Consider the following 55205-nt stretch of genomic DNA (forward strand, 5'->3'; position numbering starts at 1 on the left):
GGTACTTCTGCTCCTGTTCGATGTTTTCAGGACTCGGAAGATATTGACGATGTGGGCAGGCATCGCGGTAGCACTTGTTCTCGCCACCGGACAGGCAAAAATCTTTTCGAGCAATGACTATCTGTTCTTCTGGAAGCTCGGCGTGCTCGGGCCCAAGATCGGTCTGGAAAATACCAAATATTCCGGGATGCTGTTTCCGACAGAGCTGCACGACAGATTCTCGGTCTATACCAATTATGGCGCGAAGGGTCGGATCGGGATCTACGACCGTGAATGGCTGCGCGATGCCGGCGAGGTGAAGTTCGATCCTGACCGAATCGACCAGACATTCTGCCATGGGTGGTTCGAGGGCGCCTCGAAGGATGGTGCTGGAGCATATACGGTGACCGGGTGGGTCGTGTCACCGCGGCAAAAGAACGATGTGCTGGTGCTGCTCGTCCGGAATGGCGAAACCGTCGGGTATGGGATTTCTGGTGAGCGCCGCTCAGATGTGGAGAAGAGCGTAAAGGGTGCGCCTGAAAACGCGGGATGGATGGGCTTCTCGAAGGCCGCCGACAGCCTCGGTGCTTACGGCTTCGTCGACGGCAAGTTCTGCAAGCTCAATGGGTGAGTTTTGCTGGCGGATCGGGAAGTGCTGTGCTCGGTCCCGTTCCGCCCGACAGGTAGACGAACCAGAGCACGCCGCAGATCAGCGCGCCGAATATCGCAATCCAGATATATTGTGCACGTTTCGACATGTTTTCTCCCGTTGAGGCGCGGAGTGTATCATCCTCGTCCTTCAACGGGACGCTGCAAGATGACGGTCGCTTGTCCGAGTGGGGCTCCATCAAGAACTGGCGTGCCGCCATCGATGAACTGCACGACCTCCAGTTTCAAATGCTCGGCCCAAGCTTGAATCGCATTGCGCTCGATAAACGTGTTGAGGTGCCCGACCTGCTTGACTCGCTGCGCATCTACGGTGCTCTCGAAGACGTGCCAGTGTCCCTTCTCGGCGAACTCCAGAAAGGAAAATACGATCAAGCCTCCCGGCTTCAGTGCACGCCGCATGTCTTCGAGATATAGATAGGTCTCGTAGTGAAGAAGGTGCGTAAAAACGCTGAACGCACAGGCGATGTCGATCGACGCGTCTGCTGCTGGAATCGAAATGTCGAGATGCCGCTTGAATTCGAAATGTGACGGCGTCTTGGATTTGGCGTAATCAAGCAGCGCTTGAACGACATCGGTTCCCATGTACTGAAGATTGATGCCACTTTTTGAGAGACTTACAGCCAGTCGCCCGCTTCCGCAACCCAGATCGAATACCTTCATTCCATCACACAGCCCAGCGTGCAGAAGAAGGTTGGTTTCCACGCGGCCGGTATGCTCAAAATTTCCACCGACCGCCATTGCCATCGCTTCATCGATCGGGTATGTCTTGACCAACTGAGACACGAATTTCTCGTAATCCTCTACAAAATGAAATTGCGCCATCTGTAAAGCTCCTCTGAGGTTTTCCGCAGAACCGGGTGAGCGCTGACGTACCTTCGCACGCCAGTCTACAACATGGCGTCGCAATTACTCGATTTTCGCCTTGACGAGCGCGGCAACGAGCGCCTGCTCCTGCTTCGCCTTGAGGTCATCCAGATACGCGTCCGGATAAAGGCATTGCGTCATATGGCTTTGCCATCCTGTAATCGACTTGATGTAATCGTATTGTTTGATGATCGGAACGTTGTACTTGGCTGCGATAGCATCCATTGCGGCTACATATTGCGGCAACTGAGGATGATCGCTATCGCACAGAGGCGATGGCTCTTCGAGCACGGCGATCTTGCCGGATGCCTGTATAGCCTGCACCCATTGTTCAAGATAGCCTGTGTAATCGCTAACCGTCTCGCCGGCATACGCATCATTGACCGAATGCTCTTCAATGATGATCGAGGCAGAAGTCTCGGCAAGGCGCTGCGGAAGAGGTGGGCCGCCTCCATCCATGCCGTCAAGTTCGTTCATGAGGGAACTGGCGCGGCCGCCTGTCGCGGCGTTTTGGACAGTAATGCCGGAGTCCCTGAACTGTTTTTGCAGGAGCGATTGCAACGCTTGTGGTTCGTTCGGCGTTACTGAGACAGGCATGCCCATACTGTCCACTGTGCTGCCGAACATTTCATCATCTCCGTAGACAGCAATCTGGATGACGGGCGTTGTCGCCATCGGCTCGGATGCGGACGGCGGCGCGGACGGCGGCGCTGACGCTGGCGTTGATGACGGAGTCGCCGAAACGACGGCCGGCGTCGGCCCATCGATTTGCGCTTGAGCCGATGTCGACGGACCACCACCACCGCAAGCAGTAAGACAGGCAGTGAGGCCGATTACGGCTGCTGCTCTCCATCCTCCAATTCGATGATGGCGCCGATCTCGCGGCCGCGCGCATGAAGTTGCTCGACGCTGGTGATGGGGCCATGCATGAGCTGCCAATTGGCCATGCCGTACATCAGGACATGAAAGCCCATCTCGCGCTTGTCCTCGTCGGAAAGGTACTTGTGGAATTGACGGCCTGTCGCCACGCCGAACATACGGGCCATCTGAGTATTCGTATAGGACAGTTGCTCTTTGAGGAGCCGAAGCCCTTGCTGCGGGGGTGCCTGATAGTGCATGGGCGGCCGTTCCAATGGGATGCGCGGGCGCGCGAAAAGTATGTCGCATGATGGGTTCCTTTCGGAGTATCGGGCACCGCGAAATGCTTAGCCCAGTGCGTCGAAGCATATCACCCCTAGGGTGATTGTCAAGCATCAGATAACGATCGACCAACAGCCGCCTCGAGCGGCTTTTTTCTTTTACGGGGTAACTCGATGCCTATTGGCGACCAGGTCGCGGAAATTGCGCGCAGTGACGTTGCGGCGAGCGCCGCGAAATCGGCTCTCCCCGTTTCGGTAGCGGGCATGCATTGGATGGGGTTTCAGCTTTCCGACTGGGTCATGGTCACGACGATTCTCTACACGATCCTGCAGATCATCTTCCTGTTGAAGGATCGCCTGTTCACGAAGGGTAAGCATAAGAGGGGCAGCAAATGATCCTGTCTCTACTCGATGCGGAGCTGCGTCGGGACGAGGGCGTTCGATACGTCCCATACCTCGATACAGCAGATCCGCCGAAGCGCACGATCGGCGTCGGTCACAACATGGACGTATCGCCTCCGCCAGCTGGATGGACGTTCCCGCTGAACGATGCGCAGGTGAACCAGTTGCTCGATCGCGACGTGTCGACGACGCTCGCGAAGCTCGACAAGTACCTGCCGTGGTGGCGGCAGATGGACGAAGTGCGTCAACGCGTGATCGCCAACATGTGCTTCAACCTCGGCATCGGCAATGCCGCGCTCGGCACTGGCCTACTGGGATTCAAGAACACGCTAGCGGCCATGCAGCGCGGTTCGTATGGTGTTGCCGCAGCCGGCATGAAGGCCTCGAAGTGGTATGGGCAGGTAGGCCAGCGCGGCGCGCGCCTTTGCAAGGCAATGGAGACCGGAGTGATGCCGACGTGAGCGCAGACATCTTCCATTTCGTCATTGAGCAGGGTTCGGATTGGGTTCGGCAGGTCGTCATCAAGAACGACGATGGGACCGTCATTAACCTCGCGGGCGCCACGGCGCAGTTGCAGGTTCGCAGTGCGCCGGCGAATACGCAGACCGTCATTTCGCTATCCACTGCGGATGGATCTATGACGCTCGACGGGCCAAACGGGAAGCTGAAATGGAGCATGTCAGGCGCACAGACGGCCGCTATCGCCGTACCAGCCGGGCTTCCTATTCCGCTGGGTCCGAAGGGCTCCGGCTATTTGCTCGGAGGCTATGACCTGCTCGTCAAGGACGCATCGGGTCGCCTCATCAAGTACCTAACCGGCAACGTTTATCTCATTCCGGACTACACGCGTCCGTTCTGAAGGAACCCATATATGAGCGTTATTGAAGTGAGCACACCGGGGCCGCAAGGGCCGGCGGGTCCAGCCGGAGCGAACGGCACCAATGGCGCCAACGGCGCGACGGGTCCGCAGGGTCCGCAAGGAATTCCCGGTGCATACGCGCGATGGGATGGCGTCACGCCCTATCTGGGACTGGTGGCGGGCCGCACCGGCTGCGCGAGCGACAAGATCACGACCGCACTGGAATTCAACGCGCGTACCGCGCACGTTGCGCCCGTCGACATCAGCGCGATCGGCGCGGCCGTCGCCGGGTGGTATATCGGCTACGGCGACAGCACGCCATTCGGAGAGAAGGCGATCGGCGCCGACTCGCAGCGCAAGGTCAGCATCGAGTACAACGGCCAGATCGCACACCTGACATTCGGCGGGCCGCAGCAGCTCGTGGGCACCTGCTACAACTTCTCGACGCTTTTCAGCGACCTGACGCCGCTGCCTTTCACGATTCCGAAGGGGGCGACCTTCTGGACGCGCGAACACGGCGTGGTCGGTGCGGGCGGCACAATCCCCGTCACCAACACCGGCAATCCGGCACGGAACGCTGCTGCGGGCGACTGCTTCGAGTACGGCACGGGCCTGTCCGACCGCTCTGGCGATACAGGCACGTTCGCGAGCACTGATACGCCGTATCTGCGCCCGCTCGCGCTATTCGGCATGACCGACAAACACTCATACGCGTGCGTCGGCGACAGCCGCGTGGTGGGTCTGCAGGACGATGGCGCGAACAACCTATACGTGGGTGAACAGGCGCGCGCGATCGGCAGCAGCGCGGGCTATACGAATCTCGCGATCGTTGGCGAAGCGATGTCATCGGTGGGCAGCACAACGCTCAATGGCGTGTTCACGACTTTGTACACGCAGCGCGCCGACATCATCCGACGCTTCTGTACGCGGGTCATCTGTAACTACGGCATCAATGACGTGGTCAACAACCAGACAGCGCAGCAGATGTCCGTGTCGGCACAGGCGCTGCGCGCGATGTTCCCGAAGCAGGAGTTCTACTGGACGACGCAGATGGCCGAAGGTCCGAACCCGCCGTACACGACGATCGGCGCGGCGTTCAACAACTTCATCCTGGCTTCCGTCGGCGGCTTCCTCGACGGGGCATTCGACGTTGCAACGGCGCTTTCGACGGCGCGCAATTCATGCACGTATGGGAGTTCTAGCTGGGTATCGAGCGACGGGGTTCACGAGAGCCCGGCTGGTTATGCCATCGCAGCCAGCGCGATTCAGTTCCCCGCGTAATCCCTCACTTCAGATAGCCCCGCGCGGGGCTTTTTTCGTTTACGGCCATGACACAAGCACACACCGAGCGCGAAACGCTGTCCGTCGCAGTGAACATCCCTGAGCACGCGGACCGAAAGACGACGGCGCTATTCGAGCGAACGCGGAAGATCCTGCTCGAGCGTGAAGGCGCGCGCTGCTTCATCTGCAATGTGACGGCTGAGCAATCCGGCCATCCGCTCGAAGCACATCACCATCCGATCGAGCGCTCGCTTGCCGAGATGATTGACTGGGACCGTTTCAAGCAGGATGCGCAGTCCGGTTACTGGGGTCCGCACATTCAGGCGTTCGACTGGGACAGCTTCACCGACTGGACGCAGTTCGTTGATGACATGACCGTCAACGGGCTGTTGCTCTGCAAGGCGCATCACATCGGCAAAGACGAGGGCATCCATACGATGCCATTCCCGCTGTACATCGCGCAGAAGTACGCAAAGGAGGGCTACCAGTTCTCCGACGTCGAAGTCATCCACCACGCAACGTAGGAGCATCAATGAACCAGACTTCCCCAGCTAAAACCGGCGCAGCCGGCGCAGTAACGGCCGCCGTCGTGACGGTGATCGCCGCGCTCGTCAAGCACTTCAACATCGACATTCCCGCCGACGCGCAAGTGTCGATCGCGGTCGGGATCGTCACCGCCGCGCATTGGGTCGGCCAACGCATCGCCACCCGCTCGGAATCGAAGCAACCCGCAGTTCCCGCACAGCAGTAAATCCCCGCCGCGCTCGCGGCATCCCTGAAGGAAATCCCGAAATGAAAAAGCTCATGCTGCTCGCGGCAGGCATTGTCGCGTCCGCATTCCTCATCGCCGGTTGCTCGACCACGCAACAGGCCGACGCATCGGCCAAGCTCGCGCAACTGCAAACGGTCGTGAACAACGGCTGTGTCGTCGTCCAGCCGACGCTGGTTGCGGTTGCTGCGATCGATCCCGTCGTATCGGCGGCCGCCACGGCAAATGGCCTGTTCTGCGCGACGGCAGGCGCAATCTCCGTGACGTCCGTTCAGGCGCTCATCTCGACGGGCATCCCTGCGATCGACAAAGCTGTGACGGAATCGACGCTCATCCCGGCGAACCAGAAGCCGCTCGTCGTCGCCGCGCTCGGCGTGTTTCAGTTGACCGTTGCGAACGCGCTCGCGGTGTATGGCAACGCGGCGACGACGGATCCTGCATCGGATGCCGCTTCCGCATCGGCTCCTGTCGCAGCGAGCCAGTGATGGACTTCACGCCCATCCTCGCCGCAGCGAAGCGCGCGCAGGCGGCTTATATCATGGACGAGGCGCAGGCAAAGGCCGTGTTCGAAGCGCTCGGGCACACGTTCATTGCCCAATACAAGGACGCAGATAGCCAGGCTGTTCTATCGACCGATGCGAGCGCCGCGACGTATCTGAGCATCTCGGGTACGCGATTCTCGGATAGGCAGCTCGGCGACCTGTTCGACGACATCGATCTCGCGCCGGTCGACGTCGGCGGCGGCGCGAAGGTCACGCGCGGCGCATACGAGAGCGCGAAGGAAATCTGGGACTGGGCGCTGAAGCTGGCACCGGCCGGCGCGGTGTTCCATGTGTGCGGGCACTCGCTGGGCGGCTGGCGCACGAGCTTCACGCCGCTGTTCATCCCGGCTTCGCAGATCGGCGCTCTGCACGCCTTCGAGCCGCCGAAGGGCGCGAACGGCGCCTACTACCAGACGTTCGCGCGCGAGCTGGCAGGGCTGGTGATCGTCGGCAACGGACGAGACATCTGGTTCGGGTATCCGCGTCTAGGCGGCTGGCTGCATCGGCCTGGCGACATGATATGGCTGACGTCGCTCGGCTTCGAAATCATCGACACGTCAGACTGGGCTGGCGGCATGAGCCTCAATGACCACTCGATTGATCTGGTGGTCGAGCGTCTCGAAAGGCTGGCGGCGGCGCCGCTTAAACCTGCTGCATAAAAACAGTCCACAGGCTGTCTTCTGCATTTACAGTCTGTGGCCTGTATTAAGTAACTTTCGACCTTCTCGCGCGATCTGAGTCGCTTAAGGCAGAAGGAAGTAGGTCAGGGCATTGAGTGGCCTGTCAGAGATCAGCAGCGGTCTCATCTTGTCTGTCATCAGGTGGAACGTTACGTTTCGCGCGCCATTCACAGCATATTGCTCCTCGGAATACTGGGGTAGGCTGAAAGCGATGCCATTCCATCCCTTGGCTTTCGCGGCCGCGCTCGCCTTTGCAAACAGATCTTCGATCGCTGGCGTCCACTCATCGCGGCCGATGGCCCCGCTGCTGCTGACCGAACCGCCATCCAGCATGTACACGTACCAATCCATATCCACACCCCGTGGTTTTCCAGAGGAGCGAGTCTAGCAGGGTGCATTGTTCACCTCCATGGCTTACGCCGATGATTGCTCGCGCCCGATTCGTCATCGGCGCCGATCGCGCGCACCCAGAAAACGCAGCCGTATTCCCCGTTCGCCTGCACCTGGACGCGATTGTTCCGCACGCAGTAGGCGTGCGACGTCCCCGGCATGTCACCGTCCCAATGCTCGCATTCGCGGCATGGGTGCTTCGTCCCATATGGATCGCGTAGGCCCATTTCGACCCCTGTATATTCGTACAGTACTCATGGTACGCCGACTCCGCGAACGGGCGGAAAATTACGGGAACGTAGTTGGAAAAACTCAATATAATCAAAGGGTGTTTTTCGGTTTGCGTTCCCATTCATCGACCGCAAACCCTTGATAGTGCTGTATGCATGTACAGGATTGTGATTCCTGTCGTCGTGGGTTCGAGTCCCATCAGCCACCCCAGAGAATTCAGTAGCATCGAGAAAAACGGCACGGCGAAAATCGCGGTGCCGTTTTTGTTTTGGGGTCCATGTTTTCGGGGCCCATCGCATTCGGCGCAGGGCATCGATCTTCAAACGATCCCGCGCCCGTCACACTCAACCGCGTTCACTTCTTCCTAAACGGCTCCAGCAAGCTCTTCAAGCCGTTGTGATCGATTTCATGCATCAACGCCAGCAGCCGCCCGATCTCGCCGGGTGGAAATCCTTCGCGCGCGAACCAGTTGAGGTAATGCCCCGGCAGATCCGCGATCACGCGCCCTTTGTACTTGCCGTACGGCATCACACGCGTCACAAGCAATTCGAATTGTTCGACATTCATCGCCACGTCGCATTCAAACAAAGACAAAGATAAAGATAAAGATAAAGCGCACCGCCTACGTCCGTTCCCGACGATGTCCGCTCACATGCGCGCCCGCATCGCGTTCGAGACCGAACACATCCAGAATCGCGAACAGCCCGACGACAGCCACCAGCAGGAACGCGACGCTGAAATCGGCCGTCGTCACCGATCGCGCATCGTGTCCATGCAGCCACGCGGCGAGCCGCATCGCGATCGCGCCGAGCGCAACGCCCATGCCCATCGTCATCTGCGTGAGCGTGCTGGATAGCGTCGATGCGCCGCTCATCTGGGGCTTCGGCACATCGGCGAAGCTGAGCGTATTGACGGCCGTGAATTGCAGCGAGCGCGACAGGCCGCTCGCGAACAGCACGATACCCGTCAGCGCGAGCGGCGTCGAGGCCGTCAGCAGGCTCATCGCCGCAATGCTCAGCGCCGCGAGCGCGCCATTGACGAGCAGCACCGTTCGAAAACCGAAGCGCCGCATCACGGGTGTCGTCACGAGTTTCATCGACAGATTGCCCGCGAACACCACGAGCGTCAGCAGGCCCGACTGGAACGCATTCATTCCGAAGCCGAGCTGAAACATCAGCGGCAGCAGAAACGGCACCGCGCTGATCGACACGCGAAAGAGCGATCCGCCGCCCATCGCGACGGCGAACGTCTCCACGCGAAACGCGGAAAGATCGACAACGGGATGCGGGCTGCGGCGCAAATGAAGCAGCGCCGCTACGCCTGCCGCGAGGCCGCCCGCGAGAAACGCGAGCGCTTCGCGCCACGGCGCGTCCGAGCGGCCGAGCAGTTCCATCGCGTACATGACGGCCGTGCCGGCGATGCCGCACAGCACGAAGCCGATCGTATCGAACGGGCGCTTCTGCGTATCGCGCGCCGCGCCGATAAAGCGCCACGCGAGCACGATGCCCACGATGCCGAGCGGCAAGTTCAGATAGAAGATCCAACGCCACGACGAGTAAGTCGTGATGAAGCCGCCGAGCGGCGGTCCGATGACGGGTGCGACGAGCCCCGGCCACGTGATGATCGAAATCGCGCGCATCAGATCGTCCTTGGGCGTCGCGCGCAAGACGGCGAGGCGTCCGACGGGCACCATCATCGCGCCGCCGATGCCCTGCACGATGCGCGCCGCCGTGAATTCGACGAGCCCGTTGGTCATCCCGGAGACGACGGACGCCGCCGTGAACACTGCGAGCGCGGCTGTGAACACGTTGCGCACGCCGAAGCGGTCGGCGGCCCAACCGCTGATCGGGATGAACACGGCGAGCGTCAGCAGATACGACGTGATGCCGATCGACAGATCGACGGCATGCACGCCGAACGAGCGTGCCATCTGCGGCAACGCTGTAGCGATGATCGTGCCGTCGAGGTTCTCCATGAAGAACGCCGCGGCGACGAGGGTGACGATCAGCGACTGCCGCCTGTCCGCAGCATCGGACCGCGCAGTCGGCGTATCTGACATCGACATGACACTCCGAAGGTTGTAAGCGCATCGAAACCGGCCGCATCGCGTCGCGGCCAACCGACATTCTAGCCACGCACGCGTTTTGCGCGGACGTGGTAATTTCGCCCCTTGCCGTTTTGTCACCCGACAAGACCAGCATTAAAGGAAGAGGGGAACCGTTCGATGGAATATCGCAGACTCGGCGATACGGATGTGCAGGTCAGCCTGATCGGTCTCGGCACGATGACGTGGGGCGAGCAGAACACCGAGCGCGACGCGCACGCGCAGATCGATTACGCGCTCGACCAGGGCATCACGCTGATCGACACTGCCGAAATGTACCCCGTGCCGCCGCGCGCTGAAACGCAGGGCTCGACGGAGCGCTACATCGGCACATGGATCGCGCAGCATCGCAGCGCGCGCGACAGGATCGTGCTCGCGACGAAGATCGCCGGCCCCGCGCGCCAGCCGCACAACCCGCGTCACATTCGCGGTGAGGGCAACCAGTTCGACCGCAAGAATCTCACCGAGGCGCTGCACGACAGCCTCAAGCGCCTGCAGACAGACTACGTCGACCTGTATCAGCTGCACTGGCCCGATCGCAGCACGATGACGTTTGGTCGCCCCGCGTATCCGTGGATCGACGATGCGTACACCGTGCCCATCGAAGAGACGCTTTCCGTGCTCGCCGACTTCGTGAAGGAAGGCAAGGTGCGTCACATCGGCGTGTCGAACGAAACGCCGTGGGGCGTCGCGCAGTTCCTGCGCGCATCGGAGAAGCTCGGCTTGCCGCGCATCGTGTCGATCCAGAATCCGTACAGCCTGCTGAACCGCACGTTCGAAGCGGGGCTCTCCGAGTTCTCGCATCGCGAATATGTCGGTCTGCTCGCGTATTCGCCGCTCGCGTTCGGCTGGCTGTCGGGCAAATACGAAGGCGGCGCGCGTCCGGCAGGCGCGCGCATCTCGCTGTTCGAGCGCTTCCAGCGCTACAGCAAGCCGCAAGCCATTGAGGCGACATCGCGCTACGTCGAACTGGCGAAGCGCCACGGCCTGTCGCCTGCGCAATTCGCGCTCGCATTCGTCAACAGCCGGCCGTTCGTGACGAGCAATCTGATCGGCGCAACGTCGCTCGATCAGCTGAAAGAGAACATTGCGAGCGTCGACGTGAAGCTGTCGCCGGAAGCGCTCGCCGAGATCGATGCGCTGCACGAACTGCAACCGAATCCGGCGCCCTGAGCGCTTCGTTTGCTTTTGGTATTAGTGCGTCGCGGCATGCGTGTCGCGGCGCGCTAATCGAGCGAATAGATCGCAAGACCAAGACGCAAACGCTTGAGGGCAAGACTTCGCGGCGAGACACACGCGCGGCGGCACATCGCCGTGCAAACTCGCGTACGATAGCGCGCTTGCACATTTCAAGAGTCTTCACGCGCCTTCATGCGTCTTGGCGATACCGGCCGTCACACACCGGCCGCCGCATCCAACTCCGTTCGATAGCCGCTTGCCCGCTCCGCATGACGTGCGCGATGCCGCGCACCCATTTCTGTGCATGGGCCGCGTGCGGCATACAATGCACGATGCTGACCTCGCATGCGCCGAGCGGACGGGAATCGGCGCGATGCTGGCGACACACCGAAGCGACATCCAAGCACCCCCAAGCGAACCGACACGACGATGAACACCTCGCGCTCCACCACTCCGATCGCCGCCTCGACATGGCCGGTTTTCGTGCTGCTCGCCATTGCCGGGCTTTTCTACGTCAAATGGTTTCCGTATTACAACCGCGCGTTCACGGCGGCATCGACGCACTCGATCGGCGCGTCGATCCTGATGGGCAGCGCAGCGAGCCCGCCCACGCCGTCGTGGAGCGCGGCGCTCGGTTACGCGCTCGCCTATGGCAAGGCGATCTGGCAGGCGATGGTGCTCGGTTTGCTGCTCGGCTCGGCCGTGCAGGCGCTGTTGCCCGTGCGCTGGGTTGCGCGATTGCTCGGCAAGACGGGATTCGGCAGCGTCGCGGCAGGCGGCTTGCTCTCGTTGCCCGGCATGATGTGCACGTGCTGCGCGGCGCCCGTCGTCGCCGGATTGCGTGAGCGGCAGGCGTCGCCCGGCGGCGCGATCGCGTTCTGGCTCGGCAATTCGGTGCTGAACCCGGCGACGCTCGTCTTCATGGGCTTCGTGCTCGGCTGGCAGTGGGCCGGGCTGCGCGTCGTGCTCGGCGCCGCGATGGTGTTCGGGCTCGGCTATCTGGTGAACCGGCTCGTCACGCCTACCGAAGCGCAAGCGGCCGATGCGCGCCTCATCGAGCTCGTCGACGAGCAGCGCGCGGGCAGTCCGTTCGCCCGCTGGATCTCGATCTTCGTGCGGATGGCCGTGCGCCTCGTGCCGGAATACATCGTGCTCGTCCTTTTGCTCGGCGCGGCGCGTGCGTGGCTTTTCCCGCATGTCGGCCCGGAGATCGGCAACGACTTCGTGTGGATCGTCGCGCTGGCCGTCGCCGGCATGCTGTTCGTGATCCCGACGGCGGGCGAAGTGCCCATCATCCAGGCGATGCTGTCGCTCGGCATGGGCGTCGGGCCCGCCGGCGCGCTGCTGATGACGCTGCCGCCCATTAGCGTGCCGTCGCTGGCGATGCTCGCGCGCTCGTTTCGTCCGCGCGTGCTGACGATCGTGGCCGTTTCGGTGGTCGGCTTCGGCATCGTCGCGGGACTGCTGGCCGTTGCGTTGCAGTTCTGACGAATCGCTTGTCACCAAACCTGGCGCCGTTGTGCCGAATCTCGACCTAAACTGGGAAAACAGGGAGCTGGCGCGCAGTCTGCTGCACGGTAAGGCGTGTGTGGCGCGCGTCGAGTGGTACGATGGCGCCCCTTGAAGCTGGCGAGCGCGCGAACGAGCGTCGATGCGCGCCAATGTGCGGTCATGGCGCGGTAGCCGCGTGCCGATCGAGTGGCATTCGTGTGGTAAATCGCACGGCATCGCATCGCGGCAGCGCACCAGCAAAGCGGTGAACACCGCCAATCAGCCAATCCAGGACAACGCATGGCCCAACAAAAGACCAATCCGAAACTCGAGCAGGCGCTGACGCGCGGGGATCTCGCCATCCGTCAGGCTAACTCGGCGCGTGCGACGGCAGTGCTGCGTGCACTGGGCAAGATGATCATCGACGCATCGGCGACGATCGGCGTCGAGGCGCACACGTCGATTCCCGACGGCGACCGCATTTACGATCCCGTCGAAGGCCTGTGGCCGCAGGCGTTGCTGGTCTCGCTCGATGGCCCCGTCGAAGAAGCCGACCCCGAAGAATTGCGCACGATCCGCCTGCGCTCCGACGATCCGGGCACGATGTTCCGCGTCGAGTGGCATCGCGCGGACGGCAAGATCGGGCGTCAGGAAGGCGGCCCGTTCGCGACCGTCGAATTCATTTCCGACGTCGACGTGCCATGGTCGGACGACGAAGAGTGATCTGATCCGATCCGATCGAGGGCGCCGCGCGTGGGTGAATAGCCTGCGTGCGGCGCCCTCAGCGCATCATCCGTCGGCGGAACAGCACCGCTGACACGCAGAACGGCACCACCACATACGCGGCCAGCACGGCCACATGCAATGCGGCATCGTCGAGCGGACGGGCAAGCATCGCCGGCCGGATCAGGTCCACCGCATGCGCAAGCGGCAGCAGTTGCGCCGCCAGTTGCGCGGCGGGCGGCAACTGCGAGAGCGGGAAGAACACGCCCGACAGCAGCAGCATCGGCGTCAACACCAGCGTCTGATAAAACATGAAGAAGTCGTATGACGGCGCGAGCGCCGTCACGATCATCGCGGTGCTGGCGAACGCGAGACCCGCGAGCACAATGACGGGCAGCGCGAGCAACATCGACGGAAAGCTTGCGTAACCGAGCGCGCCTGCCACCAGCATGATCGCGACGCCGGACAGCACGGCTTTGCTGCCCGCCCACGCGACTTCGCCGAGCACGATGTCGCCGAGCGTGAGCGGCGTGTGCATGATCGCTTCCCACGTGCGCTGCACGTGCATCCGTGAAAAGCCCGAATACATCGATTCGAAGCTCGCCGACATCATCACGCTCGATGGGACCGTGCCCGCAGCGAGAAACGCGATGTACGACACGCCGTCGACGTGCCCGACCATCAGCCCGAGCCCGAAGCCGAGCCCGAACAGATAGATCATCGGATCGGCGAGGTTGCCGAACATCGACGCGAGCGCGAGCTTGCGCCACACCAGATAGTTGCGCCGCCACACGGCAATCCAGTTGACGGCGTTCGCTGGCAGCGCGGCGAAGCGCTCGCGCATCGGCTCGGTATGTTCGGGGGTGTCGTATGTGCGTGCGTCCATTGTCGTGGTGTCGCTTCCTTATGCGTTACGTTGCAATCGTGACATGAACGTCAGTCCTGCATCTCGCGGCCGGTGAGCCGCAAGAACACATCTTCGAGATTCGCCGGCCGGTGCAGATAACGCAGCCCCGCGCGCTGCTTCAGCCGCGCATGAACCGGCTGCGGATCGTCGACATAGCAGAAGAGCGTCTCTCCGCTGATTTCGGTGCGTACGGACAACGGCGCCAGTTCGTCGCGCAGCGCGATGGGATCGGGGCCGTACACCTCGATCACGTCGCAGCCTATTTCCGAAGCAATCAGTTCATTCGGTGCGCCTTCCGCGATCTTGCGTCCTTCTTCGATCACGCATAGCCGGTGACACAGACGCTCCGCTTCCTCCATGAAGTGCGTAGTGAGCAGAATCGTCTTGCCTCGTCCGAGCAGCGAGCGCAGCCGCTCCCAGATCAGATGACGCGCCTGCGGATCGAGTCCTGTGGTTGGCTCGTCCATGATCAGCACATCGGGATCGTTGATGAGCGCGCGAGCGAGCGTGAGACGCCGCTTCATGCCGCCCGATAATTCGCTGACGCGTGCATCAGCCTTGCTCTCCAAGCGCGCGAATTCGAGCAGCGTCGGCACCATCCCGCGGCATTTCGCGGCGGACAGACCGAAGTACCGGCCGAAGACGAGCAGATTTTCGCGGACCGTGAAGTCGGGATCGAGATTGTCGAATTGCGGCACGACGCCGACGCGTGCGCGCGCGAAACGCGAGCGGCCTGGAATCGGTTCGCCGCACAGCCGGATCGTGCCGGCGTCGGGCGCGGCGATGCCGAGCAGCATGCGCAATGTCGTCGTCTTGCCTGCGCCGTTCGGACCCAGCAGTCCGAAACATTCGCCGGCGCGCACGTGAAACGACAAGCCGTCGACGACAGCCTTGCCGCCATAACGCTTCTGGACGCTGTGAAACTCGATTGCAGCTTCAGACATACGAAGACCGATGCTCCATGAATGTGCGCGACGGCTGCACGATGTGGTGCGAAGCGCAAGCCGGCTGCCTATTTTAGGGCATCAGGCTCGGCGCGTTTGGCGCGCGGATACGCATCGATGGCGCTCGTTGCGCGATCTTGCGGTGCGTCATGCCCGACTGCGCGCTGCCACGCACTTAGCGTTTTCCATCCCTTGCATGTCGAATTGCGGCGCACCATGATGCAAAGAGAGACCGCGATGGTCGCGGTATGGGGGAAGCGAAATGGCGAGCTACAAGAAGATTCTGCTGTGCTACGACGGCTCGCGCGAAGGCCGCAAGGCGCTGCGTTGCGGCGCGGATCTGGCGCTCGATCTGCAGGCGGAAACGCATCTGCTGTCGGTCGTCGACATGCGCTCGAGCATTGCACAAAGCGCAGGCCTGCTGACGGATGTCGCCTGTGGCAGTTTCGAGAAGACGGCACGTGAGATATTGCAGGAAGGCGTCGACTGGCTCACACAGCGCGGTGTGCGGGCGACGGGGCATTTCGCGTTTGGTCATCCTATCGATGAAATCGCGTCGCTCGCCGACGAACTGCATGTCGATCTCGTCGTCGTCGGGCATCGTTGCCGCACGGGGTTGTCGCGCTGGTGGATGGGCGCGGGCAACACGCCGCTGCTCGATCGCGTGTCGTGCAGCATTCTCGTCGCGTGCTCGTCGCCCGCCGAAGAGGCGCAAGCGGCAGCCTGAAGCGCCGCTTGCGGTTGAAGCGCCGCTTGCGGCTCTGCGGTTCGCATGAATGCTTGCGCGTCAGCCGTTCAGATCGACGGCTGACAGCTTCCAGTTGAAGAGCCCCTGGCGACGGAAGATCGCGGAATAGCGCGTATCGCCGACGCCATGCTGATACGTCACAACGAACTCATTGATGCCGCGATAACCCGCTGTGGTTTCCGGCGGTTGGGGCGGGGGCGCGCCGTTGGCCGTGTTGTTGTTCGTGCTATTGGATGAACTCGAGTTCGGCGCGGGATGCTGCGCTGAATTGCCGGGCGGCGCGGCGGACGGCGCAGCAGGCGGCGGAGGCGGGCGCTCGCCCGGTTCGCCGCGCGGCGGGATGCCGTTGAGCAATGCCGCGACGCCATCGGGTGTCGCATACGCATCGACGAGCGGACCAATCAACGCCACACCGATCATCGCGCCGATCGCAGCAAGCGGATTGCCGTTGTGCCGCACGTCGAGCCGGCGCGTCAGCAGTCCCGTCACCTGCAGCTTCAGGCTTTCACGCAGCGCCGGATAATCGACGTATTCATTGACCGTTTCGACATCGCGCGCATCGGCGGCACGTTTGAGCCGGTCGAGTGCGATATACGGCGACGCGTAAGCGAAGCCCAACGCGGCGATGATGACGATCACGATCAGCGTGATCAGCAGCGGCCGGCTTACCCGGCCTTTCATACGTACGAGACCTGCCATTGCGCGGGACTCTCCGTTTTCAGTGTCGATTTGATGTGGACCCGATCGACGTCAAAACGATCCCGCAAAGTTGAACGTTCGAACGCGTGTTCTGCGGCTTTGATGTTGCACGCGCAGCGCTTGCATGGCGAATGACGTTTCGACGAAGTTCGCGATGCTCACGCGTCAGCGAGCGACCACGCGATGACGACAACGTCACTTGCGCGCATCAAGCCGCTTGCCTCGCGAGACGATCGTCTTCCTCGGCAATCGCGTGATCGATCATCCGGCACACGGCTTCCATCGTGCCGACCATGATCGTGCGCGACGGACCGTGATAGACCCGCACTGGCGCGCGCCGCGCGGGCTCTGCATTGAGCGCGGAGTTCAGCGACACGCGCGCGAACGCCGGTTGCGCGGATGGCAGCGGCTGAGGTTCTTCATCGAACAGCGATGCCGTGCGGCCCTTGATGCTGGATGCGGCGTTCGACGCCAGCGTGACGAGCGGCTCGCAAGGGACGAGGCTGCGCAGATGACGCAGACGGCCGAACTGGCGAAAAGGCAGCAGGCGGGCAAGACGTTCCATGAGTCTCTCCAGACAGTGTTCAGATAATTAGAATTCCGTCGGCCGGATCAGCCCGACCGCGATGCCTTCCAGCGCGAACTCCGCGCTGCCGGCCTGAACAAAAATATTTTCGTAATCGGGGTTCTCGGCGATCAGTTCTATGCCGTTCGGACGGCGCTTCAGGCGCTTCACGGTCACGTCGTCGCCCAGACGCGCGACGATGATCTGGCCGTCTTTCGCTTCGCTCTTTTTCTGCACCGCGAGCAGGTCGCCGTCGAAGATGCCGGCGTCGCGCATCGACAGGCCGCGCACTTTCAGCAGGTAGTCGGGCTTGCTCGAGAAGAGCGCCGGGTCGCACGTGTAGGTCTGCGAGATATGTTCTTGCGCGAGGATCGGGCTGCCCGCTGCGACTCGGCCGATCAGCGGCAGCGACAGCTGCATGATGCTCGCGTGCGGCAGCGTGAACTGATGCGGCGAGTCGTCCGAGCCCGTGATGAGCCGAATGCCGCGCGACGCGCCTGCCGCCAGTTCGATCACGCCTTTGCGCGCCAAAGCCCTCAGATGCTCTTCCGCCGAGTTGGCAGAGCTGAAGCCGAGTTCCGCCGCGATTTCGGCGCGGGTGGGCGGGAAGCCCGTGCGCTCGATAGCGCGGCGGATCAGATCGAAAACCTGCTGCTGTCGTGCGGTGAGTTTGGTCATGGCGCCACTGTATGGATAGACAGGTGACTGTATTTTTATACAGTATTCGGCGCATTTCAAGCTTTACTTTAAGTTCATCGCGGCGGGTGACGTGCAAGCGTCGAAAACCGGCGCTGTGGCAGCGCGCCCGGCGTCACGACGAACGGAAGACGGTTCTTTACCACGTTTGCATATTAAAAAATGAAGAAACATTATTTTTAATGATGAAAGCCCTTCGATAGACTGGCCTCCACTGATGCAACAGCAGCGCAGAAGCCGCGTAAAAGCCGCTTCCGGCTCGCGAAGCAGCGAATTTCGGCAAGGAGCGGAAGGGCCGCCGAGTGAGATCAAACCAACAACACGGAGAAGGTCGATGGGCAATCGGAATACGGGGTTCGCGAATGCAGTCACGACGGTGCAGGCGCTGCGAGCGACGCCGCGCGTGGCGAAAGGCAGCGGCGCGAAGCGGTTCATTGCGGCGCTCGCGTTGGGTGTGGCGTCGGCCGTCGGCATGACCTCGCAGGCGCAGGCCGATACGACGCTGCTGAATGTGTCGTACGACCCGACCCGCGAGCTGTATCAGGACGTCAACCAGGCGTTCGGCAAGGAATGGAAGGCGAAGACGGGCGAGTCGGTCACGTTCAAGCAGTCGCACGGCGGCTCGGGCGCGCAGGCGCGCTCGGTGCTCGACGGCCTGCAGGCGGACGTCGTCACGCTGGCGCTCGCCTACGACATCGACGCGCTCGCCACGAAGGGCGTCGTCGACAAGAACTGGCAGAAGCGCCTGCCCGACAACGCGTCGCCGTACACGTCGACGATCGTGTTCCTCGTGCGCAAGGGCAACCCGAAGCACGTCAAGGACTGGGACGATCTGGCGAAGCCCGGCGTGTCGATCGTGACGCCGAATCCGAAGACTTCGGGCGGCGCGCGCTGGAATTATCTGGCCGCGTGGGCGTATGCGGCGCATCAGCCGGGCGGCAACGACCAGAAGGCCAAAGAGTTCGTCGCGAAGCTCTACAAAAACGCGGGTGTGCTCGATTCCGGCGCGCGCGGCGCCACGACGAGCTTCGTGCAGCGCGGCATCGGCGATGTGCTGATCGCCTGGGAAAACGAGGCGTTCCTGTCGGTCAAGGAATTCGGCACGGACAAGTTCGAGATCGTGGTGCCGTCGGCGAGCATTCTGGCCGAGCCGCCCGTGGCCGTGGTCGACAAGGTGGTCGACAAGCACGGCACGCGCAAGCTCGCCGAAGCGTATCTGAACTTCCTGTATAGCGACCAAGGCCAGGAGATCGCCGCGAAGAACTTTTATCGTCCGCGTTCGAACAAGGTGCCCGCCGCGCTGACCGCGAAGTTTCCGAAGCTGAAGCTGTACACGGTCGACGACTCGTTCGGCGGCTGGGCGAATGCGCAGAAGACGCACTTTGCCGACGGCGGCGTGTTCGATTCGATTTACCAGCCGCAATGACGTAGCAAGGCTGTGACGTTGGAACGGGGCGCGGCCGCGAGGCGCGCTTCCGGGCGCTTTCGGCCGCTTTTGGCGATAGACGAGTAGCACATATGCAGGCGATGCATGGGCCATCCACGCACCGCGACGCATAACCCTGAAGGGCATTGAGCATGACGACGTTTAACTTGCGCAAGCCGAGCGCGATTCCCGGCTTTGGCCTGACGCTCGGTATCACGGTGGCGTATCTGAGCCTCGTGGTGCTGATTCCGCTGGCGGCCACTTTCCTCGAGACGGCGACGCTCGACTGGAGCCAGTTCGTGCGCGCGGTCACGTCGCCGCGCGTGCTCGCGTCGTACCGGCTGACGTTTTTCGCGGCGCTCGGCGGCGCGCTGATCAATGCGCTGTTCGGCTTTCTCGTCGCGTGGGTGCTGGTGCGCTACCGGTTTCCGCTCAAGCGGATCGTCGATGCCATCGTCGATCTGCCGTTCGCGCTGCCGACTTCCGTCGCCGGCATTTCGCTCGCGGCGATCTATTCGGGCAACGGCTGGATCGGCCAGTTTCTCGAACCGCTCGGCATCAGGATCGCGTTCACGCCTGCCGGCGTGCTCGTCGCGCTGACGTTCATCGGCTTGCCGTTTGTCGTGCGCACCGTGCAGCCCGTGCTCGAAGAGTTCGAGCGCGAGCAGGAAGAGGCGGCCGCGTGCCTGGGCGCATCGCGCTGGCTGACGTTCCGGCGCGTCCTGTTGCCCGCCGTGTTTCCCGCGCTGCTGACGGGCTTCGCGCTGGCGTTCGCGCGTGCGCTCGGCGAATACGGCTCGGTGATCTTCATCGCGGGCAACGTGCCGATGAAATCGGAAATCACGTCGCTGCTGATCATCACGAAGCTCGAGCAATACGATTACGCAGGCGCGACGGCGCTCGCCGTCGTGATGCTGGTGGTGTCGTTCGTGATGCTGCTGTTGATCAACACGCTGCAGTGGTATCTGCAGCGGCGCACGAGCCGCGCGCGCACGGCGCCTTCGTTGCCGGGCGCCGCGACGCATGGCGCCGCGCTCACGGGAGGTGCGCAATGAGCCGAAATTCCGCGGTGATTTCGCGCGCGGCCGTCAGCAATGCGAATGCCGCGCGCCGTCCCGATCCGGTGACGGAGCCGCGCGCCGTGCGATGGATCCTGACGGGCGTCGCGCTGGTGTTTCTTGCGCTCTTTCTCGTGCTGCCGCTGGTCGCTGTGTTCTATCAGGCGCTCGCCAAGGGCGTCGCGTACTACGTCGAATCACTCGCCGATCCCGATGCTGTGTCCGCGATCAAGCTCACGCTGCTCACGGCCGCGATCGCCGTGCCGCTCAATCTCGCGTTCGGGCTTGCGGCATCGTGGTGCATCGCGAAGTTCGAGTTTCGCGGCAAGGCGCTGCTGACCACGCTGATCGATTTGCCGTTCTCGGTGTCGCCCGTGATCTCCGGTCTGATCTACGTGCTGATGTTCGGCGCGCAAGGCTGGTTCGGCCCGTGGCTCGCGAATCACGACGTGCAGATCATCTTCGCGGTGCCGGGCATCGTGCTCGCGACGATCTTTGTCACGTTCCCGTTCGTCGCGCGCGAACTGATTCCGTTGATGCAGGCGCAAGGCAACGACGAAGAGGAGGCCGCGCATGTGCTCGGCGCGTCGGGCTGGCAGATGTTCCGGCGCGTCACGCTGCCGAACGTCAAATGGGGCCTGCTGTATGGCGTGATCCTGTGCAACGCGCGGGCGATGGGCGAGTTCGGCGCGGTGTCGGTGGTGTCGGGCCACATTCGCGGGCAGACGGACACGATGCCGCTGCACGTCGAGATTCTCTACAACGAATACAACTTTTCGGCGGCGTTCGCCGTGGCGTCGCTGCTCGCATTGCTTGCGCTCGTGACGCTCGGACTCAAGCTGCTCGCCGAGCGTCATCTGTCGGCGGAACTGTCGGGCGCGCGCGACGTGCCTGCGCATGCCGGTCCCGTTCAGTCCTCCGGCGCGCCGCACGCGCGGGCGGCACATTCGGTTCAGTAAGGAGAGTGGTCGAAGATGGGCATCACCGTACGCAATCTGCAAAAGCGCTTTGGCGACTTCACCGCGCTCGACAACGTCTCGCTCGATTTTCCGCCGGGCGAACTCGTCGCGCTGCTCGGACCGTCGGGCTGCGGCAAGACCACGCTGCTGCGCGTGATCGCGGGCCTCGAATATGCGGACGCGGGCGAGGTCCTGCTGCAAGGCCAGGACGTCGCGGAAGTGGGCGCGCGCGAGCGCAACGTCGGCTTCGTGTTCCAGCACTACGCGCTGTTCCGTCATATGACGGTATTCGAGAACGTCGCATTCGGCCTGCGCGTGAAGCCGCGCAAGGAGCGTCCTTCGGAAGCCGCGATTCGCGAGAAGGTGCATGAGCTGTTGAAGCTCGTGCAGCTCGACTGGCTCGCGCAGCGCTATCCGTCGGAGCTGTCGGGCGGACAGCGGCAGCGGATCGCACTGGCGCGCGCGCTGGCCGTCGAGCCGAAAGTGCTGTTGCTCGACGAACCGTTCGGCGCGCTCGACGCGAAAGTGCGCAAGGAACTGCGCAGCTGGCTGCGGCGCCTGCACGACGATCTGCATATCTCGACGATCTTCGTCACGCATGACCAGGAAGAAGCGCTCGAAGTCGCGGACCGCATCGTCGTGCTGAATCACGGCCACGTCGAGCAGGTCGGCAGCCCGCAGGACGTGTACGATCATCCGCAGACGTCGTTCGTCTACGAGTTTCTCGGCGCGGCGAACCGGCTGCATGGCAGCGTCGACGGCAAGGGCTTCGTCGTCGATGGCGCCGCGCAGCCGATCGCAATCGACGCGCATTTCGAGGGCCCGGCCTTCGCGTATGTGCGTCCGCACGATCTCGTGCTGTATCCGCAGTCGGCGGGGCATCGCGAAGGCATCGTCGTCGGCGTGCGGCGCGTGGTGACGCTGGGCGGCTCGGTGCGCGTCGAGCTCGAAGCGCGCGAAGGCCATGTGCTCGAAGCGGAACTCGATCGCGAGGCATGGCGCGGCCTGCAACTGGCCGTCGGCGATGGCGCGACGGCGGTGCCGCGCGCGCTGCGCGTGTTCCCCGCGCAGTGATGCGCGCGTTTATTTCCCGTGATGCAGCTAACAACAAATTGACTCTGGCCGAACCGGAGACTTCAACATGAATTTCCAGCAATTGCGTTTCGTGCGCGAAGCCGTGCGGCAGAACATGAACCTGACGGAAGTGGCGAACGTGCTGTACACGTCGCAGTCAGGCGTATCGAAGCAGATCAAGGACCTCGAAGACGAACTCGGCGTCGACATCTTCATCCGGCGCGGCAAGCGCCTGACGGGCCTGACGGAACCCGGCAAGGCCGTGCATCAGCTGATCGAGCGGATGCTGCTCGATGCGGAGAACCTGCGCCGCGTCGCGCGTCAATACGCGGATCAGGACAACGGCCATCTCGTCGTCGCGACGACGCACACGCAGGCCCGCTACGCGCTGCCGAAAGTGGTGCGCCAGTTCACCGAGGTCTATCCGAAGGTGCATCTCGCGCTGCGCCAGGGCAGTCCGCAGCAGATCGCGCAGATGATCATCAACGGCGAAGCGGACATCGGCATATCGACGGAAGCGCTCGACCGTTATCCCGACATTCTGACGTTCCCGTGCTATTCGTGGCATCACATCGTCGTCGTGCCGAAGGATCACCCGCTCGTGGGCCATGAGAACCTGACGCTCGAAGAGATCGCGGAGTATCCGATCGTCACGTATGACCAGGACTTCACGGGCCGCTCGCATATCGACCAGGCATTCGCGAAGGCGGGCGCGCTGCCCGACGTCGTGCTAACGGCGATCGACGCCGACGTGATCAAGACCTACGTCGAGCTCGGCATGGGCATCGGCATCGTCGCGGCGATGGCATTCGATCCAAAGCGCGACACGGAGCTCGTCGCGCTCGACACGCAGCATCTGTTCGAAGCGAGTACGACGCGTGTCGGCTTGCGCAAGGGCGCGTTTCTGCGCGGCTACGCGTACCGGCTGATCGAGATGTTCGCGCCGCAACTGCACGAAGCGGACATCGCGAGCCAGTTACGCGAAGCGGCATAAGCCTTATAGGCGCCGTAGGTGTCGCGAGCCTCGCGCGAAGGCTCGCGTTTTCATCGATGGCGGCGGCGAGCGCATCGCTTACAATCGCCGCCATGAATACTTCCACGACTACCTCTACATCGTCCGCGTTGCCGCGTATCGCCGTGCTCGCCACGGGCGGCACGATCGCGGGCGCCGCGCCCGACGCGACCAATACGTCGGGCTATCAGGCGGGCGTCGTCGGCGTCGGGCAACTGCTTGCGGCCGTGCCGTCGCTGGCGACGGTCGCGAACGTGCAGGCCGAGCAGGTCGCGAGCGTCGACAGCAAGGACATGGCGCTCGCGCTGTGGACGACGCTCTCGCAGCGCGTCGACACGCTGCTGGCGTCCGGCGAGATCGACGGCGTCGTCATCACGCACGGCACCGACACGCTCGAAGAAACCGCGTACCTGCTGCACCTCACTGTGAAGAGCAGCAAGCCCGTCGTGCTGACGGCGGCGATGCGGCCATCGTCGGCGTTGTCGGCCGATGGTCCGCTGAATCTGCTCAACGCGGTGACGGTCGCGGGTAGCGCGCAGGCCAAAGGGCAGGGCGTGCTCGTCGCGTTCAACAACCGCATCCATAGCGCGCGCGATGTCGTGAAGACGAGCACGTATGCCGTCGATGCGTTTCACTCGCCGGAAATAGGCGCGCTCGGCTGGGTGCAGGATGGACGCGTCGAGTTTCAGCGTGCCGTCGTGCGGCCGCATACGACGGCGACGCCTTTCGCGATCGCATCGATCGGCGCGCAATGGCCCGACGTCGAAGTCGTGACGAGCTATGCGGGCGCGTCGCGCGTCGCCGTCGATGCGCTCGTCGCTGCGGGCGTGAAGGGCATCGTCGTGGCGGGCACGGGCAACGGCTCGATCCATGCGACTTTGCAGACGGCGCTCGCCGAGGCCGCCGCAAAAGGCGTTGCGATCGTGCGCTCGTCGCGCGTCGGCTCGGGGCACGTGATGCGCAACGGCGCCGCGTCCGACGATGCGCTCGGCTTCGTGACGGCAGGCACGCTCAACCCATACAAGGCGCGCGTGCTGCTGATGCTCGCGCTAGCGAGCGGGCACACGACGCCGGCTGCATTGCAGAACGTGTTCGACACTTACTGAGCCGTCGTACGCGAAGGCAGCCGGCTACATTGCGTGTCGCTTTCCGTCAGCCTTGTTGCGTTCATCATTCGCATCTGCCGCGACGTCAGCACCGTCGCGCGCTTTTACCTTCACGCTCCCACAAGCTACGTAATCTGTGTCGACGATGACCCTGGTCACGTCGATGCCGGCCGCCATTCGTTCCTACGTTTGCTTCAACATCGCCTATAACAGTCAATATCCAGACGATTGAGGTACGCAACCTTCATCACCTGAAGCGCCCGAAACGTTCATGTCTTTCCAGTAGTTGCAATTCCAACTAACGGCATCACGATGAGTGGAGACATCACGATGAACGCAATTCCGAGGCTTCTGCCGCTCGTCGTCAGTGCGGCGCTCGCGGTCCTTCCGGCTGCGCAGGCGGCTCAGGATAACGTCCAGGCGTTGTCGGACTTCAAGACGACGGGCAATACCAAGCCGGCCGAAGTCGTGCCGCAGACAGGCGCGCGCGCCGAAGCGCTACGCGAGAACCTGAAGGCGATCAAGCTGCCGCCCGGCTTCAGGATCGAGCTGTATGCCGTCGTGCCCGAGGCGCGCGCGATGGCGATCGAGCCGTCGACGGGCGTGGTCTTCGTCGGTACGTACAAGGATCACGTGTGGCAGGTGACGGACCGCACGAAGCGGCGCGTCGCGGACGATGTCGTGCAATTCGCCAGTTCCGTGAACTTCAAGGTGCCCAACGGCGTGTGCTTCTCGGCAGATGGCGTGCTGTACATCGTCGAGCAGAACCGCGTGCTGGGATTTCCCGCCGCGCAGTTCTTCGGCGAACGCGGGCCCGACGTCGCGGCCGCCGTCGTCGTGCCGCAAGGCAAGCTGATCCCGACGCAGTTCGAAAGCTTCAACCACGGCGCGCGCTACTGCCGCGTCGGGCCGGACAAGAAGCTCTATATCGCGCTGGGCCAGCCGTGGAACGTGCCGCCGAAGGACAAGCTCGCCGAGGTCGACAGGAACGGTCTGGCAGGCATCATCCGCATGGACCAGAACGGCAAGAACCGCGAGATCTATGCGCACGGCGTGCGCAATTCGGTGGGTCTCGATTTCAGCCCTAAAGACAAGACGCTCTGGTTCACCGACAACCAGGTGGACGGCATGGGCGACGACACCCCGCCTGGCGAACTCAATCACGCGACGAAGGCAGGCGAGAACTTCGGCTTCCCCTGGTACGGCGGCGGCAAGGTGCGCACGGAAGAGTACAGGAAGGACACGCCGCCCGCAGGCGTCGTGTTCCCCGTCGTCGAATACGCGGCGCACGCGGCTGACCTCGGCATGACGTTCTATACGGGCAAGATGTTCCCGACGAAGTACCAGGGCGGCATCTTCGATGCCGAGCACGGTTCATGGAATCGCACGAAGCCGGTCGGTGCGCGCATCATGTTCACGGCTGTCAAGGATGACGGCAGCGTCGGCGAGACGGAGGTGTTTGCGCAAGGCTGGCTCACGCCGAACGGCGAGTACATGGGGCGTCCCGTCGATGTGCAGCAGTTGCCGGATGGATCGCTGCTCGTATCCGACGACTACGCGGGCGCGATCTATCGGATTTCGTACGCGAAGTGAAGGCCCCAGCCATTCACCCGCATCCAGTGCGACGGTCAATCCGATAACAACAACCGGCTCGATAACGGTCACGACAACCCGCACGACAACCGGTTCGATAATCCGACAGCAGGACACCCGACGATGACGTCTGACCGACCAAGGCTTCCCCGGCATCGCCGGGTGCCGCTGCGGACCCCACTTGCCGCCCTCAGCCCAGAGCGGCTTGATTTGCCCGATCCGATGCGTGCCGCGCGCCGGACCGGGCGCCCCACCAGTGCGCTGCCGTGAATATCGACACGGCAGCTTGTGTTGCCTGCTTCTACCCGGTAAAGGAGGCCCTGAAACTCAGGCCGCTTTCTGATCGGCAGCGGGTGCCTGCGCGACTTCGAAGTTCGCCATGATTTCGAGCGCGCGGACCATCGCCGAGTGATCCCATGCCTTGCCGCCGTTCGCCGCGCACACGCTGAAGAGTTGCTGTGCGCTCGCCGTGTGCGGCAATGCGATGCCCAGCTTGCGCGCGCCGTCGAGCGCGAGGTTCAGGTCCTTCTGGTGCAGCTCGATGCGGAAGCCCGGATTGAACGTGCGCTTCGTCATGCGCTCGCCGTGCACTTCGAGAATACGCGACGACGCGAAGCCGCCCATCAGTGCCTTGCGCACGCGCTCCGGATCGGCGCCCGAACGCGCGGCAAACAGCAGCGCTTCCGCGACGGCTTCGATGTTCAGTGCGACGATGATCTGGTTCGCGACCTTGCAGGTCTGGCCCGCGCCGTTGTCGCCGATCAGCGAGACGTTCTTGCCCATCAGGTCGAAGAGCGGCTTAGCCAGATCGAAGGCCTTTTCCGGGCCGCCGACCATGATTGTCAGCGTCGCATCGCGCGCGCCGATTTCGCCGCCGGATACGGGCGCATCCAGATAGTCGCCGCCCAGTTCGTTGATCTTCTTCGCGAACGCCTGCGTGTCGAGCGGAGAGATCGAGCTCATGTCGATCACGAGCTTGCCCTTCGACAGACCCTTCGCGACGCCGTCATCGGCGAACAGCACGTTCGCGACGTCGGGCGTGTCCGGCACCATGACCACGACGATGTCGGCAGCCTGCGCCACAGCCGTCGAATCGGCGACGACCGTGGTGGTTTTGGCGAGATCTTCCGGCACCGGGTACGCGCCGTTGACGAACAGCGAATGGCCGCCCTTGATGAGGTTGCGCGCCATGTGCGAGCCCATGATGCCGAGGCCGATGAATCCGATCTTTGCCATTGAATAAGTCTCCAGAAATGAGGTTCGAAAAATGTGCTCGTGTGCTGACGGATCGGGCCGTGATTTCAGGCCGTGATTCAGGCCGCGATCTCAGTCCGCCATCTCACGCGGACGCATGCGCGCGCTTCACGCCCGCGACGCTTTCCAGCCAGCCGAGGCCTTCCGTGGTCGTCGTGCGCGGCTTGTACTCACAGCCGACGTAGCCCTGATAGCCGAGCGAATCGAGCAGATTGAACAGGAACCGATAGTTGATTTCGCCCGTGCCCGGCTCGTTGCGGCCCGGGTTGTCGGCGAGCTGGATGTGGGCGATGCGCGCGAAGTGCTTTTTGATCGTCGCGGCGAGTTCGCCTTCCATCCGTTGCATGTGATAGATGTCGTATTGCAGGAACAGGTTGTCGGAGCCGACGGTGTCGATCACGTCGAGCGTTTGCGCCGAGCGGTTCAGCGCGAAGCCCGGAATGTCGTACGAGTTGCACGGCTCGACGAGCAGCCTGATGCCTTCCTTCTTGAGCTCGGCAGCGGCAAAGCGCAGGTTGTCGACGATCGTCGCGCGCGCCTTGTCGGCATCGATGCCCTTCGGGATGCCGACGAGGCAGTTCAGTTGCGGCACCTTCAGCGCTTTCGCGTATTCGATCGCGCGGCCCACGCCTTCCTGGAACTCGCCGACGCGGTCCGGCAGCGAAGCGATGCCACGCTCGCCCGCTTCCCAGTTGCCCGCGGGCAGGTTGTGCAGCACGAGCTTCAGCTTGTTCTGCGCGAGACGCTCCGACAGTTCGTTGATCTGATACGGGTAGGGAAACAGAAATTCGACAGCGTCGAAGCCCGCATCCGCAGCCGCGGCAAAGCGGTCGAGGAACGGCACTTCGTTGAACAGCATCGTGAGATTGGCGGCAAATTTCGGCATGTTGCTTTTCTCTCTGGTCGGTCAAATTGAACAACGTGGTGCAGACGGACGCGCTTCGTTCGAAGCGCATCCATCCAGGTGAAGCGGATACAGCGAGTACGGTGGAGGCAGCGATCAGTCGAGCAGGCTGACGGCGCTCGGCGCATCGGCGCGCGTCAGGGCGAGTTCTTCGAACTCGTTGATCGCGTCGATCTCGGTGCCCATCGAGATGTTCGTCACGCGCTCGAGGATCACTTCGACGATCACGGGCACGTTGAACTCGGAGAGCATCGACTGTGCTTTTTCCAGCGCGGGCTTGATGTCTTCCGGCTTGAACACGCGGATCGCCTTGCAGCCGAGGCCTTCCGCCACGGCGACGTGATCGACGCCATAGCCTTCGATTTCCGGCGCGTTGATGTTGTCGAACGCGAGCTGCACGCAGTAGTCCATGTCGAACGCGCGCTGTGCCTGGCGGATCAGGCCCAGATACGAGTTGTTCACGACGACGTGAACGTACGGCAGTTTGAACTGCGCGCCCACGGCCAGCTCTTCGATCATGAACTGGAAGTCGTAGTCGCCCGACAGCGCGACGATCGGGCGCTGCGGATCGGCAGCACGCACGCCGAGCGCAGCCGGAATCGTCCAGCCGAGCGGGCCGGCCTGGCCGCAGTTGATCCAGTTGCGCGCCTTGAACACGTGCAGGAACTGCGCGGCGGCGATCTGCGACAGGCCGATCGTGCTCACGTAGCAGGTGTCGCGGCCGAACACCTGGTTCATCTCTTCGTACACGCGCTGCGGCTTGATCGGCACGTTGTCGAAGTGCGTCTTGCGTTGCAGCGTGCGCTTGCGCGCCTGGCATTCCTCGACCCATGCGCTGCGGTCTTTCAGCTTGCCCGCGGCCTTCCATTCCTTCGCGACTTCGACGAACAGTTCGAGCGCGGCCTTCGCATCGGACACGATGCCGAGATCCGGACCGAACACGCGGCCGATCTGTGTCGGTTCGATGTCGACGTGCACGAACTTGCGGCCCTTCGTGTAGACCTCGACGCTGCCCGTGTGACGGTTCGCCCAGCGGTTGCCGATGCCGAGCACGAAGTCGGACGCGAGCATCGTTGCGTTGCCGTAGCGGTGCGACGTCTGCAGGCCGACCATGCCCGCCATCAGCGGGTGATCGTCGGGAATCGCGCCCCACGACATCAGCGTCGGAATCACTGGCACGCCGATCGTTTCGGCGAACTGCACGAGCAGGTCTTCAGCGGCTGCGTTGAGCACGCCGCCGCCGGAGACGATCAACGGCTTGTCGGCATTGTTGAGCATCGTGAGCGCGGCTTCGATCTGCTTGCGCGTCGCTGCGGGCTTATAAACAGGCAGCGGCTCGTACGTGTCGATATCGAACTCGATTTCGGCGAGCTGCACGTCGATCGGGAGATCGACCAGCACGGGGCCCGGACGGCCCGAGCGCATCAGGTGAAAGGCCTGCTGGAACACGCGCGGCACGAGTGCCGGCTCGCGCACGGTGACGGCCCACTTGGTGACGGGCTTCGCGATCGATTCGATATCGACGGCCTGGAAGTCTTCCTTGTACAGACGCGCGCGCGGCGCCTGGCCGGTGATCGCGAGGATCGGGATCGAATCGGCGGAAGCGGAATAGAGGCCCGTGATCATGTCGGTGCCCGCGGGGCCCGACGTGCCGATGCACACGCCGATATTGCCGGGCGCTGCACGCGTATAGCCTTCCGCCATGTGCGACGCGCCTTCGACGTGGCGCGCCAGCACATGGCTGATGTTGCCCGCCTTGCGCATGGCCGAGTACAACGGATTGATGGCGGCGCCCGGAACGCCGAAAGCCGTGTCGATGCCTTCTTTTTCGAGCACGAGCACTGCTGCGTCGACGGCTCTCATCTTGGCCATGTGTGTCTCCTGAAGTCTGTCTTGCCGATGTGTCAAAGGGTGTTGGGCACACTTTAAGACTGCATCCAAGGTTTGATAAGATCATCCACGGTCGCTTATTCCAAAACAAAAAGTATGGAATGTAGACGAGGCGCCACTCGCGGGGCGGTGCCGGGAAATGGCCGTGGCACGGGCTCGCGGCCCGGGTTGCGTGGGGCCGGAGTAAGCGCTGAAGCGCCAACTCCGCCGACTCGCGTTGCGTGGGGCCGGAGTAAGCGCTGAAGCGCTAACTCTGGCCGACTCGCGTTGCGTGGGGTCGGAGTAAGCGCTGAAGCGCTAACTCCGGCCGACAGGAGACGAGAATGGACCGCTTCAAACAGATCGAAACGTTCGTGCGCGTCGCGGACGCGGGCAGCCTCGCGTCGGCGGCGCTCGAAGAGGGTGTGTCGCCCGTGATTCTCGGGCGGCGCATCGACGCGCTCGAAAAGCGGCTCGGCGTGAAGCTGATGTACCGCTCGACGCGGCGGCTCGTCGTCAGCGAAGAGGGCGCCGCATTTCTCGAGCGTTGCCGGGGACTGCTCAGCGAATGGGATCAGGCGGAAAACGAGCTGATGGCGGGGCGGCGCTCGGTGAACGGGCATCTGATCGTGTCGGCGCCCGCCGCGTTCGGACGAAAGCACGTCGCGCCGCTCGCGCCGGAATTCCTCAAGGACAAGCCGGAACTGCAGGTTTCGTTCAATCTCACCGACCGTGTGGTCGATCTGGTGCGGGAGGGCTATGACCTGTCGATCCGCATCGGCGGCGCCGTCGATCCGAACTTCGTCGCCGTGAAGCTCGCGACGAACCGGCGCGTGGTGTGCGGCACGCCCGAATACTTCCGCAAGCACGGCAAGCCGAAGACGCTCGAAGACCTGCCGAAGCACAACTGTCTCGCGTTCAACCTGCAGGGCGGCCAGAACCGTGGCTGGTATTTCCGGCGCAACGGCAAGCTGACGACGGTGCGCGTCGGCGGCACGCTCGATTGCAACGACGGCGAACTGCTGCACCGCTGGGTGTCGGAAGGACTTGGGCTCGGCTGGCGCTCGACGTGGGAAATCGATCAGCAGCTCGCGCGCGGCGAACTCGAAACCGTGCTCGACGAATACGCGCTGCCCGATTACGACATCCTCGCCGTGTATCCGCAGCAGCGCTACGTGCCCGCGAAAGTGCGCTACTTCATCGACTATCTGAAAGAGGTGTACGCGCGGCCCGACTACTGGGCGAATGCGTAGGGGCAACGCGCGGCACCAACGCGTGGCACAACGCGTGGCACCAACGCGCGGCACCAACGCGTGGCACCAACGCGTAGGGCCAACGCATCGCGCGCTAGCCGACGACGATCATCCCGTTCATCGTCTCGTGTCCCGATCCGCAGAAGATATCGCACAGAAAATCGACGTTGCCCGCCGGTCCCGCCTGCGCCGGCACACGTACGACGGCGCCCGGCGGCACGTCGGCGCGCACGTTGTACTGCGGGATCGAGAAACCCATAACCGTATCCTGCGCGGTCAGCTCGAACACGACCTTCTCATTGGGCGCGAGCTTGATCTGATTGGGCGTGAAGACGAATCTGCGCGCGTGAATCCTGATCACGCGCGGCTCGGCGGCCTGGGCGTCGAAACGGCCCGAGACGGCGAGCGCCACGCCCATGCCGATCAGCGTGAAGAGTCGCCGTCGTTTCCTGTCGATGGCAAGCGATTGCATGGTGGTCTCCTCTTTATGCCGTCTTGATGGGCATCTCGTTGAGCGCGAGCGCGCCGGATTGCGGCGCCACTTCCACGCGCCGCCAGCCCAGCCCGTGATACGGCTCCGACGCGTCCCACGGCACGGGCAGCTTTTTCGCTTGAGACATCGCGGGCGGCAGCGGGAACATCAGCGAGCGCGCCGCGTGATGCGCGATGCCGCCTGTCATCATGTGATGCTCCTGATGGATGTGCCCGTAGAACACGGTCACGTACTTGCGCCGGCTCAGCACATCGATCACCTGCGCGCCGTCACGCGTCGCCCAGTCCCATTGCGGCGCGAGATCGAAGAGCGGCCGGTGCGTGAAGAGCACGATGCGCGCGTCCTGCGGCTGGCGGTCGAGATCGGCGGCGAGCCACGCGATCTGTTCCGCGCCGACGCGGCCCGCCGGGTCCGACACGTTGTCGAGCGTGATGAAGTGCACGCCCTTGTGATCGAATGTGTAGTGCGTCTGCCCGAAATGCTCCTTGTACGCGGCGCCCGCATCAAGGCTCGCGTCGTGTTCGCCCGGCATCAGATAGAGCGGCTTCACCTTCAATTGCGCGACGATCTGCTGGAACTGGCGCATGCGCTCGTGGCGCACGGCGGGGTCGTCGGTGGTGTGGGTGAGATCGCCTGTGAAGATCACGAAATCGGGCGGCGCGGGCAGCGCGTTCACGGCAGCGATCGCCTTGGGCAGCGTGCCCTTCGGATCGGGGTTGACGCCGGGGCCTTCGAAACCCCAGTGGGCGTCGGAAAGCTGGACGAAGTAGAAATCGTCGTCGCGCCCGTAGGTGAAGCCGGGCAGCGCCGATGCGAATGCCGCGCCGCCGACGGCCGCAAGCCGCAGGAAATCACGCCGGCTCAAGCCTTCCCGCCGGTTTGGGTCTTTCAGATCGTTTTGCATGGGGAACCTCGTGAGTTAGGGACTCGTCTGCTGTACCGCGCGGCACCGCTTTCTATTCCCGGTTTCATTTTTTTCGGCGCGCGAAAAAAGCCAGGAATCAAAAGCCGGGAATAAACTGGACTGGAGACGGGTATTGCAGCCGTGAGGTCTGGGCGAGCCTGGAGGGATCGGTGACTGAGACGGAAAAACCTGCTGCCGCAGGCGATGCCGGCGATACATGTGACGCGGGCGCCGAGGCGGCGCGCAGTCTGCGCTTTCAGCAGATGGCGCTGCCGCATCTCGATGCCGCGTACAACCTGGCGCGCTGGCTATGCGGCAACCCGAACGACGCCGATGACGTCGTCCAGGAAGCGTTCATGCGCGCGTTCCGCTTCTTCGACACGTTCCACGGCGAGACGGCGCGGCCGTGGCTGCTCGCGATCGTGCGGCGCACCTGGTACACGGAATGGCGGCGGCGCTCGGGCGTGCACGCGACGGTCGAATTCGACGAGAACCTCGACGACGAGACGTTCGAGGGCTGGAGCGCGAACTCGCCCGATCCGGAAACGCTGATGATCCGCGACGAGGACACGCGGCTCGTGCACGAAGCGCTCGAGCAGTTGTCCGTCGAATATCGCGAGGTGCTGATCTTGCGCGAACTGGAGGAGTTGAGTTACCGCGAGATCGCGACGATTGCGGACTTGCCCGTGGGCACCGTGATGTCGCGGCTCGCGCGAGGGCGTCGAAAGCTCGCGACGGTGTTGACGTCGTTGCTCGCGCAGGGCAGCGCGCGGACGGCAAGCGGCGCGCGCGGGGGCGGCGCCGCGCGGCGTACGCCCGACGGCGCCGGCGATGTGCCGGGGGCGCGGCCCGCGCTGCGCTCGTCGGCTCAGCCGGCGGGGCCGGCGGGCCTGGCGGGTCTGGCACAGGGCGGCGCTTCTGCCGGTGCGCCCGACGGTCCGCGCAAAACCGAAAGCGGCTGGTTGCCGCACGCTCCCGGCGCGTTGCCGGGCGGAATCGCAAAGGAGGCGCCAGATGGACTGTAACGAAGCGCGGCCGCTTCTCGATGCGAATGCGGACCATGAACTCACGCCGCCGCAATCGCTTGACGTGCAGCGGCATATCGAAAGCTGCGAGGCTTGCCGGAGGGAAAGCGAAATGGTGCGGGCGATGAAGGGCGCGGTGCGCACGGCGGCCTATCACCGCGCGCCCGACGAGTTGCGCGCCAGGATCACGGCGGCGCTGCCTCCCGTTGACGTCGCCGAGCCGCAATGGCGGGCGCGCGAGAGCGACCGGCAAGCGGAGCCGCGCGCGAGGCGCCGCAAAGGCTGGCTCGACTGGCTGCGGCTGCCGCAGGGCGGCGGCTTCGGGGCGCTGGCGGGCGAGGGCGGTGTGAACGGATCGGGGAATCTGGCTGGCGGCCGGGCGGGAAGTGGTGCGGGAAGTGGCGCCGGAAGTGGAATCGGGTGGCACGCGGGCACGGCCTGGCGCGGCGGTTTCGCGCTCGCGCTGTGCGCGCTTGTCGCGGCGGGAATCGCCGTGACGCTGCACCGCGCGGGCGACGCGACGCCGTTCGTCGATCAACTGGTCGCGAGCCATGTGCGCGCGCAACTGTCGGGGCACGATATCGACGTCGTATCGTCGGATCAGCACACGGTGAAGCCGTGGTTCAACGGCAAGCTCGACTACGCGCCGCCCGTCGAGGATCTGGCGGCGAGCGGGTTTCCGCTGGCGGGCGGACGGCTCGATTACATCGGACATCGGCGGGTGGCGGTGCTCACGTACCGTCACGCGAAGCACGTGATCGACGTCTACGTGTTTCCCGAGGACGATCCGGCGGCCGGCAAGCCCGGCCCGGCGCTCGTGCGCGACGGGTACGCGCTTGCCCGCTGGCGCGACGACGGCATGATGTGGTGGGCCGTCACCGACGCCACGCCCGAATCGCTAACGGCGCTGCAAGCGGCGCTGAGCGCACGTCTGCACGGGGAAGCGCCCGGCGCGCCGTATCCGGGCAGTTGAGCGCCGGCCTGGCAGGCAACCGGGGACTGTCCGATTCCCTAAGCCCTTGAAAACACGCCTGAATCGGCACTGCACTGCGCGCTTTATGTTGCAAACAGTGTCGATTCAGGTTATAGTTTCCGGCTTCTCACTTGCCACACCGGTTCCGACGCCCGGGTGGCTTCAATCCACAAGGAGTGTGTAATGCGTCATTACGAAATCGTATTCATCGTGCACCCCGATCAGAGCGAGCAAGTGCCCGCAATGATCGAGCGCTACAAGGCCACGATCACGTCGCACGGTGGCCAGATCCACCGTATCGAAGACTGGGGCCGTCGCCAGCTGGCCTACATGATCGAGAAACTCGCGAAGGCTCACTACGTCTGCATGAACATCGAATGCGACCAGACCACGCTCGACGAGCTGGAACACGCGTTCAAGTTCAACGACGCCGTTCTGCGTCACCTCATCGTCAAGATGAAGAAGGCCGAAACCGGCCCGTCGCCGATGATGAAGGAAGTGCAGCGCGAAGAAGCCAAGAAGGCGGCTGCAGCGCAGTCGACGGAAGCGCAGGCTTAAAGCAGAACCGTTAAGCCATCAGAGTCACGCGCCGCTCATTGGTACGCTACGCGGACATCCCGGAAGGAACCGATGAACCGGCTGCAACTCACGGCAAGCGTCGTCGAACGCGAACCGGTGCGGTACACCCCCGCCGGCGTTCCGATTGCAGGCTGTACGTTGCAACATCGCACGCAGGTCGTCGAAGCGGGCATTGCCCGAACTGTCGAGCTGACCATGCAGGCAGTAGCGGCCGGCGAAGCGAGCGGCAGGCTGGAACGGATTGAAATGGGCGTCGATACGCTCTTCACCGGCTTCCTGGCGAAGAAAAGCCGCAACGCGAGAACTCTGGTGTTTCACATCACAGAATTGCAGGACATTGGAAAGGACTGAACATGGCCCGCCCCACTGGTAAGAAATTCGACAAGCGTCGTCAGCAACAAAACCCGCTCTTCAAGCGCAAGAAGTTCTGCCGCTTCACGGCAGCTGGCGTCGAACAGATCGACTACAAGGACATCGATACGCTGAAGGACTTCATCGGCGAAAACGGCAAGATCACGCCGGCGCGTCTCACGGGTACCAAGGCCCACTACCAACGCCAGCTGGACACGGCTATCAAGCGCGCGCGTTTCCTCGCGCTGATGCCGTACACCGACCAGCACAAGGCCTAACCCGACGACGCCACAAGGAGCATCCGAATGCAAATCATTCTTCTCGAAAAAGTCGCGAACGTCGGCAACCTGGGCGACATCGTCAAGGTGAAGGACGGCTATGCACGTAACTTCCTGATCCCGAACAAGAAGGCTCGCCGCGCAACGAAGGAAGCGATCGCCGAATTCGAAGTTCGCCGCGCAGAACTGGAAAAGAACGCCGCTGAAAAGCTGGCGGCTGCCCAGGCTCAAGGCGAAAAGCTGGCTGGCCTGACGCTGCAGATCGCGCAGAAGGCCGGCGTCGACGGCCGTCTGTTCGGCTCGGTGACGAACGCCGACATCGCCGACGCGCTGACCAAGCAAGGCTTCGTCGTGGAAAAGGCGCAAGTGCGTCTGCCGGAAGGTCCGCTCAAGCTGGTGGGCGACCACCCCGTGCACGTTTCGCTGCACACGGACGTCACCGTCGACGTCACGGTGTCGGTGCTGGGCGAGCACGTCTAAGCTGCACGCGTAGACAGGATGTGAGGTCGTCGGGAAGTTTCCGGCGACGAGGGCAGGGGCCGGGAAACCGGCCTCTGCCTTTTTTATTGTTCGCAATCGTTGTTTACGCGCCCGGGTGTTCGCTGTCGAACGCTTTGCTGCTGTTCTCCATTTGCTTGATAATTCCACCCCATGAACGCACCGTCGAAAGATCCTCAACTCGAGTCGCTGAAAGTCCCGCCCCATTCCATCGAGGCCGAGCAATCGGTGCTGGGCGGTCTGCTGCTCGACAACGGCGCATGGGACCGCATCGCCGACTTCCTCGCGCAAAGCGATTTTTACCGCTACGACCACCGCATCATTTTCGAGCACATCGGCCGGCTGATCGCGGCGACGCGTCCCGCCGACGTCGTGACCGTCTACGAAGCGCTGACCACGTCCGGCAAGGCGGAGGAGGTCGGCGGGCTCGCGTACCTGAACGCGCTCGCGCAGAACACGCCGAGCGCCGCGAACATCCGGCGCTATGCCGAAATCGTGCGCGACCGCGCGGTGCTGCGCCGGCTCGTGTCGGTGGCGGACGAGATTTCCGCCGACGCCTTCAACCCGCAAGGCAAAGAGGTCCGCCAGCTGCTCGACGAGGCGGAGTCGAAGGTATTCTCGATCGCGGAAGACGGTGCGCGCGGCACGCAGGGCTTCCTGGAAATCGGGCCGCTGCTCACGCAGGTCGTCGAGCGCATCGACACGCTGTACCACACGGCCAACCCGAGCGACGTGACGGGCACGCCGACAGGCTTCGTCGATCTCGACCGGATGACGTCCGGCATGCACGGCGGCGAGCTGATCATCGTGGCGGGACGTCCGTCGATGGGTAAGACGGCGTTCTCGATGAACGTCGGCGAATACGTGGCTGTCGAGTACGGGCTGCCCGTCGCCGTGTTCTCGATGGAAATGCCGGGCACGCAGCTGATCATGCGGATGCTCGGCTCGGTCGGCCGGCTCGACCAGCACCGGATGCGCACGGGCCGCCTGACCGACGAAGACTGGCCGAAGCTCACGCACGCGGTGCAAAAGATGAGCGAGGCGCAGATCTTCATCGACGAAACGGGCGGCCTGAACCCGATGGAACTGCGCTCGCGCGCGCGGCGCCTGTCGCGCCAGTGCGGCAAGCTCGGTCTGATCATCATCGACTACCTGCAGCTGATGAGCGGCTCGTCGACGGGCGAAAACCGCGCAACGGAAATTTCGGAAATCTCGCGTTCGCTGAAAAGCCTCGCGAAAGAACTCGACGTGCCCGTGATCGCGCTGTCGCAGCTGAATCGCGGTCTGGAGCAGCGTCCGAACAAGCGCCCCGTGATGTCGGACTTGCGCGAGTCGGGTGCAATCGAACAGGACGCGGACGTGATCCTCTTCATTTACCGCGACGAGGTGTACAACCCGGACAGCCCCGACAAGGGCACCGCCGAGATCATCATCGGCAAGCAGCGTAACGGTCCGATCGGACCCGTTCGCCTCACGTTTCATGGCCAATTCACGAAGTTCGATAATTTTGCGGGTCCACAGAACTTCTATGGCGGCGAGTAGCACAACTTCGCGCGAACGGGAAAACCGGGTTGCACTTCCCGTTGCGCGCGCGCCTAAAACGCGGCGACGCGCCGCACTGAAAGTGGTCCCTAACGGTACAATATTGCCGTTTTATGACAGCCTCACCGTGACCACTTTCCGGGGACCCAATGTTTGGTCGATTCATGCCCACCGAGGGCAAATTTTTTGAAATTTTCAACGCTCACGCGAAGCACATCGTCTCGGGTAGCCGGGAACTCGAACTCCTGATCGATAACCTCGGCGATGCCGAGATCCACAAGCAAAACGTGCAGACGGCCGAAAAAGCGGCCGACAAACTAACGCACGAAACGATCGATCTGCTGCACAAGACTTTCATTACGCCGCTCGACCGCGACGAGATCCACAAGCTGATCACCACGATGGACGACATCCTCGACCTGATGGAGGACGTCGCGACAGCCATTTCGCTGTATGACGTGCGCGCCGTCACGTCGGAGGCGAGCCAGCTCGCTCATATCTCGACGGCGACCTGCGAACGCGTGCAGGCGGCCGTCGGCATGCTGTCGGACATGAAACAGGCGCGCGAAATCCTGAAGGCCTGCGAAGACATCGACCGTCTGGAATCGGAAGCCGACCGCGTGCTGCGCTCGGCGATGTCAAAGCTTTTCCGCGAAGAAGACGACGTCAAGACGCTGATCAAACTGAAGGCGATCTACGAGCTGCTCGAGTCGATCACCGACAAGTGCGAGGACGTGGCGAACATCATCGAAGGCATCGTGCTGGAAAACGCGTAATGCATTCGATACAACTCGCCATCTGGGCGGTCGCGACGCTCGTCGTCGTCGCGCTCGTTTTCGACTTCATGAACGGTTTTCACGACGCGGCGAACTCGATCGCCACCGTGGTTTCGACGGGCGTGCTGAAGCCGCAACAGGCCGTCGCGTTCGCGGCCGCATTCAACGTCATCGCCTATTTCATCTTTCACCTGAAAGTTGCGCAGACGGTAGGCAAGGGCACGATCGATCCCGCGATCGTCGATCACTACGTCGTGTTCGGCGCGCTGGTCGGCGCGATTGGGTGGAACATCGTCACGTGGTACTACGGCATTCCGTCGAGTTCGTCGCACGCGCTGATCGGCGGGCTGGTCGGATCGGCGCTCGCGAAATCGGGCTGGAGCGCGCTCAACTGGGACGGGCTGCTCAAGACCATCACGTTTATCATCGTGTCGCCGCTGCTCGGCTTCGTGCTCGGCTCGTTCTTCATGCTGATGGTGTCGTGGCTCTATTTCCGCACGCCGCCGAGCAAGGTCGACCGGCGCTTCCGCCGCTTGCAGCTGCTGTCGGCGGGGCTCTACAGTCTCGGCCACGGCGGCAACGACGCGCAGAAGACGATCGGCATCATCTGGATGCTGCTGATCGCAACCGGCTATGCTTCGGCGACGGGCGACGCGCCGCCGCTGTGGGTGATCGGCGCGTGCTATCTGTCGATGGGTCTCGGCACGCTGTTCGGCGGCTGGCGCATCGTACGGACGATGGGACAGAAGATCACGAAGCTCAAGCCCGTCGGCGGCTTTTGCGCGGAGGCGGGTGGCGCGATCACGCTGTTTCTCGCGTCGTTCCTCGGCATTCCTGTTTCCACCACGCATACGATCACGGGCGCGATCGTCGGCGTCGGCGCGACGCAGAAGCTGTCGGCCGTGCGCTGGGGCGTGGCGGGCAATATCGTCTGGGCGTGGGTGCTGACGATTCCGGCGTCGGCTGTGCTCGCGGCGGCCGGCTGGTGGCTCGGTCACCGCTTCCTGTAAGGCTTCAAAAGCGGGCCTTCAAAAGCGGGCCTTCGAAAGCGGGCCTTCAAAAGCGGCGCGCCGCGACGGGCGCGCCGCCGCGCTCAGATCAGCGGCGCGTTGCCTCCGTCCATCGGGACGATCGCGCCCGTCACATAGCTCGCGCGGCGGCTCGCCAGAAAGAGCGCGACATCCGCAATTTCCTCCGGCTTTGCAAAGCGCCCGAGCGGCACGCGCGCTTCGCCGCGTGATAGCGCCTCGGCGGGCTGGATGCCTTCGCGCGACGCTTCCAGTTTCAGCGCTTCCTCGACGCGATCCGTCAGCGTCGCCCCCGGATTGATCGCGTTGATGCGTATGCCATAGCGCGCGTAATAGTGCGCGAGGCCGACGGTGGCGAGCATCAGCGCCGCGTTCGCCGCGCCGCCCGCGATGTGAATGTCGCTCGCGATCTTGCCGCCCATGCCGATGATATTGACGATCGTGCCAGGCTCTTTCGCCGCGCCGGACTTCACGCGCTCGGCCATGCGCTTCAGCACTTCCTGCTGCGGGTAGATGTACGGGAAGTATTTGGCTTCCATCGTCGCCTTGAACGCGTCGGCGTCCAGCGTTTCGGGATCGTAGCGGCGCGCGGCACCCGCGCTGTTGATCAGGATGTCGATCGGGCCGACGGCGCCCGTCGCCTCCTCGACAACATCGGTGGCGCTGTGCGGTTCGCGAAGGTCGGCGCGCGTCAGATGGATGTGCAGCCCTTCGCTCGCAAGCTGCTCGCGGGCGCGGGCAAGATTGGCGGGGTCGCGCGAAACGATCGCGACTTTCGCGCCTTCCATCGCGAACGCGCGCGCGCATGCGAGACCAATGCCCTTGCTGCCGCCCGTCACCAGGACCACTTTGTCTTTGAGTCCGAGATCCATCGTCGTCACCCGCCATCAGAGAAATATCAAAAACGATAGCAGAGGTGCGGCGAGGCGGGTGGCGAATCGGCCGGCGGCGGTTTGGTCACATTGTGGGATTCGCGATCAATCGCGTGCCTGTGACGGCTGGTGGGCGCCCGTCAGACACGCGATCAAGTGCGATCAGTAGCTGCCGTTGGCAAAGCCTGCGATGGGGTCGTCGTTCGTGTGCGTCGGGGCTGGAACGGGGCGCGAAGCGGTCGACGCACGCATGATCTGCACGCCGCCCGAATCCGTCGACGGTTGTATGTCGCTGGCCTGGCGGGCTTGGCGGGCCTGGCGCGCCGCGATGGCGGCGGGCGGAGGCGGTTCGTAGGCATCGGCGGCGATGTCGATCGCGTCGGGCGCTTGTTGAGCGTCGGCGGGCGCCGTCGAAGCGGCGGCAGCCGGTGATACCGCGCCTGCCGCGCGCGCCTGCCTCTGCGCCGCGCTCATCCCCGGAGGCGGCGGTTCGAACGGATCGGCGGAAGCGGCGGCCGTCGTGGGCGGCGCGACGGCCATGTTCCTCGACTGCGAGGGCTGCTGCGCGGCATACGCGCTACCCGGCTTGTCTCCATTGGCGGCGGCGTTGGGGCTCGCTGCTTCACGCTGCGTGCTCGCGGTGTCGTAAACCGCCGCCGGCTTCGACGGCGCGACAGTCGCAACGGTGCGTGCAGTGGGCGCAGGCGCTGCAGCCTGATAGCCCGGCGCATCGAACGGCGTCGTCGGCTTGCTCAGCGCCGGCGCGACACGCCGTATGCCGTCGAAGCGCTTCGCCCAGTACGGATTGGTCAGATAGTCGAGCCGCACGGTGCCGCCCGTCGATGGCGCGTTGACGAAGCGCAGCTTGCCGACATAGATCCCGACGTGCGAATGCGGCCGTCCCGTCGTGTTGAAGAAAATCAGGTCGCCAGGCGCGATCTCATCCGGCTCGACGGATTCGCCACGCGAACTCATGTCGGCCGTCGTGCGTGGCAGATTCACGGATGCCGCCCGCTGCACCACATAATGCACGAGGCCGCTGCAATCGAAGCCGCTATCCGGCGTATTGCCGCCCCAGCGGTACGGCACGCCGACGAGGCCCATCGCCTGAATCGAGATTTCTTCGCGCCCGATGCTGTGATCGACGAAATGAGGGAGGCCCGGCGGCGTGGTCCGATACGCATCGCCAGACGACGCATACGACCCGCCCGAGCCGCGCACGGTCTTCTGCGGCGCGCCGGAGCAGGCGGCGAGCAGGGCGGCGATGAGCAGTGACAGCGCGAGGCGGAGCATGAAAGCGAAGCCGGGCGACGACGCCCCGGCAATGGCCGACGATGCCCGATGGTAGCCCTTGCTACGGGCCTCCGGCAAGAATTCTTGAGAAATGACTTGAAGTTTACGCGCTAAATGTTGCGTCGCGCGAACGGCATGCGCTCAGATTGCCCAACAACCGGGGATTCAACGCGCGTACCCGCGCAGGCGACTCGCCAGGAAAAAGCCAGGAAAGCAAAGAAAGCCAAGAAAAAACCGCTTCCGGCAGCAACCGGAAGCGGCTTCGAAAACGGCTTAAACCCCGCGGCTTCGAAATCCAGCGAAGCGCGTCAGAGAATGTCGGAGGCGTAGTCCGCAAGCCGCGAGCGCTCGCCGCGCGCGAGCGTCACGTGGCCGCTGTGCGCCCAGCCCTTGAAGCGATCGACGACATACGTGAGGCCCGAGCTGCCTTCCGTCAGATACGGCGTATCGATCTGCGCGATGTTGCCGAGGCAGATGATCTTCGTCCCTGGGCCCGCGCGCGTGACGAGCGTCTTCATCTGCTTGGGCGTCAGGTTCTGCGCCTCGTCGATGATCAGATACTTGTCGACGAACGTGCGTCCGCGCATGAAGTTCATGCTCTTGATCTTCAGGCGCGAGCGGATCAGCTCCTGCGTGGCTGCGCGGCCCCATTCGCCCGCCGCGTCGTCGGTCTTCTGCAGCACTTCGAGGTTGTCGTCGAATGCGCCCATCCACGGCTGCATCTTTTCCTCTTCGGTGCCGGGCAGGAAACCGATGTCTTCGCCGACGGGCACCGTCGCGCGCGTCACGATGATCTCGTTGTAGCGCTTGTCGTCGAGCACCTGCGCGAGGCCCGCGGCGAGCGCGACCAGCGTCTTGCCCGTGCCGGCCTGGCCGAGCAGCGTGACGAAGTCGATTTCCGGGTTCATCAGCAGATTCAGCGCGAAGTTCTGCTCGCGGTTGCGCGCCGTGATGCCCCACACGTTGTTCTTGTGGTGGCCGTAGTCGCGTAGCGTCTGCAGCAGCGCCGTCTTGCCGTTCAGCTCGCGCACGAGCGCGTGGAACGCCGGTTCGCCGTTCTGCGGTTCCAGATAGACGAACTCGTTGACGAGCATCGACGCGCACAGCGGGCCCGTCACGCGGTAGTACGTGGTGCCCGTCTTGGTGTCCTGCCAGCTTTCCATGCCCTTTGCGTGCTTCGTCCAGAAGTCCTGCGGCAGCTGACGGATGCCCGAGTAGAGCAGGTCCTTGTCCTCGAGAACCTGGTCGTTGAAGTAGTCCTCAGCGGGCAGGCCGAGCGCGTGCGCCTTGATCCGCATGTTGATGTCTTTCGACACCAGCACGACCTGGCGGTCCTGCCGGTCGCGCTGCAGCGCGCGCACGACGCCGAGAATCTGGTTGTCGGCCTTGCCTTGCGGCAGGCCTTCGACGGGCTCGATGTCCGTGAGCTTGGTCTGGAAATACAGGCGTCCCAACGCTTCGAGGCTGCCCAGGCGCGCGAGGGGGATGCCTTCCGCCATCTCGCCCGCGTTCGCGACGAGCGAATCCAGCGTGCGGCTGACCTGGCGTGCGTTGCGCGCGACTTCCGACATCCCCTTCTTGTGATTGTCGAGCTCCTCCAACGTCATCATGGGCAGATAGACGTCGTGTTCCTCGAAGCGGAAGAGGCACGTCGGATCGTGCATCAGCACATTGGTATCGAGCACGAACAGCTTGCGGATTTCGGCTTCCGCGCCACGCGTCACGCGTTTTTTCGTGCCGGCGCGCGTTGGAGTCGCAGGCGCGGCGGTTTGCGCTTCGGCTTCGGCGGAACCCTTGCCGCGGCGCGCGACGACGGGCGCAATCGCCTCGTCGTCTTCAGCGGACACGGACGGCACCGGCTGCAGCAACGCGGACGTCTGCTTTGCCTTGCGGCTGCGCGACGGCGCAGCCTCGGGTAACGCGGAGGCAGAAGACGCGGCGATCGGCGGGACGGGACGCAGGGTGGTTGCGGCGTTGGCCGCGTGCGTCATCGGTGTGGCGACATTGGCGCGGCCGAATTCGGCCGATGCGGCTTGCTCCCCTTCATGCGCCTGTTTTCGAGCAGGTTTGGCAGGCTTGGCCTTGTATTCATCAGGCGGCAACAGATTGCCGAGCTTGCTGGGTGGGGTAGGCAAAGGCATGGTTTCCCTCAAGTAAATCGGGTCACAGTTCTTCGCCGCCTGCCGCAAACTGTCGTGCATCGTGTGCTCGCAATTTGCGTCCGGTGGCGCGTGTCGGATTAGTAATGCCGGTTCGCCTGATTTTCGATCGGCTCCTTGACGAAAGTGCGCTGCGAACGACGCGAACTGCTGCGCGCAATTAAAAAAGCCGCCGCCCCGACAAACGGGGCAAGCGGCTCGACTAGGGTGATCGCATCACGCCTGATGACTCGCCTCATTGCCGTGCCGTCAGCGACGACAAAGACGCGATCTGCAGCGCAACTGCGCGAAAAATTAGATGAACAGGCACTCATTGCGGCCCAATATAACGCGCCTCAAAGCGCTTGTACAGCCTCCAGAATCTCGTCGACGTGGCCCGGCACCTTGACGCCGCGCCATTCGCGGCGCAGCACGCCTTCACCGTCGATGACGAATGTGGAGCGCTCAATACCCCGTACTTCTTTGCCATACATTTTCTTCATTTTCATGACGCCGAAGAGCGTGCACAGCGTTTCGTCAGGGTCCGATACCAAGGTAAACGGCAGCTCGAGCTTGGCCTTGAAGTTATCGTGCGAACGCACGCTGTCGCGCGACACGCCGACGATCTCCGCACCCGCCTTCCTGAACTTCGGATACAGGTCGCGGAACTGCAGGCCTTCCGTCGTGCAGCCCGGCGTGTTGTCTTTCGGATAGAAATACACGACGACCTTCTTTCCGCGCAGGCCGGACAGCGTAAAGTCGCCGCCCGTTGCGGGGGCGGTGAAGTCGGGAACGGATTGATCGACTGCGATGGGCACGTGGTCCTCCGGTTGTTATCGTGATCGGCAGCTGCGATGACGCGGTCTGCCTGAACGCTTTCTTCTGGGTTGCTTGGGTGCTTCGGGGCGGCTCCCGGACAGGAGCGCTGCGTGACGTGCCGGCCGGTTTCTGCTGGCGGTCGCAGGCTTGCAAAACGGGCTTGCAAATCACGTAGGCGCGCAATCGGCAGACGACAAACGATGCGCACCTCGTCGCATGGCTAGTCGGGCTGAACGATCAGCTCGCCGGAGCGGCCCGGAATCTCGCCCCACGTCACAGGGTACGACGGCAGTGTGTCATGGTCTAGCGCGGCGTGATAATCGCCCATTGTCGCGAACGTGTGGCCTTGCGCACGCCAGCCGGCAAGCAGCTGCTCGAACACGGGCGCGAGCTTCTGGCCTTCGAGTTCCGCGTGCAGCGTGAACACCTGGTCGTGCGGGTTGTTCTCGGTGCGCTTGAGCAGCCACGCGGCGACGTTGTCCGTGTCGATGCCGTCAATGCCCAGCACTTCGTCGAGCGTCGGCAGCGTGGTCGGCATCTGTACATGCGAGAGCGTGCGGCCGCCGACGACGGGGAAGTACGGCGTATGTCCGCGCCCATCTGACGCGTAATGCATGCCCCATGCGTCGATCTGCTCGAACGCGTGTCCGTTCATCTGCCAGCCGGCCGCGCCGTGCGTGACGGGCGGCATGCCGAAGATGTCGACGAAACGGTCATGGCTCTTCTGCATCTGCGCGACGGTCCAGTCGCGCGGACGCGAACGCACGTTGTCCTGCCAGTAGACGTGATCCCACGTATGAATGCCGCATTCGAAGCCGGCTTCGTGGATCGCGCGCATTTCCGAGCGGGCGCGCGCGCCGATGTCCGGTCCGGGCAAGAGCACGCCGTACATCAGCTGCTTCACGCCGTAATGCTCGACCACGGAAGTGCGCGACACCTTCTTCAGAAAGCCCGGCCGCAGCACACGCCGCATCGCCCAGCCCGTGTGGTCGGGACCGAGGCTGAAGAGGAACGTGGCGCGCGCCTTGTAGCGGTCGAAGATGCGCGCGAGATTCGGCACGCCTTCACGCGTGCCGCGCAGCGTATCGACGTCGATCTTCAGGACGATCAAGGCCAAGAGCGCCAGCCCTTACTGTTGTTCGACGAGCGCGCGAGCCTCGGCGACATGGCCGCGGTACGCTTCGAAAATCTTGCGCAGTGCTTCGTCGAACGTCGACTGCGGCGCCCAGGCGAGTTCCTGCATCGTGTTGTCGATCTTCGGCACGCGATTCTGCACGTCCTGATAGCCCGCGCCGTAGTACGCACCCGACGACGTCTCGACGAGCTGCACCTTTTTCGCCGAATCCGCGTACTCCGGGAATTCGGCCGCAAGCGCAAGCATCTTGTGCGCGAGCTCGCGCACCGAGAAGTTGTTCTTCGGATTGCCGATGTTATAGATCTTGCCCGTCGCGACGCCGCCCTTGTTCTCGATGATCTTCATCAGCGCGCTGATGCCGTCGTCGATATCGGTGAACGCGCGCTTCTGTGCGCCGCCGTCGACGAGGCTGATATTCTCGCCGCGCACGATGTGTCCGAGGAACTGCGTGACCACGCGCGAGCTGCCTTCCTTCGGCGTATAGATGGAGTCGAGGCCCGGGCCGATCCAGTTGAACGGACGGAACAGCGTGAAGTTGAGGCCCTCCATGCCGTAGCCCCAGATCACGCGGTCCATCAGCTGCTTCGAGCACGCGTAGATCCAGCGCGGCTTGTTGATCGGGCCGTAGGTGAGGGCGGACGCGTCCGGGTCGAACTGCTCGTCCGCGCACATGCCATAGACTTCAGAAGTGGACGGGAATACGAGGTGCTTGCCGTACTTCACGGCCGAACGCACGATGGGCAGGTTTGCCTCGAAGTCGAGCTCGAACACGCGCAGCGGCTGCTGCACATACGTCGCGGGCGTGGCGATGGCGACCAGCGGCAGGATCACGTCGCACTTCTTCACGTGATACTCGACCCACTCCTTGTTGATCGTGATGTCGCCCTCGAAGAAGTGCATGCGCTCGTGGTTGACGAGATCGCCGAGGCGCTCCGTCTGCATGTCCATGCCGAACACTTCCCAGTCGGTCGTTTCGAGAATGCGCTTGGACAGGTGATGGCCGATGAAGCCGTTCACGCCCAGAATCAGGACTTTTTTCATGCGTTACGGGAAGATTGAGTGAGCTGGGTGAATTCGGCGGGGGAGACGACGCGCTCGTTGCCGTCGCGCTGATGCCGCAATTCGTGGATGGCGATGACGCGGCCGTCGCCGCATGTCGCAAAAAAGGCATTATCGCCTACGTGGACGCCGGGCGGCAAATCCGCACCGGCCGCGCCGGGCTGCGCCAGTCGCGCCCGCGCAATGACGAAGCGCTCGCCGCCGATGTCCGTGAACGCGCCCGGATACGGCGGCGCGACGGCGCGAATCAGGTTGTAGACCTGCTGGCCGCTCTGGCTGAAGTCGATACGCCCGTCCTCGGGCTTGCGTCCGCCGAAATAGCTGCCGTGCGCGAGGTCGTTCGGCAGATGCGGCGCTTCGCCCGCGAGCAGCGCGGGCAGCGCGCGCCACAGCGTCTGCTCGGCGGCGACCGTCACCTTGTCGAACACCTGCGCGGCCGTGTCGTCGGGCAGGATGGGAACGGGCGTCTGCGCAATGATCGCGCCCGCGTCGGGCTTCGCGCCCATTTCGTGCAGCGTCGCGCCCGTTTCGGTTTCGCCGTTCAGCACGGCCCAGTTCGTCGGCACGCGTCCGCGATATTTCGGCAGCAGCGACCCGTGCACGTTGTACGCGCCGCGCGGCGCGACGGCGAGCAGATCGACGGGCAGCATGTGCCGGTAGTAGAACGAGAAGATGAAGTCGGGCTGCGCTTTGACGACGAGCGAGCGCAACGCCGGGCTCTTCGGATCGGCGGGCGTCACGACGGGGATGCCGTGCCCGGCGGCGACGGAGGCCACGCTGCCGAACCAGATGTTTTCGGTCGGACTGTCTTCGTGCGTAACGACGAGCGCGACGTCGACGCCGCGCGCGAGCAGCACCTGCAGGCAGCGCACGCCGACGTTGTGGTAAGCGAATACGACGGCGCGCGGCTTCATTTGCTCGGCCCCTGATCGGCGCTGATGGCCTGCGCCGATTGCGTCGACGGCCCGCCTTGCATGCCTTGCGCGCCCTGTCCGGCCGGCTGGCGAGGCTGCGGCGGCATGGGGTCGCCTTCGCGCAGCTCGAGAATGGTCTGCACCAGGTAGCGCGGACGCGCGCGCACCTGCTGATAGATTCGCCCGATGTATTCGCCGAGCAGTCCGAGCGCGAAGATGATCACGCCGAGCATGAAGAACGTGATCGCGAAGAGCGTGAACACGCCTTGCACTTCCGCGCCGATGATGAAGCGGCGAATCAGCAGCAGCACGAAGAGGGCCGCCGAGCCCATCGACAGGATCACGCCGATGAACGACAGCCATTGCAGCGGCACGACCGAGAAGCCTGTCACGAGGTCGAAATTCAGGCGGATCAGGCTGTAGAACGAATACTTCGATTCGCCCGCGAAGCGCTCTTCGTGCGCGACTTCGATCTCGACGGGATTCTGCGCGAACGTGTACGCGAGCGCGGGGATGAACGTGTTGATTTCGCCGCAGCGGTTGATCGTGTCGATGATATGGCGGCTGTACGCGCGCAGCATGCAGCCCTGGTCGGTCATCTTGATGCGCGTGATGCGCTCGCGCAGGCGGTTCATCGCGAGCGACGCCTTGCGCCGCCACAGGCTGTCCTGGCGCTGCATGCGGATCGTGCCGACATAGTCGAAGCCTTCGCGCATCTTTGCGCACAGCTTGCCGATTTCTTCAGGCGGATTCTGCAGGTCGGCGTCGAGCGTGACCACGATCTCGCCACGCGACTGCTCGAAGCCCGCGAGAATCGCCATGTGCTGCCCGTAGTTGCCGTTCAGCAGAATCACGCGCGTGGTGTCGGGGCGCGCGCGGAACTGCTCCGCGAGCATCGCCGCCGACCGGTCGCGGCTGCCGTCGTTGATGAAGATCACCTCGTAGCTCGTGCCAAGCGCGTCGAGGGCCGGGTACAGGCGCGAGAACAGCGCGCCGAGTCCCTCCTCCTCGTTGTACACGGGGATGATGACCGAGAGTTCGGGGGCGACCGGGCGTGGGTCCGTGTGATTCATTTCCGCTGGGTTTCCGCTTTATTGACCGTGTTGTTGGCAAATCTCGTTCACCGCACGACACACGCGCTCGACATCGCCTTCCGTCATCTGCGTGAAGAGCGGCAGCGTGACCGTGCTCGCGCCATAGTGCTCCGCATACGGGAACATGCCTTCCCTGAAGCCGCGCGCGCGGTACAGGGAGAACAGATGGATGGCCGGGTAATGCACGCCCGTGCCGATGCCACGCTCCTTCAGCTGCTCCATGAAGCCGGCGCGGCTGATCGACAGGCGCGCGAGCGGCAGCGTGACGAGGAACATGTGCCAGTTGGTGTTCTCGAAGTCGGCGAGCGGCAGGCCCATGCCAAGCCTCGCGGCCGCGCCGCCTTCGAAGCCCGCGAAATAGGCGCGCGCGAGCGCGTGGCGCTGCGCGCGGAAGCGCTCGATGTGCGGCAACTGGCCGAGGCCGACGCGCGCGGCGACGTCCGTCAGGTTGTACTTGCCGCCGAGCAGCTCGCAGTCCATGCCGTCGAAGCCCGTGCGCACGATGCCTTGCAGGCGGTACTTCTGCGCGAGGACGGCTTCCTCCTCGTTGTTCAGCACGAGCGCGCCGCCTTCGATCGACGTCAGGTTCTTGTTCGCGTGGAAGCTGAACGACACGATGTCGCCGAGCTTGCCGATGCGCTCGCCTTTCCACGTCGAGCCGAACGCCTGCGCGGCGTCTTCGATCACGCGCAGCTTGTGCGCGCGGGCGATCGCGTAGAGACGGTCCATGTCGACGGGCAGGCCCGACAGGAAGACGGGAATGATCGCCTTCGTGCGCGGCGTGATCGCCTTTTCCATCAGATCCAGGTCGATGTTGCGCGTCGCCGGGTCGATATCGACGAATACGGGCGTCGCGCCGACCTCGATGATCACGTTGCTCGTCGCGACCCACGACGCCGGCGTCGTGATGACCTCGTCGCCGGCCCCGACGCCCGCGATGCGCAGGCCGATTTCCAGCGTCGCGGTGCCCGAGTTGAACGTGCGCACCGGGCGGCCGCCGCAGTATTCCGACAACGCCTTTTCGAACGCCTGGTTCTGCGGGCCCGTCGTGATCCAGCCGGAGCGGAGCACGTCGGCAACACCGCGGATCGTTTCTTCATCGATCTCGGGACGAACGAACGGCAGGAACGGAACGGATGACTCGGTCATGGATGGATTTGCTCGAAATAAAAAGGGCACGGTCTGACACAATACTGACAATCTGCTTAATTCAAGCTTAATCTTCCGCGCCTACGTTGATCGGTGCCTCGATGCGGCGGCGATAATGTGCGACTTCTGCACCAATGTCCAGTGCCCGAAACAATTCAAGAGACATTAGCAGACGCGAACGGGCTTGCCAGCGGATATTCTGCGGCGGGGCGACGTCGATCGCACCGATGATCCCCATCGTGCGCGATCACGCCGACTCGCCGCGCCTTACGCCCCGTGTTCATCGACTTGTCGATCAACTGCGTGCGACGAGGAACACACCCACCAGGATCACGCCGATGCCCACGAGACGCTGGGCCGACAGCACTTCGCCGAACAGATACCACGCAGCAAACGCGTTTACAACATAGCCCAGCGACAGCATCGGATAGGCAATCGATACATCCACGCGCGACAGTCCGACGATCCACACGACGACGCTCAGCACATAGCAGGCGAGCCCGCCGATGATGGGCAGCTGCGTCGCGATCCTGAACCCGATCGGGATGATGTTGGCGACGGTGAAATCGAAATGGCCGACGGCGTTCGTGCCGGCCTTCAAAAGCAGCTGGGCCGTCGCGTTCAGCGCGACGCCCGCGAGGATGCAGAAAAGCGAAATCGGATTCATCGAATAGACGTTTGGATGATGGAGGCGGTCATGGCTGCTGCGCTCGCCGCATTCATTGCGTTTGCTGCGGCCCGGAGGCCGCCTGCGCAGCGCCGGGTTGCGCGGCAGCGCCTTGCTGCTGCTCGCCCGCCTGTTCGGAGCCCGGCTTCTCGACGATTACACGCCGGGCGTCGCGCGCGACGACCGTCATCGGCAAGTGCTGCGCGCTGAGTTGCTCGTAGCGCTCCGGCGACATCAGCGCCATCGCGTAGCGGTCGGCTTTCCAGCGCTCGATCCATTGCGGGACTGTCGGCACCCATTTTTGCGGTTCGACCGTCACGCCGAAGGCCAGTTCGTCCGAGTGCTCGACCATGATCATCGCGTGGCCAATGTAGAACGGCACCGTATGATCGAGCACGCCGACCGAGTAGAACGGCGTGTCGGCGGGCAGTTTCGCTAGCTCGGCCTTCACGGCGGGGGCGAGCGGCGCGCCGGACGACAGCCGGCCGAACGCGTCGTGCCCCGTGCCGGCGATCACGGCGAGCAGCAGCCATCCGAAGCCGAAGATCGTGGCGGCGCCGAAGAGGCCCGCGCCCGAGGTCCGCGCCACGCTGTTCTGCGCGCCCGCCTGCAGGGCGCCGGACGACCCGTTCGCGGCGCGGCGCGTGCGCCAGTTGAGCCAGATCGCCGCAAGCGTGAGGACCAGGCCGACGGCGAGCGCCGCGAACACCCAGACGCGGAACTCGAGGTACAGCGCATTCGGGTTGCGCTTGTCGCCCAGATGCCCGAGGAACACCGCGCCGAATCCCGCCGCGACCAGAAACACCGCGTAGCCCGTCAGGTGCCGATGGAACTGCTCGCGCGTGACGAGGGGCAGATACAGGCCGATCACGAGCGCGATCGGAGGCGCGATGGGCAGCGTGTACGAAATCAGCTTCGAATGCGACGCGCTGAAGAACAGAAAGATGAAGACGGTCCACACGAACAGCATCGTCACGGGCGAGAAGCCGTTTGCCTGGCGCGGCATGCGCAGCGCGTTGCGCACACTCTGGACGCTCACCGACAGCCACGGCAGGAAGCCGACGATCAGCACGGGCACGAAGTAATAGAACGGGCCAGGGCGGTTCTGCTCGGGCGTCAGATAGCGCCTGAACTGCTGAACGATGAAGAAGAAGTTGAAGAATTCGGGGTTGCGGTCCTGCACGATCACGAACCACGGCGTGACGATCGCGAAGAACACGATCAGGCCGCTCACGAGATAGAGGCGCTTCCAGATCGCCCAGTCGCGCGCGATCAGCGTGTACAGCACGAGCACGGCGCCCGGCAGGATCAGGCCGATGAGGCCCTTCGACAGCACGGCCAGTGCCATCGACGCCCACACGACCCACATCCACAGCCGCTGCTCGCGGGACGCGAGGCCCGGACGCTGCGCGAGCAGCAGGCTGAAGAGCGTCAGTTCCATCCAGAACGACAGGCCCATGTCGAGCGTGTTGAAGTGGCCCATCAGGTTCCAGTATGGCGCGCTGGCGAGCACGAGGGCGGCGAACAGGCCCGTCGCGGCGTTGAACACACGCGCGCCCGTATAGCCGACCAGCAGCACGCCCGCGAAGCCGGTGAGCGCCGTATAGAGGCGCGCCTGCCACTCGCCGATGCCGAACCACGCGAACGACAGCGCGTTCGCCCAGGTTTGAAGCGGCGGCTTCTCGAAGTACTTGTAGCCGTTGTAGCGCGGCGTGATCCAGTCGCCGGTGACGAACATTTCGCGCGCCATTTCGGCGTAGCGGCCTTCGTCGCTCGGTAGCAGATGGCGCCAGCCCAGCGGCACGAACCAGATCACAGCCAGCGTGAGCACGAGCAGCAGGACCGTCGTGCGATTGAGCGTCAGCCCGGACGGCTTGTCGTTCATGTGTTGTTCAACCCTTCTCGGCGCCGCTCGCGCGGCTTCGTTCTTATTTCCACCGGACGAAGGGTCCGGTTGTTACGGTGCGTCCAGCGGGCATCCGATGCGCAGCGCCCGGCCGGTGCGCCGGCGGTTGCCAGGCGGCGCGCGTTATTGGCCCGTTATCGGGCACGTGAGGCCGGGCCCGTGACGCGGAGCAGCCGCCGATTGTCCATCGGCGACGCTTACGACACCCCTTACAACACCCTTATGCCGCCGCTTTGCGGCAAGTGCGCGCTCCCATTTGCGGGCGGGCCTTCGCGAGCGCGCCATCCGATGCAGTTAGGCTGCCGGAACGCGGGCAGGCGCGCAGTGTACTTGATCCGCGTGACGCGCCCGCCAAAAGGTGCCGGTGTGCCGTGCGAAAACGCCGTTCAGCCCTCCGCCCGATGCGCCGCGAGCGCCGCTAACTTTCGATCAGCAGCGCGGCCGCGACCTTGCGGCCTTCCGCCATCAGAATGTTGTACGTCCGGCAGGCGGCCTTGAAGTCCATCGTTTCGACGCCGATCCGCTGGGCCGCGAGGGCGGCCGTGAGGCGCGGATGCGGAAAGCGCAGGCGCTCGCCGCTGCCGAAGATGACGACTTCCGGCGCCGGTTCGATCAAGAGCGCGAAGTGCTCGGGCGAGAGGGCCTCGAACGACGACACCGGCCAGCTCATGACGGGTCCTTGCGGCAGCACGATGATGCTGCCCGTATGACGTTCGAGATTGATTTCGACATAGTCGACGCCGTAACCCGTGACGGTGTTCAGGGCGCCGCTTGAATCCTGGTGTAATTTCAAACTGGTTTTCCGTGGTCGTCGTAAGGCATGCACCGCGTGCGTCGTATGTCGCGTTTCGACCGGCAGGCGCGACGACGCGTTCAATGCGCGGGTCCAACTCGCGGGCTCGATGCGTGAGTTCAGCTCGCGGCTTCAATGCCGGTTGATGCCGTTCGATGCCTCGTCTGCGGGCATGCTGGCCTTGCGTGGTGCATTGCGGAAGTTAGCCAATATCCGCTAAATTATAACTTTTTAGCCGCCCGGCGGCTCCCCTCGAGGTCCGCGCGCTGCCACAAGCCGCGCCCGCAAGGCTGGCGACTGCGCCCGCCGTCCGCGGTGGGGTGCCCGGAACGCGCCGGCACAGGCGTCAACGAGACGCCCGCCCGCGCGTCGACTGGGGTGTCGGCCGAAGCGTCCGATTTGCCGGCAGCGCGCGAATAGCCGAATAGCCAGCGGAACGGCCAGCAATATGCGAGCGACGCGCGAGCAGAACGCGCCAGCAACACGCGCGGTGCCCATGCCATACGCGACGACGCATCAGGCGGCATGCCCGCGCCCGCTCAGCCGCTCGATGGCCTTGCGCGCCGCGCCGCCCGCGTTCCGCATGATGCCCTGCGCCGGCCCGACGGCCGGCTGCGCAAACCCCGTCCTCATGGCTTGCCCGCTGCATGGGGCGCAGCCCCGTGGTCCCGCTCATTTACCCAGGATGAAGTGCCCGTCGTGAAACCGATACTCAAATCAAACAAGCTGTTGAACGTCTGCTACGACATTCGCGGGCCCGTTCTCGAACACGCGAAGCGCCTCGAAGAAGAAGGCCATCGCATCATCAAGCTGAACATCGGGAATCTCGCGCCGTTCGGTTTCGACGCTCCTGACGAAATCATCCAGGACATGATCCGCAATCTACCCGAGTCGTCGGGCTATTCGGACTCGAAGGGCGTGTTCGCGGCGCGCAAGGCGATCATGCATTACGCGCAGCAAAAGGGCGTCGTGGGCGTCGAGCTGGACGACATCTATATCGGCAACGGCGCGTCCGAGCTGATCGTGATGGCGATGCAGGCGCTTCTCAACGACGGCGACGAAGTGCTGCTGCCCGCGCCCGACTATCCGCTGTGGACGGCGGGCGTGAGCCTCTCGGGCGGCACGCCCGTGCATTACGTATGCGACGAATCGAACGCGTGGATGCCGGACCTCGACGACATCCGCGCGAAGATCACGCCGAACACGAAGGCGATCGTCGTGATCAACCCGAACAACCCGACGGGCGCGCTGTACTCCGACGAACTGCTGCTCGCGCTGATCGGGATCGCGCGCCAGCATGGCCTCGTCATCTTCGCGGACGAGGTCTACGACAAGATCGTCTACGATGGCAAGAAGCATACGTCGATGGCGGCGCTGTCCGAGGACGTGCTGACGGTCACGTTCAACAGCCTGTCGAAGAGTTACCGTTCGTGCGGCTATCGCGCCGGCTGGATGTGGGTGTCGGGACTGACGGGCGAAAATCGCCGCCGCGCGAAAGACTACTTCGAAGGCCTCGGCATTCTCGCGTCGATGCGCCTGTGCCCGAACGT

62 protein-coding genes (2 of these 62 running past the window's edge) are annotated in these 55205 nt (G+C 63.7%); 31 read left to right on the top strand and 31 right to left on the bottom strand.

Annotated features, from left to right (window positions below; all coding sequences use genetic code 11):
* A protein-coding gene (locus BMW76_RS42735) for a Rieske 2Fe-2S domain-containing protein (RefSeq protein WP_143062190.1) crosses the window boundary here: on the bottom strand, window positions 1-337 show its 5' portion. The gene continues 224 nt to the left of window position 1, outside the view; 337 of the gene's 561 nt are visible here — the first part of the coding sequence; the start codon lies at window positions 335-337; its stop codon lies beyond the left edge, outside the window.
* A 45-nt stretch (window positions 338-382) separates the two neighbouring features.
* Between BMW76_RS42735 and BMW76_RS42740 the strand changes: the two genes are divergently transcribed.
* Complete coding sequence (locus BMW76_RS42740; RefSeq protein ID WP_143062191.1) at window positions 383-610, top strand: hypothetical protein; 228 nt, start codon at window positions 383-385, stop codon at window positions 608-610.
* Here BMW76_RS42740 and BMW76_RS40975 read toward each other — a convergent pair.
* The 4 genes from BMW76_RS40975 to BMW76_RS01645 form a co-directional block, all read right to left on the bottom strand.
* Window positions 600-737: a hypothetical protein gene (locus tag BMW76_RS40975; protein ID WP_177200282.1), complete on the bottom strand. Its 138-nt coding sequence runs from the start codon at window positions 735-737 to the stop codon at window positions 600-602. The two genes, BMW76_RS42740 and BMW76_RS40975, sit on opposite strands and share 11 nt — an antisense overlap.
* A 28-nt stretch (window positions 738-765) precedes the next feature.
* Window positions 766-1470, bottom strand: coding sequence for a class I SAM-dependent methyltransferase (locus tag BMW76_RS01635; protein WP_090861997.1), 705 nt, complete (start codon window positions 1468-1470; stop codon window positions 766-768).
* A gap of 84 nt (window positions 1471-1554) precedes the next feature.
* Entirely contained in the window at window positions 1555-2187 is a 633-nt protein-coding gene (locus BMW76_RS01640) for an SGNH/GDSL hydrolase family protein (RefSeq protein WP_245763094.1), read from the bottom strand.
* Window positions 2188-2345: 158 nt separating this feature from the next.
* Complete coding sequence (locus BMW76_RS01645; RefSeq protein WP_090861999.1) at window positions 2346-2630, bottom strand: hypothetical protein; 285 nt, start codon at window positions 2628-2630, stop codon at window positions 2346-2348.
* A 195-nt stretch (window positions 2631-2825) separates the two neighbouring features.
* Between BMW76_RS01645 and BMW76_RS01650 the strand changes: the two genes are divergently transcribed.
* Genes BMW76_RS01650 through BMW76_RS01685 form a run of 8 tightly spaced genes read left to right on the top strand, consistent with a single transcriptional unit; the run spans window position 2826 to window position 7163 of the window.
* On the top strand, window positions 2826-3047 hold the full coding sequence (locus tag BMW76_RS01650; protein WP_090862001.1) for a hypothetical protein: 222 nt from the start codon (window positions 2826-2828) through the stop codon (window positions 3045-3047).
* Complete coding sequence (locus BMW76_RS01655) at window positions 3044-3514, top strand: glycoside hydrolase family protein (RefSeq protein ID WP_090862003.1); 471 nt, start codon at window positions 3044-3046, stop codon at window positions 3512-3514. Before BMW76_RS01650 ends, BMW76_RS01655 begins: the two co-directional genes overlap by 4 nt.
* A complete protein-coding gene (locus tag BMW76_RS01660) occupies window positions 3511-3912 on the top strand; it encodes a hypothetical protein (RefSeq protein WP_090862005.1) in 402 nt (133 codons plus the stop codon). The genes BMW76_RS01655 and BMW76_RS01660 overlap by 4 nt, the downstream gene beginning before the upstream one ends.
* Before the next feature lie 12 nt (window positions 3913-3924).
* A complete protein-coding gene (locus BMW76_RS41610; protein ID WP_090862007.1) occupies window positions 3925-5193 on the top strand; it encodes a hypothetical protein in 1269 nt (422 codons plus the stop codon).
* 47 nt (window positions 5194-5240) lie between these two features.
* The gene (locus tag BMW76_RS01670; protein ID WP_090862009.1) at window positions 5241-5717 is read left to right on the top strand and encodes a hypothetical protein; all 477 of its coding nucleotides are present in this window, start codon (window positions 5241-5243) and stop codon (window positions 5715-5717) included.
* Between the two features lie 8 nt (window positions 5718-5725).
* Window positions 5726-5944, top strand: a complete 219-nt coding sequence (locus tag BMW76_RS01675; RefSeq protein ID WP_090862011.1) for a hypothetical protein — start codon at window positions 5726-5728, stop codon at window positions 5942-5944.
* 41 nt (window positions 5945-5985) lie between these two features.
* Window positions 5986-6447, top strand: a complete 462-nt coding sequence (locus BMW76_RS01680; RefSeq protein WP_090862015.1) for a hypothetical protein — start codon at window positions 5986-5988, stop codon at window positions 6445-6447.
* Window positions 6447-7163, top strand: coding sequence for an alpha/beta hydrolase family protein (locus BMW76_RS01685; protein WP_090862017.1), 717 nt, complete (start codon window positions 6447-6449; stop codon window positions 7161-7163). Before BMW76_RS01680 ends, BMW76_RS01685 begins: the two co-directional genes overlap by 1 nt.
* A gap of 84 nt (window positions 7164-7247) precedes the next feature.
* Here the strand turns inward: BMW76_RS01685 and BMW76_RS01690 are convergent, their stop codons facing one another.
* The 3 genes from BMW76_RS01690 to BMW76_RS01700 all read right to left on the bottom strand — a co-directional run bounded on the left by BMW76_RS01690 (window position 7248) and on the right by BMW76_RS01700 (window position 9870).
* Window positions 7248-7523: a hypothetical protein gene (locus BMW76_RS01690; RefSeq protein WP_143062192.1), complete on the bottom strand. Its 276-nt coding sequence runs from the start codon at window positions 7521-7523 to the stop codon at window positions 7248-7250.
* A 636-nt stretch (window positions 7524-8159) separates the two neighbouring features.
* On the bottom strand, window positions 8160-8372 hold the full coding sequence (locus BMW76_RS01695; RefSeq protein WP_090862021.1) for a DUF3820 family protein: 213 nt from the start codon (window positions 8370-8372) through the stop codon (window positions 8160-8162).
* A gap of 55 nt (window positions 8373-8427) precedes the next feature.
* The gene (locus tag BMW76_RS01700; protein WP_090862022.1) at window positions 8428-9870 is read right to left on the bottom strand and encodes an MFS transporter; all 1443 of its coding nucleotides are present in this window, start codon (window positions 9868-9870) and stop codon (window positions 8428-8430) included.
* Between the two features lie 159 nt (window positions 9871-10029).
* On the opposite strand from BMW76_RS01700, the gene BMW76_RS01705 reads away from it, so the two are divergent.
* From BMW76_RS01705 to BMW76_RS01715, 3 genes are all read left to right on the top strand, one after another.
* Window positions 10030-11082 carry an NADP(H)-dependent aldo-keto reductase gene (locus BMW76_RS01705; protein ID WP_090862024.1) on the top strand — a complete coding sequence of 351 codons (1053 nt, stop codon included), beginning with the start codon at window positions 10030-10032 and terminating at the stop codon, window positions 11080-11082.
* Window positions 11083-11517: 435 nt separating this feature from the next.
* On the top strand, window positions 11518-12576 hold the full coding sequence (locus BMW76_RS01710) for a permease (RefSeq protein ID WP_090862026.1): 1059 nt from the start codon (window positions 11518-11520) through the stop codon (window positions 12574-12576).
* Window positions 12577-12879: 303 nt separating this feature from the next.
* Entirely contained in the window at window positions 12880-13302 is a 423-nt protein-coding gene (locus BMW76_RS01715) for a hypothetical protein (RefSeq protein ID WP_087735858.1), read from the top strand.
* A 58-nt stretch (window positions 13303-13360) separates the two neighbouring features.
* Here BMW76_RS01715 and BMW76_RS01720 read toward each other — a convergent pair whose 3' ends face one another.
* Together BMW76_RS01720 and nodI are read right to left on the bottom strand one after the other, a co-directional pair.
* Complete coding sequence (locus tag BMW76_RS01720; protein WP_090862028.1) at window positions 13361-14188, bottom strand: ABC transporter permease; 828 nt, start codon at window positions 14186-14188, stop codon at window positions 13361-13363.
* Between the two features lie 50 nt (window positions 14189-14238).
* Window positions 14239-15153, bottom strand: coding sequence for a nodulation factor ABC transporter ATP-binding protein NodI (gene nodI / locus BMW76_RS01725; protein ID WP_090862030.1), 915 nt, complete (start codon window positions 15151-15153; stop codon window positions 14239-14241).
* Between the two features lie 262 nt (window positions 15154-15415).
* Here nodI and BMW76_RS01730 point away from each other — a divergent pair, with 262 nt between their 5' ends.
* On the top strand, window positions 15416-15880 hold the full coding sequence (locus BMW76_RS01730) for a universal stress protein (protein WP_090862032.1): 465 nt from the start codon (window positions 15416-15418) through the stop codon (window positions 15878-15880).
* Between the two features lie 60 nt (window positions 15881-15940).
* Here BMW76_RS01730 and BMW76_RS01735 read toward each other — a convergent pair whose 3' ends face one another.
* The 3 genes from BMW76_RS01735 to lexA form a co-directional block, all read right to left on the bottom strand.
* Window positions 15941-16600 (bottom strand): DUF2939 domain-containing protein, encoded by a 660-nt coding sequence (locus tag BMW76_RS01735; RefSeq protein ID WP_090862035.1) that lies wholly within the window; start codon window positions 16598-16600, stop codon window positions 15941-15943.
* A 208-nt stretch (window positions 16601-16808) separates the two neighbouring features.
* On the bottom strand, window positions 16809-17165 hold the full coding sequence (locus BMW76_RS01740; protein ID WP_090862037.1) for a hypothetical protein: 357 nt from the start codon (window positions 17163-17165) through the stop codon (window positions 16809-16811).
* Window positions 17166-17192: 27 nt separating this feature from the next.
* Entirely contained in the window at window positions 17193-17843 is a 651-nt protein-coding gene (lexA, locus tag BMW76_RS01745; RefSeq protein WP_090862039.1) for a transcriptional repressor LexA, read from the bottom strand.
* A 352-nt stretch (window positions 17844-18195) separates the two neighbouring features.
* Between lexA and BMW76_RS01750 the strand changes: the two genes are divergently transcribed.
* The 7 genes from BMW76_RS01750 (at window position 18196) to BMW76_RS01780 (ending at window position 26089) form a co-directional block, all read left to right on the top strand.
* Window positions 18196-19287, top strand: coding sequence for a sulfate ABC transporter substrate-binding protein (locus BMW76_RS01750; RefSeq protein ID WP_281248477.1), 1092 nt, complete (start codon window positions 18196-18198; stop codon window positions 19285-19287).
* 152 nt (window positions 19288-19439) lie between these two features.
* A complete protein-coding gene (gene cysT / locus BMW76_RS01755; protein WP_090862041.1) occupies window positions 19440-20342 on the top strand; it encodes a sulfate ABC transporter permease subunit CysT in 903 nt (300 codons plus the stop codon).
* Window positions 20339-21304 (top strand): sulfate ABC transporter permease subunit CysW, encoded by a 966-nt coding sequence (gene cysW, locus BMW76_RS01760; RefSeq protein ID WP_090862043.1) that lies wholly within the window; start codon window positions 20339-20341, stop codon window positions 21302-21304. The genes cysT and cysW overlap by 4 nt, the downstream gene beginning before the upstream one ends.
* Before the next feature lie 15 nt (window positions 21305-21319).
* Window positions 21320-22378 carry a sulfate/molybdate ABC transporter ATP-binding protein gene (locus BMW76_RS01765; protein ID WP_090862045.1) on the top strand — a complete coding sequence of 353 codons (1059 nt, stop codon included), beginning with the start codon at window positions 21320-21322 and terminating at the stop codon, window positions 22376-22378.
* Between the two features lie 67 nt (window positions 22379-22445).
* Window positions 22446-23372, top strand: coding sequence for a CysB family HTH-type transcriptional regulator (locus BMW76_RS01770; RefSeq protein WP_090862047.1), 927 nt, complete (start codon window positions 22446-22448; stop codon window positions 23370-23372).
* Window positions 23373-23428: 56 nt separating this feature from the next.
* On the top strand, window positions 23429-24496 hold the full coding sequence (locus tag BMW76_RS01775) for an asparaginase (protein ID WP_090862049.1): 1068 nt from the start codon (window positions 23429-23431) through the stop codon (window positions 24494-24496).
* 330 nt (window positions 24497-24826) lie between these two features.
* A complete protein-coding gene (locus tag BMW76_RS01780; RefSeq protein WP_090862051.1) occupies window positions 24827-26089 on the top strand; it encodes a PQQ-dependent sugar dehydrogenase in 1263 nt (420 codons plus the stop codon).
* 327 nt (window positions 26090-26416) lie between these two features.
* Here the strand turns inward: BMW76_RS01780 and BMW76_RS01790 are convergent, their stop codons facing one another.
* From BMW76_RS01790 to gcl, 3 genes are all read right to left on the bottom strand, one after another.
* Window positions 26417-27325, bottom strand: coding sequence for a 2-hydroxy-3-oxopropionate reductase (locus BMW76_RS01790; protein ID WP_090862056.1), 909 nt, complete (start codon window positions 27323-27325; stop codon window positions 26417-26419).
* 103 nt (window positions 27326-27428) lie between these two features.
* Complete coding sequence (gene hyi, locus BMW76_RS01795; RefSeq protein WP_090862058.1) at window positions 27429-28229, bottom strand: hydroxypyruvate isomerase; 801 nt, start codon at window positions 28227-28229, stop codon at window positions 27429-27431.
* A 114-nt stretch (window positions 28230-28343) separates the two neighbouring features.
* Entirely contained in the window at window positions 28344-30119 is a 1776-nt protein-coding gene (gene gcl, locus BMW76_RS01800; protein WP_090862060.1) for a glyoxylate carboligase, read from the bottom strand.
* Window positions 30120-30460: 341 nt separating this feature from the next.
* Between gcl and BMW76_RS01805 the strand changes: the two genes are divergently transcribed.
* Window positions 30461-31369, top strand: a complete 909-nt coding sequence (locus BMW76_RS01805) for a LysR family transcriptional regulator (RefSeq protein WP_090862062.1) — start codon at window positions 30461-30463, stop codon at window positions 31367-31369.
* A gap of 94 nt (window positions 31370-31463) precedes the next feature.
* On the opposite strand, the gene BMW76_RS01810 is transcribed toward BMW76_RS01805, so the two are convergent.
* Together BMW76_RS01810 and BMW76_RS01815 are read right to left on the bottom strand one after the other, a co-directional pair.
* Window positions 31464-31841: a cupredoxin domain-containing protein gene (locus tag BMW76_RS01810; RefSeq protein WP_090862064.1), complete on the bottom strand. Its 378-nt coding sequence runs from the start codon at window positions 31839-31841 to the stop codon at window positions 31464-31466.
* 13 nt (window positions 31842-31854) lie between these two features.
* Window positions 31855-32766, bottom strand: coding sequence for a metallophosphoesterase family protein (locus tag BMW76_RS01815; protein ID WP_090862066.1), 912 nt, complete (start codon window positions 32764-32766; stop codon window positions 31855-31857).
* A 170-nt stretch (window positions 32767-32936) separates the two neighbouring features.
* On the opposite strand from BMW76_RS01815, the gene BMW76_RS01820 reads away from it, so the two are divergent.
* The 9 genes from BMW76_RS01820 to BMW76_RS01860 all read left to right on the top strand — a co-directional run bounded on the left by BMW76_RS01820 (window position 32937) and on the right by BMW76_RS01860 (window position 39798).
* Window positions 32937-33791, top strand: a complete 855-nt coding sequence (locus BMW76_RS01820; RefSeq protein WP_090862068.1) for an RNA polymerase sigma factor — start codon at window positions 32937-32939, stop codon at window positions 33789-33791.
* Window positions 33781-34764, top strand: a complete 984-nt coding sequence (locus tag BMW76_RS01825) for an anti-sigma factor family protein (protein ID WP_090862070.1) — start codon at window positions 33781-33783, stop codon at window positions 34762-34764. The genes BMW76_RS01820 and BMW76_RS01825 overlap by 11 nt, the downstream gene beginning before the upstream one ends.
* A gap of 183 nt (window positions 34765-34947) precedes the next feature.
* A complete protein-coding gene (gene rpsF, locus BMW76_RS01830; RefSeq protein WP_090862072.1) occupies window positions 34948-35322 on the top strand; it encodes a 30S ribosomal protein S6 in 375 nt (124 codons plus the stop codon).
* A gap of 72 nt (window positions 35323-35394) precedes the next feature.
* Window positions 35395-35694 carry a primosomal replication protein N gene (gene priB / locus BMW76_RS01835; protein ID WP_090862074.1) on the top strand — a complete coding sequence of 100 codons (300 nt, stop codon included), beginning with the start codon at window positions 35395-35397 and terminating at the stop codon, window positions 35692-35694.
* Window positions 35695-35696: 2 nt separating this feature from the next.
* Window positions 35697-35972 (top strand): 30S ribosomal protein S18, encoded by a 276-nt coding sequence (gene rpsR / locus BMW76_RS01840; protein ID WP_087735833.1) that lies wholly within the window; start codon window positions 35697-35699, stop codon window positions 35970-35972.
* 27 nt (window positions 35973-35999) lie between these two features.
* Window positions 36000-36452 (top strand): 50S ribosomal protein L9, encoded by a 453-nt coding sequence (gene rplI / locus BMW76_RS01845; protein ID WP_090862076.1) that lies wholly within the window; start codon window positions 36000-36002, stop codon window positions 36450-36452.
* A 171-nt stretch (window positions 36453-36623) separates the two neighbouring features.
* Entirely contained in the window at window positions 36624-38012 is a 1389-nt protein-coding gene (locus BMW76_RS01850; RefSeq protein WP_090862078.1) for a replicative DNA helicase, read from the top strand.
* A 149-nt stretch (window positions 38013-38161) separates the two neighbouring features.
* Complete coding sequence (locus BMW76_RS01855) at window positions 38162-38788, top strand: DUF47 domain-containing protein (protein ID WP_090862080.1); 627 nt, start codon at window positions 38162-38164, stop codon at window positions 38786-38788.
* Window positions 38788-39798, top strand: a complete 1011-nt coding sequence (locus BMW76_RS01860) for an inorganic phosphate transporter (protein ID WP_090862082.1) — start codon at window positions 38788-38790, stop codon at window positions 39796-39798. The genes BMW76_RS01855 and BMW76_RS01860 overlap by 1 nt, the downstream gene beginning before the upstream one ends.
* Before the next feature lie 83 nt (window positions 39799-39881).
* Here the strand turns inward: BMW76_RS01860 and BMW76_RS01865 are convergent, their stop codons facing one another.
* The 13 genes from BMW76_RS01865 to BMW76_RS01920 all read right to left on the bottom strand — a co-directional run bounded on the left by BMW76_RS01865 (window position 39882) and on the right by BMW76_RS01920 (window position 53655).
* Window positions 39882-40688, bottom strand: coding sequence for an SDR family NAD(P)-dependent oxidoreductase (locus BMW76_RS01865; RefSeq protein WP_090862084.1), 807 nt, complete (start codon window positions 40686-40688; stop codon window positions 39882-39884).
* Window positions 40689-40850: 162 nt separating this feature from the next.
* Complete coding sequence (locus tag BMW76_RS01870; RefSeq protein ID WP_090862086.1) at window positions 40851-41981, bottom strand: C40 family peptidase; 1131 nt, start codon at window positions 41979-41981, stop codon at window positions 40851-40853.
* Between the two features lie 308 nt (window positions 41982-42289).
* On the bottom strand, window positions 42290-44122 hold the full coding sequence (locus BMW76_RS01875; protein ID WP_090862088.1) for a PhoH family protein: 1833 nt from the start codon (window positions 44120-44122) through the stop codon (window positions 42290-42292).
* Window positions 44123-44475: 353 nt separating this feature from the next.
* Window positions 44476-44937 (bottom strand): peroxiredoxin, encoded by a 462-nt coding sequence (locus tag BMW76_RS01880; protein WP_090862090.1) that lies wholly within the window; start codon window positions 44935-44937, stop codon window positions 44476-44478.
* 221 nt (window positions 44938-45158) lie between these two features.
* A complete protein-coding gene (locus BMW76_RS01885; RefSeq protein WP_090862092.1) occupies window positions 45159-46055 on the bottom strand; it encodes a polysaccharide deacetylase family protein in 897 nt (298 codons plus the stop codon).
* A 12-nt stretch (window positions 46056-46067) separates the two neighbouring features.
* Window positions 46068-47114, bottom strand: a complete 1047-nt coding sequence (locus BMW76_RS01890) for a bifunctional UDP-4-keto-pentose/UDP-xylose synthase (protein ID WP_090862095.1) — start codon at window positions 47112-47114, stop codon at window positions 46068-46070.
* Window positions 47111-48046, bottom strand: a complete 936-nt coding sequence (locus BMW76_RS01895; protein WP_090862098.1) for a formyltransferase — start codon at window positions 48044-48046, stop codon at window positions 47111-47113. The genes BMW76_RS01890 and BMW76_RS01895 overlap by 4 nt, the downstream gene beginning before the upstream one ends.
* Entirely contained in the window at window positions 48043-49119 is a 1077-nt protein-coding gene (locus BMW76_RS01900) for a glycosyltransferase (RefSeq protein ID WP_245763096.1), read from the bottom strand. The genes BMW76_RS01895 and BMW76_RS01900 overlap by 4 nt, the downstream gene beginning before the upstream one ends.
* An 18-nt stretch (window positions 49120-49137) precedes the next feature.
* Window positions 49138-50289, bottom strand: coding sequence for a DegT/DnrJ/EryC1/StrS family aminotransferase (locus BMW76_RS01905; RefSeq protein WP_090862100.1), 1152 nt, complete (start codon window positions 50287-50289; stop codon window positions 49138-49140).
* A gap of 67 nt (window positions 50290-50356) precedes the next feature.
* Window positions 50357-50527: a hypothetical protein gene (locus tag BMW76_RS40980; protein ID WP_177200283.1), complete on the bottom strand. Its 171-nt coding sequence runs from the start codon at window positions 50525-50527 to the stop codon at window positions 50357-50359.
* 57 nt (window positions 50528-50584) lie between these two features.
* Window positions 50585-50956 (bottom strand): SMR family transporter, encoded by a 372-nt coding sequence (locus tag BMW76_RS01910; protein WP_090862102.1) that lies wholly within the window; start codon window positions 50954-50956, stop codon window positions 50585-50587.
* A gap of 52 nt (window positions 50957-51008) precedes the next feature.
* On the bottom strand, window positions 51009-52841 hold the full coding sequence (locus tag BMW76_RS01915; protein WP_090862104.1) for a glycosyltransferase family 39 protein: 1833 nt from the start codon (window positions 52839-52841) through the stop codon (window positions 51009-51011).
* A gap of 439 nt (window positions 52842-53280) precedes the next feature.
* Window positions 53281-53655, bottom strand: coding sequence for an Mth938-like domain-containing protein (locus BMW76_RS01920; protein WP_090862106.1), 375 nt, complete (start codon window positions 53653-53655; stop codon window positions 53281-53283).
* A 690-nt stretch (window positions 53656-54345) separates the two neighbouring features.
* Between BMW76_RS01920 and BMW76_RS01925 the strand changes: the two genes are divergently transcribed.
* Window positions 54346-55205: the 5' portion of a pyridoxal phosphate-dependent aminotransferase gene (locus tag BMW76_RS01925; protein WP_090862109.1), read on the top strand. 388 nt of this gene lie beyond the right edge of the window; 860 of the gene's 1248 nt are visible here — the first part of the coding sequence; the start codon lies at window positions 54346-54348; its stop codon lies beyond the right edge, outside the window.

Source organism: Paraburkholderia diazotrophica, assembly GCF_900108945.1.
In the GTDB taxonomy this organism is placed as follows: domain Bacteria; phylum Pseudomonadota; class Gammaproteobacteria; order Burkholderiales; family Burkholderiaceae; genus Paraburkholderia; species Paraburkholderia diazotrophica.

Coding starts and splice junctions, on each gene's coding strand:
- BMW76_RS40975 (WP_177200282.1), bottom strand. CDS start 737: ATGTCGAAACGTGCACAATATATCTGGATTGCGATATTCGGCGCGCTG.
- BMW76_RS01635 (WP_090861997.1), bottom strand. CDS start 1,470: ATGGCGCAATTTCATTTTGTAGAGGATTACGAGAAATTCGTGTCTCAG.
- BMW76_RS01640 (WP_245763094.1), bottom strand. CDS start 2,187: ATGGCGACAACGCCCGTCATCCAGATTGCTGTCTACGGAGATGATGAA.
- BMW76_RS01645 (WP_090861999.1), bottom strand. CDS start 2,630: ATGCACTATCAGGCACCCCCGCAGCAAGGGCTTCGGCTCCTCAAAGAG.
- BMW76_RS01650 (WP_090862001.1), top strand. CDS start 2,826: ATGCCTATTGGCGACCAGGTCGCGGAAATTGCGCGCAGTGACGTTGCG.
- BMW76_RS01655 (WP_090862003.1), top strand. CDS start 3,044: ATGATCCTGTCTCTACTCGATGCGGAGCTGCGTCGGGACGAGGGCGTT.
- BMW76_RS41610 (WP_090862007.1), top strand. CDS start 3,925: ATGAGCGTTATTGAAGTGAGCACACCGGGGCCGCAAGGGCCGGCGGGT.
- BMW76_RS01670 (WP_090862009.1), top strand. CDS start 5,241: ATGACACAAGCACACACCGAGCGCGAAACGCTGTCCGTCGCAGTGAAC.
- BMW76_RS01675 (WP_090862011.1), top strand. CDS start 5,726: ATGAACCAGACTTCCCCAGCTAAAACCGGCGCAGCCGGCGCAGTAACG.
- BMW76_RS01680 (WP_090862015.1), top strand. CDS start 5,986: ATGAAAAAGCTCATGCTGCTCGCGGCAGGCATTGTCGCGTCCGCATTC.
- BMW76_RS01685 (WP_090862017.1), top strand. CDS start 6,447: ATGGACTTCACGCCCATCCTCGCCGCAGCGAAGCGCGCGCAGGCGGCT.
- BMW76_RS01695 (WP_090862021.1), bottom strand. CDS start 8,372: ATGAATGTCGAACAATTCGAATTGCTTGTGACGCGTGTGATGCCGTAC.
- BMW76_RS01700 (WP_090862022.1), bottom strand. CDS start 9,870: ATGTCGATGTCAGATACGCCGACTGCGCGGTCCGATGCTGCGGACAGG.
- BMW76_RS01705 (WP_090862024.1), top strand. CDS start 10,030: ATGGAATATCGCAGACTCGGCGATACGGATGTGCAGGTCAGCCTGATC.
- BMW76_RS01710 (WP_090862026.1), top strand. CDS start 11,518: ATGAACACCTCGCGCTCCACCACTCCGATCGCCGCCTCGACATGGCCG.
- BMW76_RS01715 (WP_087735858.1), top strand. CDS start 12,880: ATGGCCCAACAAAAGACCAATCCGAAACTCGAGCAGGCGCTGACGCGC.
- BMW76_RS01720 (WP_090862028.1), bottom strand. CDS start 14,188: ATGGACGCACGCACATACGACACCCCCGAACATACCGAGCCGATGCGC.
- nodI (WP_090862030.1), bottom strand. CDS start 15,153: ATGTCTGAAGCTGCAATCGAGTTTCACAGCGTCCAGAAGCGTTATGGC.
- BMW76_RS01730 (WP_090862032.1), top strand. CDS start 15,416: ATGGCGAGCTACAAGAAGATTCTGCTGTGCTACGACGGCTCGCGCGAA.
- BMW76_RS01735 (WP_090862035.1), bottom strand. CDS start 16,600: ATGGCAGGTCTCGTACGTATGAAAGGCCGGGTAAGCCGGCCGCTGCTG.
- BMW76_RS01740 (WP_090862037.1), bottom strand. CDS start 17,165: ATGGAACGTCTTGCCCGCCTGCTGCCTTTTCGCCAGTTCGGCCGTCTG.
- lexA (WP_090862039.1), bottom strand. CDS start 17,843: ATGACCAAACTCACCGCACGACAGCAGCAGGTTTTCGATCTGATCCGC.
- BMW76_RS01750 (WP_281248477.1), top strand. CDS start 18,196: ATGGGCAATCGGAATACGGGGTTCGCGAATGCAGTCACGACGGTGCAG.
- cysT (WP_090862041.1), top strand. CDS start 19,440: ATGACGACGTTTAACTTGCGCAAGCCGAGCGCGATTCCCGGCTTTGGC.
- cysW (WP_090862043.1), top strand. CDS start 20,339: ATGAGCCGAAATTCCGCGGTGATTTCGCGCGCGGCCGTCAGCAATGCG.
- BMW76_RS01765 (WP_090862045.1), top strand. CDS start 21,320: ATGGGCATCACCGTACGCAATCTGCAAAAGCGCTTTGGCGACTTCACC.
- BMW76_RS01770 (WP_090862047.1), top strand. CDS start 22,446: ATGAATTTCCAGCAATTGCGTTTCGTGCGCGAAGCCGTGCGGCAGAAC.
- BMW76_RS01775 (WP_090862049.1), top strand. CDS start 23,429: ATGGCGGCGGCGAGCGCATCGCTTACAATCGCCGCCATGAATACTTCC.
- BMW76_RS01780 (WP_090862051.1), top strand. CDS start 24,827: ATGAACGCAATTCCGAGGCTTCTGCCGCTCGTCGTCAGTGCGGCGCTC.
- BMW76_RS01790 (WP_090862056.1), bottom strand. CDS start 27,325: ATGGCAAAGATCGGATTCATCGGCCTCGGCATCATGGGCTCGCACATG.
- hyi (WP_090862058.1), bottom strand. CDS start 28,229: ATGCCGAAATTTGCCGCCAATCTCACGATGCTGTTCAACGAAGTGCCG.
- gcl (WP_090862060.1), bottom strand. CDS start 30,119: ATGGCCAAGATGAGAGCCGTCGACGCAGCAGTGCTCGTGCTCGAAAAA.
- BMW76_RS01805 (WP_090862062.1), top strand. CDS start 30,461: ATGGACCGCTTCAAACAGATCGAAACGTTCGTGCGCGTCGCGGACGCG.
- BMW76_RS01810 (WP_090862064.1), bottom strand. CDS start 31,841: ATGCAATCGCTTGCCATCGACAGGAAACGACGGCGACTCTTCACGCTG.
- BMW76_RS01815 (WP_090862066.1), bottom strand. CDS start 32,766: ATGCAAAACGATCTGAAAGACCCAAACCGGCGGGAAGGCTTGAGCCGG.
- BMW76_RS01825 (WP_090862070.1), top strand. CDS start 33,781: ATGGACTGTAACGAAGCGCGGCCGCTTCTCGATGCGAATGCGGACCAT.
- rpsF (WP_090862072.1), top strand. CDS start 34,948: ATGCGTCATTACGAAATCGTATTCATCGTGCACCCCGATCAGAGCGAG.
- priB (WP_090862074.1), top strand. CDS start 35,395: ATGAACCGGCTGCAACTCACGGCAAGCGTCGTCGAACGCGAACCGGTG.
- rpsR (WP_087735833.1), top strand. CDS start 35,697: ATGGCCCGCCCCACTGGTAAGAAATTCGACAAGCGTCGTCAGCAACAA.
- rplI (WP_090862076.1), top strand. CDS start 36,000: ATGCAAATCATTCTTCTCGAAAAAGTCGCGAACGTCGGCAACCTGGGC.
- BMW76_RS01850 (WP_090862078.1), top strand. CDS start 36,624: ATGAACGCACCGTCGAAAGATCCTCAACTCGAGTCGCTGAAAGTCCCG.
- BMW76_RS01855 (WP_090862080.1), top strand. CDS start 38,162: ATGTTTGGTCGATTCATGCCCACCGAGGGCAAATTTTTTGAAATTTTC.
- BMW76_RS01860 (WP_090862082.1), top strand. CDS start 38,788: ATGCATTCGATACAACTCGCCATCTGGGCGGTCGCGACGCTCGTCGTC.
- BMW76_RS01865 (WP_090862084.1), bottom strand. CDS start 40,688: ATGGATCTCGGACTCAAAGACAAAGTGGTCCTGGTGACGGGCGGCAGC.
- BMW76_RS01870 (WP_090862086.1), bottom strand. CDS start 41,981: ATGCTCCGCCTCGCGCTGTCACTGCTCATCGCCGCCCTGCTCGCCGCC.
- BMW76_RS01875 (WP_090862088.1), bottom strand. CDS start 44,122: ATGCCTTTGCCTACCCCACCCAGCAAGCTCGGCAATCTGTTGCCGCCT.
- BMW76_RS01890 (WP_090862095.1), bottom strand. CDS start 47,114: ATGAAAAAAGTCCTGATTCTGGGCGTGAACGGCTTCATCGGCCATCAC.
- BMW76_RS01895 (WP_090862098.1), bottom strand. CDS start 48,046: ATGAAGCCGCGCGCCGTCGTATTCGCTTACCACAACGTCGGCGTGCGC.
- BMW76_RS01900 (WP_245763096.1), bottom strand. CDS start 49,119: ATGAATCACACGGACCCACGCCCGGTCGCCCCCGAACTCTCGGTCATC.
- BMW76_RS01905 (WP_090862100.1), bottom strand. CDS start 50,289: ATGACCGAGTCATCCGTTCCGTTCCTGCCGTTCGTTCGTCCCGAGATC.
- BMW76_RS40980 (WP_177200283.1), bottom strand. CDS start 50,527: ATGGGGATCATCGGTGCGATCGACGTCGCCCCGCCGCAGAATATCCGC.
- BMW76_RS01910 (WP_090862102.1), bottom strand. CDS start 50,956: ATGAATCCGATTTCGCTTTTCTGCATCCTCGCGGGCGTCGCGCTGAAC.
- BMW76_RS01915 (WP_090862104.1), bottom strand. CDS start 52,841: ATGAACGACAAGCCGTCCGGGCTGACGCTCAATCGCACGACGGTCCTG.